55 protein-coding genes and 1 tRNA gene (2 of these 56 only partly in view) are annotated in these 56870 nt (G+C 56.6%); 29 read left to right on the forward strand and 27 right to left on the reverse strand.

Annotated features, from left to right (window positions below):
• From Q0802_RS19160 to Q0802_RS19195, 8 genes are all read right to left on the reverse strand, one after another.
• Nucleotides 1–556: the 5' portion of a hypothetical protein gene (locus Q0802_RS19160; RefSeq protein ID WP_298921287.1), read on the reverse strand. Its footprint begins 155 nt before the window's first position; the window shows 556 of its 711 coding nt (coding positions 1–556); the start codon lies at nucleotides 554–556; the stop codon falls past the left edge of the window.
• A complete protein-coding gene (locus Q0802_RS19165) occupies nucleotides 556–1362 on the reverse strand; it encodes a sulfotransferase family 2 domain-containing protein (RefSeq protein WP_298921289.1) in 807 nt (268 codons plus the stop codon). Before Q0802_RS19165 ends, Q0802_RS19160 begins: the two co-directional genes overlap by 1 nt.
• Nucleotides 1363–2322: 960 nt before the next feature.
• The gene (locus Q0802_RS19170) at nucleotides 2323–3015 is read right to left on the reverse strand and encodes a class I SAM-dependent methyltransferase (protein ID WP_298921291.1); all 693 of its coding nucleotides are present in this window, start codon (nucleotides 3013–3015) and stop codon (nucleotides 2323–2325) included.
• 333 nt (nucleotides 3016–3348) lie between these two features.
• Nucleotides 3349–4257, reverse strand: coding sequence for a hypothetical protein (locus Q0802_RS19175; protein ID WP_298921293.1), 909 nt, complete (start codon nucleotides 4255–4257; stop codon nucleotides 3349–3351).
• Nucleotides 4258–4318: 61 nt separating this feature from the next.
• Nucleotides 4319–5701 (reverse strand): hypothetical protein, encoded by a 1383-nt coding sequence (locus tag Q0802_RS19180; protein ID WP_298921294.1) that lies wholly within the window; start codon nucleotides 5699–5701, stop codon nucleotides 4319–4321.
• Nucleotides 5691–6392, reverse strand: coding sequence for an FkbM family methyltransferase (locus Q0802_RS19185; protein WP_298921296.1), 702 nt, complete (start codon nucleotides 6390–6392; stop codon nucleotides 5691–5693). Before Q0802_RS19185 ends, Q0802_RS19180 begins: the two co-directional genes overlap by 11 nt.
• Entirely contained in the window at nucleotides 6389–7954 is a 1566-nt protein-coding gene (locus tag Q0802_RS19190) for a class I SAM-dependent methyltransferase (RefSeq protein WP_298921298.1), read from the reverse strand. The genes Q0802_RS19185 and Q0802_RS19190 overlap by 4 nt, the downstream gene beginning before the upstream one ends.
• A 125-nt stretch (nucleotides 7955–8079) precedes the next feature.
• Nucleotides 8080–10356, reverse strand: coding sequence for a glycosyltransferase family 2 protein (locus tag Q0802_RS19195; protein ID WP_298921300.1), 2277 nt, complete (start codon nucleotides 10354–10356; stop codon nucleotides 8080–8082).
• A gap of 301 nt (nucleotides 10357–10657) precedes the next feature.
• Between Q0802_RS19195 and Q0802_RS19200 the strand changes: the two genes are divergently transcribed.
• A complete protein-coding gene (locus Q0802_RS19200) occupies nucleotides 10658–13252 on the forward strand; it encodes a HAMP domain-containing methyl-accepting chemotaxis protein (protein ID WP_298921302.1) in 2595 nt (864 codons plus the stop codon).
• 24 nt (nucleotides 13253–13276) lie between these two features.
• Here Q0802_RS19200 and metG read toward each other — a convergent pair whose 3' ends face one another.
• From metG to Q0802_RS19215, 3 genes are all read right to left on the reverse strand, one after another.
• The gene (metG, locus tag Q0802_RS19205; protein ID WP_298921432.1) at nucleotides 13277–14998 is read right to left on the reverse strand and encodes a methionine--tRNA ligase; all 1722 of its coding nucleotides are present in this window, start codon (nucleotides 14996–14998) and stop codon (nucleotides 13277–13279) included.
• A gap of 88 nt (nucleotides 14999–15086) precedes the next feature.
• Complete coding sequence (locus tag Q0802_RS19210) at nucleotides 15087–16316, reverse strand: MFS transporter (RefSeq protein ID WP_298921304.1); 1230 nt, start codon at nucleotides 16314–16316, stop codon at nucleotides 15087–15089.
• Between the two features lie 66 nt (nucleotides 16317–16382).
• Nucleotides 16383–16979: a YceI family protein gene (locus Q0802_RS19215; RefSeq protein ID WP_298921307.1), complete on the reverse strand. Its 597-nt coding sequence runs from the start codon at nucleotides 16977–16979 to the stop codon at nucleotides 16383–16385.
• A gap of 256 nt (nucleotides 16980–17235) precedes the next feature.
• Between Q0802_RS19215 and Q0802_RS19220 the strand changes: the two genes are divergently transcribed.
• On the forward strand, nucleotides 17236–18279 hold the full coding sequence (locus Q0802_RS19220) for an aldo/keto reductase (protein WP_298921309.1): 1044 nt from the start codon (nucleotides 17236–17238) through the stop codon (nucleotides 18277–18279).
• Here the strand turns inward: Q0802_RS19220 and Q0802_RS19225 are convergent.
• Nucleotides 18273–19220, reverse strand: coding sequence for a helix-turn-helix domain-containing protein (locus tag Q0802_RS19225; RefSeq protein ID WP_298921311.1), 948 nt, complete (start codon nucleotides 19218–19220; stop codon nucleotides 18273–18275). The two genes, Q0802_RS19220 and Q0802_RS19225, sit on opposite strands and share 7 nt — an antisense overlap.
• A 76-nt stretch (nucleotides 19221–19296) precedes the next feature.
• Between Q0802_RS19225 and Q0802_RS19230 the strand changes: the two genes are divergently transcribed.
• From Q0802_RS19230 to Q0802_RS19250, 5 genes are read left to right on the forward strand one after another with little or no spacing between them, the layout of a single operon-like run.
• Entirely contained in the window at nucleotides 19297–20211 is a 915-nt protein-coding gene (locus Q0802_RS19230) for a 3-keto-5-aminohexanoate cleavage protein (RefSeq protein ID WP_298921313.1), read from the forward strand.
• Nucleotides 20208–20753: a hypothetical protein gene (locus Q0802_RS19235; protein ID WP_298921315.1), complete on the forward strand. Its 546-nt coding sequence runs from the start codon at nucleotides 20208–20210 to the stop codon at nucleotides 20751–20753. The genes Q0802_RS19230 and Q0802_RS19235 overlap by 4 nt, the downstream gene beginning before the upstream one ends.
• Nucleotides 20750–22225: a carnitine 3-dehydrogenase gene (locus tag Q0802_RS19240; RefSeq protein WP_298921317.1), complete on the forward strand. Its 1476-nt coding sequence runs from the start codon at nucleotides 20750–20752 to the stop codon at nucleotides 22223–22225. The genes Q0802_RS19235 and Q0802_RS19240 overlap by 4 nt, the downstream gene beginning before the upstream one ends.
• Nucleotides 22222–22968 (forward strand): SDR family oxidoreductase, encoded by a 747-nt coding sequence (locus tag Q0802_RS19245; protein WP_298921318.1) that lies wholly within the window; start codon nucleotides 22222–22224, stop codon nucleotides 22966–22968. Before Q0802_RS19240 ends, Q0802_RS19245 begins: the two co-directional genes overlap by 4 nt.
• A gap of 46 nt (nucleotides 22969–23014) precedes the next feature.
• Nucleotides 23015–23932 carry a DMT family transporter gene (locus Q0802_RS19250; RefSeq protein WP_298921320.1) on the forward strand — a complete coding sequence of 306 codons (918 nt, stop codon included), beginning with the start codon at nucleotides 23015–23017 and terminating at the stop codon, nucleotides 23930–23932.
• 26 nt (nucleotides 23933–23958) lie between these two features.
• On the opposite strand, the gene Q0802_RS19255 is transcribed toward Q0802_RS19250, so the two are convergent.
• Nucleotides 23959–24666, reverse strand: coding sequence for an NUDIX hydrolase (locus tag Q0802_RS19255; RefSeq protein ID WP_298921322.1), 708 nt, complete (start codon nucleotides 24664–24666; stop codon nucleotides 23959–23961).
• Nucleotides 24667–24696: 30 nt separating this feature from the next.
• Entirely contained in the window at nucleotides 24697–25128 is a 432-nt protein-coding gene (locus tag Q0802_RS19260) for a DUF983 domain-containing protein (RefSeq protein WP_298921324.1), read from the reverse strand.
• A 193-nt stretch (nucleotides 25129–25321) separates the two neighbouring features.
• Here Q0802_RS19260 and Q0802_RS19265 point away from each other — a divergent pair, with 193 nt between their 5' ends.
• From Q0802_RS19265 to Q0802_RS19280, 4 genes are all read left to right on the forward strand, one after another.
• On the forward strand, nucleotides 25322–25777 hold the full coding sequence (locus Q0802_RS19265; RefSeq protein WP_298921326.1) for a calcium-binding protein: 456 nt from the start codon (nucleotides 25322–25324) through the stop codon (nucleotides 25775–25777).
• Nucleotides 25778–25842: 65 nt separating this feature from the next.
• Nucleotides 25843–26433, forward strand: coding sequence for an RNA polymerase sigma factor (locus Q0802_RS19270; protein WP_298921328.1), 591 nt, complete (start codon nucleotides 25843–25845; stop codon nucleotides 26431–26433).
• Nucleotides 26420–26788 carry a hypothetical protein gene (locus tag Q0802_RS19275; protein WP_298921330.1) on the forward strand — a complete coding sequence of 123 codons (369 nt, stop codon included), beginning with the start codon at nucleotides 26420–26422 and terminating at the stop codon, nucleotides 26786–26788. Before Q0802_RS19270 ends, Q0802_RS19275 begins: the two co-directional genes overlap by 14 nt.
• A 3-nt stretch (nucleotides 26789–26791) precedes the next feature.
• Nucleotides 26792–27286: a periplasmic heavy metal sensor gene (locus Q0802_RS19280; RefSeq protein ID WP_298921332.1), complete on the forward strand. Its 495-nt coding sequence runs from the start codon at nucleotides 26792–26794 to the stop codon at nucleotides 27284–27286.
• Between the two features lie 24 nt (nucleotides 27287–27310).
• On the opposite strand, the gene Q0802_RS19285 is transcribed toward Q0802_RS19280, so the two are convergent.
• Nucleotides 27311–28714 (reverse strand): diguanylate cyclase, encoded by a 1404-nt coding sequence (locus Q0802_RS19285; RefSeq protein ID WP_298921334.1) that lies wholly within the window; start codon nucleotides 28712–28714, stop codon nucleotides 27311–27313.
• Nucleotides 28715–28817: 103 nt separating this feature from the next.
• On the opposite strand from Q0802_RS19285, the gene Q0802_RS19290 reads away from it, so the two are divergent.
• The 5 genes from Q0802_RS19290 (at nucleotide 28818) to Q0802_RS19310 (ending at nucleotide 33201) form a co-directional block, all read left to right on the forward strand.
• Complete coding sequence (locus tag Q0802_RS19290; RefSeq protein ID WP_298921336.1) at nucleotides 28818–29099, forward strand: DUF3572 domain-containing protein; 282 nt, start codon at nucleotides 28818–28820, stop codon at nucleotides 29097–29099.
• Nucleotides 29096–29791 carry an HAD family hydrolase gene (locus Q0802_RS19295; protein WP_298921338.1) on the forward strand — a complete coding sequence of 232 codons (696 nt, stop codon included), beginning with the start codon at nucleotides 29096–29098 and terminating at the stop codon, nucleotides 29789–29791. The genes Q0802_RS19290 and Q0802_RS19295 overlap by 4 nt, the downstream gene beginning before the upstream one ends.
• Before the next feature lie 123 nt (nucleotides 29792–29914).
• Nucleotides 29915–31477, forward strand: a complete 1563-nt coding sequence (locus Q0802_RS19300; protein ID WP_298921340.1) for a trimethylamine methyltransferase family protein — start codon at nucleotides 29915–29917, stop codon at nucleotides 31475–31477.
• Nucleotides 31478–31576: 99 nt separating this feature from the next.
• Nucleotides 31577–32164: a heme NO-binding domain-containing protein gene (locus tag Q0802_RS19305; protein WP_298921342.1), complete on the forward strand. Its 588-nt coding sequence runs from the start codon at nucleotides 31577–31579 to the stop codon at nucleotides 32162–32164.
• Complete coding sequence (locus Q0802_RS19310) at nucleotides 32161–33201, forward strand: diguanylate cyclase (protein ID WP_366523341.1); 1041 nt, start codon at nucleotides 32161–32163, stop codon at nucleotides 33199–33201. Before Q0802_RS19305 ends, Q0802_RS19310 begins: the two co-directional genes overlap by 4 nt.
• Before the next feature lie 363 nt (nucleotides 33202–33564).
• On the opposite strand, the gene Q0802_RS19315 is transcribed toward Q0802_RS19310, so the two are convergent.
• From Q0802_RS19315 to Q0802_RS19335, 5 genes are all read right to left on the reverse strand, one after another.
• Nucleotides 33565–33639: transfer RNA gene (locus tag Q0802_RS19315), tRNA-Glu, on the reverse strand.
• Nucleotides 33640–33729: 90 nt separating this feature from the next.
• On the reverse strand, nucleotides 33730–35469 hold the full coding sequence (recJ, locus tag Q0802_RS19320) for a single-stranded-DNA-specific exonuclease RecJ (protein WP_298921345.1): 1740 nt from the start codon (nucleotides 35467–35469) through the stop codon (nucleotides 33730–33732).
• A gap of 64 nt (nucleotides 35470–35533) precedes the next feature.
• Nucleotides 35534–36502 carry a class II fructose-bisphosphatase gene (glpX, locus tag Q0802_RS19325; protein ID WP_298921347.1) on the reverse strand — a complete coding sequence of 323 codons (969 nt, stop codon included), beginning with the start codon at nucleotides 36500–36502 and terminating at the stop codon, nucleotides 35534–35536.
• Nucleotides 36503–36573: 71 nt separating this feature from the next.
• The gene (locus tag Q0802_RS19330; RefSeq protein WP_298921349.1) at nucleotides 36574–37860 is read right to left on the reverse strand and encodes a homoserine dehydrogenase; all 1287 of its coding nucleotides are present in this window, start codon (nucleotides 37858–37860) and stop codon (nucleotides 36574–36576) included.
• An 83-nt stretch (nucleotides 37861–37943) separates the two neighbouring features.
• Complete coding sequence (locus Q0802_RS19335; RefSeq protein ID WP_298921350.1) at nucleotides 37944–38228, reverse strand: hypothetical protein; 285 nt, start codon at nucleotides 38226–38228, stop codon at nucleotides 37944–37946.
• A gap of 95 nt (nucleotides 38229–38323) precedes the next feature.
• On the opposite strand from Q0802_RS19335, the gene Q0802_RS19340 reads away from it, so the two are divergent.
• On the forward strand, nucleotides 38324–38920 hold the full coding sequence (locus Q0802_RS19340; protein WP_298921353.1) for a TetR/AcrR family transcriptional regulator: 597 nt from the start codon (nucleotides 38324–38326) through the stop codon (nucleotides 38918–38920).
• A gap of 346 nt (nucleotides 38921–39266) precedes the next feature.
• Here the strand turns inward: Q0802_RS19340 and Q0802_RS19345 are convergent, their stop codons facing one another.
• On the reverse strand, nucleotides 39267–40442 hold the full coding sequence (locus Q0802_RS19345; RefSeq protein ID WP_298921355.1) for a reductive dehalogenase domain-containing protein: 1176 nt from the start codon (nucleotides 40440–40442) through the stop codon (nucleotides 39267–39269).
• 115 nt (nucleotides 40443–40557) lie between these two features.
• Here Q0802_RS19345 and Q0802_RS19350 point away from each other — a divergent pair, with 115 nt between their 5' ends.
• Nucleotides 40558–41502, forward strand: a complete 945-nt coding sequence (locus Q0802_RS19350) for an NAD(P)-dependent oxidoreductase (RefSeq protein ID WP_298921357.1) — start codon at nucleotides 40558–40560, stop codon at nucleotides 41500–41502.
• Here the strand turns inward: Q0802_RS19350 and serS are convergent.
• Entirely contained in the window at nucleotides 41499–42791 is a 1293-nt protein-coding gene (gene serS, locus Q0802_RS19355) for a serine--tRNA ligase (RefSeq protein ID WP_298921359.1), read from the reverse strand. The genes Q0802_RS19350 and serS overlap by 4 nt on opposite strands.
• A gap of 275 nt (nucleotides 42792–43066) precedes the next feature.
• On the opposite strand from serS, the gene yajC reads away from it, so the two are divergent.
• The 10 genes from yajC to Q0802_RS19405 are packed head-to-tail and all read left to right on the forward strand — an operon-like array spanning nucleotide 43067 to nucleotide 49901.
• Nucleotides 43067–43345, forward strand: a complete 279-nt coding sequence (gene yajC / locus Q0802_RS19360; RefSeq protein ID WP_298921361.1) for a preprotein translocase subunit YajC — start codon at nucleotides 43067–43069, stop codon at nucleotides 43343–43345.
• A gap of 33 nt (nucleotides 43346–43378) precedes the next feature.
• A complete protein-coding gene (gene secD / locus Q0802_RS19365) occupies nucleotides 43379–45040 on the forward strand; it encodes a protein translocase subunit SecD (RefSeq protein ID WP_298921363.1) in 1662 nt (553 codons plus the stop codon).
• A gap of 1 nt (nucleotide 45041) precedes the next feature.
• Entirely contained in the window at nucleotides 45042–46010 is a 969-nt protein-coding gene (secF, locus tag Q0802_RS19370; protein ID WP_298921365.1) for a protein translocase subunit SecF, read from the forward strand.
• Complete coding sequence (locus Q0802_RS19375; protein ID WP_298921366.1) at nucleotides 46003–46755, forward strand: sulfite exporter TauE/SafE family protein; 753 nt, start codon at nucleotides 46003–46005, stop codon at nucleotides 46753–46755. Before secF ends, Q0802_RS19375 begins: the two co-directional genes overlap by 8 nt.
• Before the next feature lie 8 nt (nucleotides 46756–46763).
• Nucleotides 46764–47117: an Mth938-like domain-containing protein gene (locus Q0802_RS19380; RefSeq protein ID WP_298921367.1), complete on the forward strand. Its 354-nt coding sequence runs from the start codon at nucleotides 46764–46766 to the stop codon at nucleotides 47115–47117.
• 42 nt (nucleotides 47118–47159) lie between these two features.
• Entirely contained in the window at nucleotides 47160–47777 is a 618-nt protein-coding gene (gene ccmA, locus Q0802_RS19385) for a heme ABC exporter ATP-binding protein CcmA (RefSeq protein WP_298921369.1), read from the forward strand.
• Nucleotides 47774–48430, forward strand: a complete 657-nt coding sequence (gene ccmB / locus Q0802_RS19390; protein WP_298921371.1) for a heme exporter protein CcmB — start codon at nucleotides 47774–47776, stop codon at nucleotides 48428–48430. Before ccmA ends, ccmB begins: the two co-directional genes overlap by 4 nt.
• A gap of 52 nt (nucleotides 48431–48482) precedes the next feature.
• Entirely contained in the window at nucleotides 48483–49211 is a 729-nt protein-coding gene (locus Q0802_RS19395; RefSeq protein ID WP_298921374.1) for a heme ABC transporter permease, read from the forward strand.
• Nucleotides 49211–49366, forward strand: a complete 156-nt coding sequence (ccmD, locus tag Q0802_RS19400; RefSeq protein ID WP_298921376.1) for a heme exporter protein CcmD — start codon at nucleotides 49211–49213, stop codon at nucleotides 49364–49366. Before Q0802_RS19395 ends, ccmD begins: the two co-directional genes overlap by 1 nt.
• Nucleotides 49359–49901 carry a DsbE family thiol:disulfide interchange protein gene (locus tag Q0802_RS19405; protein ID WP_298921378.1) on the forward strand — a complete coding sequence of 181 codons (543 nt, stop codon included), beginning with the start codon at nucleotides 49359–49361 and terminating at the stop codon, nucleotides 49899–49901. The genes ccmD and Q0802_RS19405 overlap by 8 nt, the downstream gene beginning before the upstream one ends.
• A gap of 85 nt (nucleotides 49902–49986) precedes the next feature.
• On the opposite strand, the gene acnA is transcribed toward Q0802_RS19405, so the two are convergent.
• Nucleotides 49987–52674: an aconitate hydratase AcnA gene (acnA, locus tag Q0802_RS19410; RefSeq protein ID WP_298921380.1), complete on the reverse strand. Its 2688-nt coding sequence runs from the start codon at nucleotides 52672–52674 to the stop codon at nucleotides 49987–49989.
• 226 nt (nucleotides 52675–52900) lie between these two features.
• On the opposite strand from acnA, the gene Q0802_RS19415 reads away from it, so the two are divergent.
• Nucleotides 52901–53596: a thioredoxin family protein gene (locus tag Q0802_RS19415; protein WP_298921383.1), complete on the forward strand. Its 696-nt coding sequence runs from the start codon at nucleotides 52901–52903 to the stop codon at nucleotides 53594–53596.
• Nucleotides 53597–53639: 43 nt separating this feature from the next.
• Here Q0802_RS19415 and Q0802_RS19420 read toward each other — a convergent pair whose 3' ends face one another.
• From Q0802_RS19420 to purB, 4 genes are all read right to left on the reverse strand, one after another.
• The gene (locus Q0802_RS19420; RefSeq protein ID WP_298921434.1) at nucleotides 53640–54698 is read right to left on the reverse strand and encodes a FliG C-terminal domain-containing protein; all 1059 of its coding nucleotides are present in this window, start codon (nucleotides 54696–54698) and stop codon (nucleotides 53640–53642) included.
• 71 nt (nucleotides 54699–54769) lie between these two features.
• The gene (locus Q0802_RS19425; RefSeq protein WP_298921385.1) at nucleotides 54770–55294 is read right to left on the reverse strand and encodes a hypothetical protein; all 525 of its coding nucleotides are present in this window, start codon (nucleotides 55292–55294) and stop codon (nucleotides 54770–54772) included.
• Between the two features lie 99 nt (nucleotides 55295–55393).
• Nucleotides 55394–55555 carry a carbohydrate-binding module family 14 protein gene (locus Q0802_RS19430; RefSeq protein ID WP_298921387.1) on the reverse strand — a complete coding sequence of 54 codons (162 nt, stop codon included), beginning with the start codon at nucleotides 55553–55555 and terminating at the stop codon, nucleotides 55394–55396.
• A gap of 94 nt (nucleotides 55556–55649) precedes the next feature.
• Nucleotides 55650–56870 carry the 3' portion of an adenylosuccinate lyase gene (purB, locus tag Q0802_RS19435; protein ID WP_298921388.1) on the reverse strand. 84 nt of this gene lie beyond the right edge of the window, so only the last 1221 of its 1305 coding nucleotides appear in the window; its start codon lies off the right edge, out of view; its stop codon occupies nucleotides 55650–55652.

Raw genomic sequence — 56870 nt, forward strand, 5'->3', positions numbered from 1 at the left:
TCTCCGAAACATTGAGGACGTCTTGTAAAAAGTCAGGAAGGAAGTGGGTAAGTTCCTCTGAATTCCAAACGTATAGTTCGTTGCCGTCAAAGACTCCGGATAAAACCACATCTATCAGTGGGCGCCACGTCGCGGACATTGCGCGTTCGGAATTTGAGGCAACGTATTTTTGGTGGTGAAACAAGTAAGAAAGGTGGTCTGTCAGGAACAGGTGGAAACACACTTTGTGCTCAACAAAGATGTGTTGAAGTTGTTTGAGCTTGTAGGCCAGTTGCAATCCTTTGCCGATGCAATTCAAAGGAATACCGGGGAAGATCATCCGTGGTCTTGAAAGCAACAGATTGTGGCCGGCCATCTGTCTAGGAAATTGGGTGACCGGGATGGAGGCATTGTCTACCGCGTCGCGCAGTTCCCGGCGATAAATCTGTGCTGTGACATATCTTACATCAGTGTTTTGCGCGTTCAGTATATTCTGTGTGAAAAGGCTTTCGAAAAGGTCCTCGACAACGCTGTCAATGCCGAGGTGCACGTGCAGCTCACGACGGTCCGGTGGCATCAAGACTGCCCCATTTGTTGAGCGGCCAGTTTGCAGGCGGCGAAAATTTCGAATTCGTTGGCCCAGAACCGCCTCAGACTTTCACTGGCGCGCTCACTGAAGCTGCAGGTTGGATTGGGGGCGTGGTTCCTGTCTGCCAATGATCCGGAAGCGGAAGAAAGGCCCAAAGCGCTCATGATCTTGTCGAGATTTGCGTCTATCTTTTCGGTCTCGCAACACATCAGGATGTTGTTCGCCTCCAGTTCATATCGAAGGGCGTCTGGAGAGTGAAGAAAGTGGGCATAATTATGCTTGAGATGAAATATGGATGACATGGCAAATCTGGCAGCGGACTTCAGGTGCTCGTCGTTCGCATAGAGGGCTTCGGCAAGCGCAACCGGTGTTTTGAAAAAAGAAAATGCGACGGCTTCTGCCGTGGTCCAGGTCACATCGTAAGTCGGGCGCCCCTGACGAAGGCGGGCATTAAATCCAGATATGAACCGGTCTTGCGGATCACGGAAGAAAAACACCAGTTTTCTCTTTCTTCCGAACTTTTTTATGGTGCTGATCAAGGTATCGCCGTGACTGCCCAGTGTTAGATTTTCAGGCGCATCCGACGCTGCCGCGGCGAGCGATTTCAAGAAGGTTCCCCCGGTTTTCCCTATATGCAAGAAAACCGTTTGATCTGCGGTTTTAGGGGCGTGCGAGGATGACCATGTTGCTTCAACGGAACGCTGAGGGATGGGGTTCTCCCGGCTTTCCAGAAGTGACGATCCGAGTTTTGCCCATAATTTTTCCAGGTCGGATTGATAGCTGGCATACATCATATCTCTTTGCTCAGTGGAGAAAATCTGCGTGTCCCATGTATCGCCCAACCGCGATAAAGCGTTAAAATCGCGTCTTTCCAATAAGATCGATACGATCTCATCTTCGGCGGGGCGCATATTCTGGGGGCGTCGGTTCAGCTTGGTTTCATTCCAATCCGGCCAACCGGATGCGATTTTCAGAAACCTTTTGGGATTATCCTTCAGGTGGTCGAATTCTCTCACGACAAGTTTGGCCTTTGGAAAAACCGCGGTGATATCGTCAATAACATCCGTCCATGTTCGCGACGCCTGACAAAGGGCGCCAAGTTTCGTTTTACTCGGGAACGGCATGTCGCTTCTTGAAAGTGAAAACAGGATGGCCGAGGTCCAAAAGTCACCCAGTTCCCTGATGGACAACATGACGACATCCGGTTGGAAGATCGTGCTTAACCTTTCCAGATTACTTTTTGCATTTGGATAGAGCGTGCCTGTCTGAATGTTGTGTTCCATCGTGCCCAACAGGTTTTCTTCGCTGATGACGAGTTTCCCTGTGGGCGAGGGGGATCGCCGTTCCAACGTCAGGGCGACGGCCTGTGGAATGGAGTTTGTTCGGCTTTCGGGCGGGCACAGAAATTCGATCTCATTTGAGTTCAGGGTGCCGGTGTTCTCGTGCAGAAACCGCTGGAGCGAAGTTGTGCCCGTTCGGTGTGCGCCAATGTGCAGAATTGACCTAGCCATCGTGCCACTCACCTTCCCTTTTCCGATCCTTTGTACAAAGCGCGGCGACAAGCGAAAGCGGCCTGATGCAAAAAAATCGGACTGTAGTGTTTTCGCAGTGGTTCATGGGAGTTGGTTGTTGATGGCTAATTGTAATGTAGAACGCCCGGAAGGCTCGCGTTCACGTTAGCACAAATGCGATGTCAGCGTCTTTCATTGGAAAATAATCGGGTTCAATCGGATCATGAGTCCAGAAGTCGTTTGTTATTCCTTGTCATTGGGTTGTTGAGAGGACGGAGGGGCATTTGTGTATTCCCGCCTCTGCGGTGACGACAACTGATCTATGTAGTCCGTTCGCCTGACCGCCCATTGCCCGTGTTGGTCGGCATGAACGAGATCGAAATTTGCCGATTTGCAAAACTCGCGTACCGCGAGATAGACCTCCGAGATTTCTCCCTCATCGCTCAGCCACATATCGTCCCCCATGATCGTGCCGTTGGGCAATAAGCATCGTTCGATTTCGCGCAGGTCCTCGATCACGGCCTGAAAGCTATGATTGGCGTCAAGATAGGCCCAGCCCAAAAATGGTTTCTCATGTGTTTGCAGCCAGTGGGCGCCAAAGTCTTCAATCACGATGCATCGCGAGTCGGCAGTCTCGGCGCGCCAGATTGCCGCCTCCTTCGCGGCTTGGGTGCTCAAAGATATCTGTGCGGTGTAACTCCCCCAATTGGGAAAGTGAGACCCATGCAGCTTCGCCCATGGATCGACGAGGTAGATGCATTTGGAAGGGATTTCCTCTGCAAGCACATCCGCGAACAGGCCGGTGAACACACCGATTTCAGCCCCTATTGAATGTTTTGGCGCATGTCGCAGGACGGCCTTGCGGACACCGAGACGATGCCGCCCGTGCCTTTCGACCGTCCTCAGTTCCGGGTATTTGTCATATAGCGCTTGCATGCGGCCCAAACTCTGTGTCGTTGCTGTCGCGTCCAGCAGGTGTCGAATTGATAGAAGAGAATTCTGGCGCTAAATCAAGATGGTTGACCGAGGACATCAGATTGTTCATCTGCAAGCGCGCCTTTGCAAGCCGGTTTACGTCCTCCGTGTCGGCTTCTCTGATGTCACAAAAGCTTTGTTCCACGGGCTCAACAATTATGACTTTTGCTGCGAGGGTGCAGGGATCGCAGGATGGACGAGCGGGTGTCATACCGGCGTTGCACAACTGTCTCTATGAAATGCGGCGGGGCTATCTAAACTGGCGTCAAACTCTCTGACCGCCGAAGATCTGCTTCATGACAACAGTGTCACGCCTGGGATTTTCTTGATCATGTCAATGTCTTCCGCATAGCCTTCGGAAATCTCGTCAACGGTTTCCTGTGACCATTGCGGCAAATCGATTTCTTCTTCGACCACTTCCTCAGAGTGGAAGTAATGCAGGAAGAGTGAACGGACCTGGGCCCGCTGCATATCCGAAAGCTCGGGGCGCTGCGCCAGATAGCTTTCCAGTCGCTTGAAACCAATCTCGGACATGGCTCTGCGAATGATGTCAAGTTCTCCCTTGAACCGGAATGAAGACCCAAGACCCGACACTTTGCCCAACACATTTGGCCAGATAACTGGCGTATCCTCATTGCACCAGACCACAACCTCGCAATCAGGGTTGTGAGTTCGAATGTCCGAGATGACATCTGACCAACGCAGGGAAAGCAGGTTTGAACCAGACAGGAAAGCATCCCAGGATTTCTGGGATTGTGCCTCAAAAACCGCCGGGATCAATGTGGCCGGGTTTCGCAACGCCAGAAAAAACACGCATTTGTTGTCTGGAAACAGGCTTTTCAATTCGGCGGTGTTTCTACCGGCGTTCTTATAAAAGCGGCCACCATTCAGCATCCATGCGGGGACGCCTAAATAACTTGAATTCGCCAAAATGAGGCGTGATACCGGTCGTTCCTTAACGATGCTGGCAAGCAAATTATCCCGGTCCTCGTCAGAGATTGAGCCCTCTGCCTGTTTTCCAAGAAGTTGGGCCACGGCCTTGTTGTAGGTGCCCGGGCGCCGGATCATGACACCTTGCTCCAACAGGGCTTGAGCGTCTTTTCGCAAAGACCACGTCAGCTGGCCATCATCTGTGTGCGGCGCGCCTATATATAGTGCGATTTCGATATCGCGTAAGTTGGCGCTGGTCGGTTTCCTGGCCATTCCCGTACTCTGTCAATGACATGAATGCGCCCGCGATATGTATGAACCCCGCGCGATCGCCTCATGCTGCCTCAATTCGTGCCAGCATTTTTTGGAAGTAAGGATCATCCCGCTGGCGTAACACATATTGGCAGGTAATTTTGGCAAGATTGGGGTGGCCGCGATCTAAAGCAAGATTTGCCAGTTCACGTTGAAAGCGCGGAAACGTATGGCGCTTGCGCAAAAGACGGTGAAACTGCGGGCGCGTCAGTTCGCCAGAGATGGTGTCGGTGGAAATGCGTGGCAGAATGCCCATCTGCGACAGAGAGGAGCCCAAACGGTGTCCCAGTAAAGGGCACCGCCAGAAGGTGACATTGTCTGCCGTAAAACGGCGGGCGTGGGACGCGTCGGCGGTGACATAGGGGTCGAACATGATATGGACGTCCCGGGCGCTTTGGCTGGAGAGAGCTGCATCCCCGAAATCGCCCGAGAAATCTCTGCCCCAGGCCTTCTGGTATCGCATTTCCCAAGGGACGAGGGACTTGTCAAGCGTGGACTGCGGGCTGATCGCAAATACGGTCGCGCCGGGGGCTGCCGCCGCAAAAGCGGCGGCAGCATAGCCGCCCATCGAGGCACCATAAAACACGACCCGTGCGAAGTCTGAGAAAAACCCGCTCTCTCGGAGTTCCAGAAATTTTTGGATCACTTCCTCGTCGCGAAACCACGTCCAGCCATTGGCCATGACCCCCAGCATCGACCAGCCATTGGCTTCGATGAAATCATACCCCCAGGGTCGTCGCTCTTCGCGTTTGGTCATCGCGATATCGAGATTGTCAAAAGTGACGACCAGCGTATCGCCGCGCGGCACATAAAGAAACGAATGCTCGCCCAGGTCAGAATAAAAACCGCCCGGACCGGCGAGGCCTTTTGCCAACCGCGACCAGGTCTCGGCGGGGCGTTCCATTTGCTGCGGTTCAACCGACAGAATGGCCAATCCGTTGCGATCCGCATCCGGTGAAAGAAGCGTATTGCAGCTGCCATAGGTGTTGAGAAACGGGTAGCTGCCGGAGCCTTTACGAATTTCAACGATAACACGGCTCAACGGATGCAGCGCCGCATCAAGGACGGGTTTGAGATTGCGAATTCGGCTTCTGGCGCCGAACCCATCCAAAGAGGCTAGAACATCGTATTGTTTGAGAGCTGCGGGCTCTTGGACAATCCGAACAGCGGTCATTTCCACGCCCGCTTTTTGAAGTGTCTCCAGGTACTCTTCAAGGTGATCGACGGGCGCATGTGAAAACGCACCACGGTCGTTCAGGCAGATGACATCGATCGTGCTGCCGTAACGCTGATGCAGTGCAATGACCAGTTCAACAGATCGCGCATTGATGTCTGCAACATGTCCGACGTCATCGAGATCCAGCGCCGCAAGGACCGATTTGATATCCAGGAGGTTACCCGGCATGCTGCTTCAGCTGCCATCGCGGAATGCGGCGGAACAGGACAGAGCCGCCACTGCTAACCTGTTGATCATAGGCAAATCCATTGTCCGACAGAGCGTCGAAACATTGCTTGATCCCGATCCGTTTGATTTTCCGGGTATGAACTTCCAGATAAACCTTGTCGATTCCCGTGAGATCAACCGGTGAAAAGAGATCTCGCTCACCGCCCTCGATATCGACAATCAGCGTATTGGCCTGGAAATCCTGAATCAGCCTGGACAGGTGAATGCCCGGCACGTCGATAGATTTTTGATAAGGGCTGTCGCCATCCATCGAGGAAGACCAGAATTGCTCACGCACGAAGAAGGGGACTGGTCCTGCCTGTTCGGCGTCGTTGAGTGCGATGCAGTTGCGGACCTGCGCTGTTGAGAGCCCGTTCAATTTGTGCACATCCGAGATGAAATCGCAAAGCGCGGGATCGGCCTCGACACACAGGATGTTCTGGACACCGAGATTAACCGACAGGAAGGAGGAGATGAAACCAATACCGGCGCCCAACTCGATAACCCGGTCGTCGCTCTTTATGAACTTTGGCGTGCCGGACACCTCATCAAGTTCATATCGGTTCTTTCGAATGGAGCGTTCAATCTTCGGTGTGATAACGCCCTGGTCGAGTGGAATTTTGACCCCGTGGGTCTCTAGGATTTCGGTCAAGGGGTCTGTCCAGTGCGGGTAATGACGGTGGAATATTTGCTGTGTTTTGCCAAAACCTCAACCGCGCCAAAGGATTTCATGGCACCTATGCCTCCCGACCCCTTGCGGATGTCCAGAACGATCGCGCCGCCCTCGCTGATTTGGTCGCTGAACAGGGTTTCATAGGTTTTTACAGGATAGTGAAATCCACAAGATGCAAGGCTCAGTACCAGATCGAATTCACCCAGGTTATCCGTATCTTCTTTCTTGGGGTTTACCGTGGTGATCTTTTGGTCAGGAACACCGTTCGCTTGCAGAAAGGCACGCGCTGTCGCGAGATCGGCATATCCAGCTGCCTTACTGCGTAGCCCGAACCGGCGTCCTTCACCTTCCTCGATATCGATGAGAACCAGATCACAACCGAACGTGCGGTACAGTACCAGCCCCGCAAAGGCATAGCCGCAGCCGATATCGGCGATACGGTGAGGCAGCCGTTCATCAAGGGATGGCATGAAAAGATTACATTCGCGTGCGGCAATACCCACGGCGTCACGCAGTATACGTTCCCGATCAGCCTGTGCCTGTTCGAGCAGGGGGGCGTCATCCCCTTCAAGCCAGCGGATTATCGTCTGGTTCGAATTTGCAAGTTCAGATCGTTGCAGCAGAATGTTCGCAACATCGTGGGTGCCGAACATGGAAAAATCCAGGGCGCTCGGATCGATCGGCACGGTAGCGGTCTTGCTCTGTGGGGCGGGTGCAAAGAGATGCTGCGTCTTTACAGGATCAATCTCATGTTTTTGCAGCAACTCATGTACCAGACAGCCCGGGGTTGGGACACCTCCGTATTTTGCCGCTACGTTGCGAAATCGGCGGCCCCAAAAATGGATTGATAATGTATCCGCTTTCAAAAAGCTGCGCGCCTTGTTCAGGCGATTTGGGATCAGCACCGTACCCGCCTGTTTGAATGGAACGGGGTAGATGACGTGACCGGGTTGTGAATGTTTGACCTCTCCGGTCTCCCGTAGGAACCAGGTCAGCGCGTCTGGTCCCCAGACCCCCCAAGGCAACAAAGAGACATGTACGCCCTGTCCCTTGTTCTTTCGATCCTGTAGGTCCGCCTGCTTTTCGGGGCTGTACCAGGGGGGGATCGGGAATTCATCATCAGTGAACCGCAACATCGCTGCCAAGGTTTGGGAGGATTTGGGCAACCTTAGAACACCATTGTTCACAATGGGTTTGTCATCAGAAATCCAGCCATGAAAATGATTTCCTTCGACAACCCACGGCTGGCAACAGAATGCATCGGTGTCGGCCCAGATGAAATCCGTCTTTTGCATCATGTGCAGCCGAAAGACATCTGCGTGGTATGCGGGGCTGCCGGTTTTTTTGTGACGCAGGATGCGATCTGCGGGCAAAATCTCATTTGCATCCGCAATCCTGGTGCCATCGGGGACACCCTCGACGTCATCATAGGTGAACAGCACCACGTCATGGTCATGATCCAGAAAGGATTTCAGGCAAAGCTGTTCCAGCCAGCTTAGCTCTTTCCCGACCCAGAGTGTTCCGATCGTTGGAAGTGACATGGCCGCTCGCTCTCAGACCCAATATACAACAGCTATTCAGCTGAATTTTTTTGTTTTACTTTGCTGGCAGACCCAGACTCTGTCAATGCGGGCTCTCGGTTCTCCTCCGTTGCATCCACATTGTTTCAGTGAGTGGTTTTGCCTTTTTCGACGCTGAACCAGAAGTCGTCACCGGGATTTTTCTGTGCAATTTCATCCGGAATGACACCGGGACCGTTCAGAAACACATTCGCACCGAAATGCGCGTGCATGCGCGACAGATGCTTCAACTTGGTTCCCGTAAGCTCCTGAAAAAGAGATAGGAATTCTGGCTGTTCCTTCAACTCTTCAATTTTCTCTCGGTGTTTGTTGACGGAATGCGCATGAGCGGCGGCAATCTCGGGATCCTTCAGAAGCTTTGACATTTCCGCTTTCAGCGCAGGGATCATGCGCTGGATGGAACGCTCTTCTTCGGCGTTGTTGTTCATTCTGAACCAGTAAGAAAGCCCCTGATCGCGATCAACATGATTTACGCGGCCCCGATCCCGCTTCACCAGAAAACTCTCTGCGCTGCGCACCGCGTAATGGTTGAGTTGAACCAGATCATAGCCAAAAGTGTCCATAGATGACCGCCAGCCGTTGCGAAACATGTCTCGCGGCATGGGGATGCCGGAGCCGTTGACCCAGCTGATTTCTTCCCAAAGTTGAGGCTTTAGGCCCTTAGGTCTGTGCACGCCCAGTTTCTTAAATATTCCATCGTTGCGAAACAGCGTCTTGAAACCCCATGCTTGGTGCGGCTTGCGGGTGAGCTCATGGGCGCACCGGACAAATTCACCGATGATTGGCGTGTCGGCATATTCGCAGATGTCGCTGTTGCCAAATAGTCGCCAGGTCATTGAAATCATGTTGGCATCGCCAATCGCATCGAAGAGATCAGGCAACCGACCAGCGCCGCATTTGATGTTGATGAATTCATCCACGTCCATGCACACAACCCAGTCGGCGCTGCGGATAACCGGTTCATCATCCGCAGCTCGAAGGGCTGCGTGCTGCGGTTTCAGATCCGTCGTCTTGAAGGGGTTTTCCCGATGCTGCACGATGCCTTTTGTTTCGAGCAATTGCAGCAGAGTGTCGGTGCCGTCTGTACAATCGTTTGTGTAGACCAGAAAATCATCCACTCCGATCATCCGGTGATAGGCCAGCCATTCGATGATGAAGGGACCTTCATTTTTCATGGTCGTGACGATGGCAGTCTTTGGTGCTTTGTTTTTCCGGTCGGTGGGCTGCTCTTCGGGAATACGTACCGGATTTGCCTTGAAATAGTTCTGAACCAGGTTGATCAGTTCAGGGGATTCGATCAGGCTGGTTTTTGGGACAATTTTTGAAATTGACACCGAGGGATGGCGCAATGCCATGCACCGGTAAAAGCGCCCGCGCACCTTGGTGTCTGGTTCGACACCAACCACCCTAATCAGACGCCAGATGCAATCACCGCGCGCTTTGTTCGGTGCAAGGCACCAGCGTCGCCGAATTTCGGTCGTGTCAAATTGTGTACAGATGTGATCCGCAAACGTGGGTTGCGCCCCCTTCCGTACCCGCCAGGGATATGCCTGGACGCCTTCAAGGGGGATACAGCCGCTCGGCGCTTCAACGGCGCGGTCAAAAACAGATTTTCCACCTTCCCGAGCCAGAAGGTCGAAAAGGTCGATGTTCGCAACGGAGCGCGCGCGCGACAAAAAACGCGCCCTGATGATCTCGTAAATCAGGTATTCGCCGAGAGGCGCACGCCACGGGTCTTCCGGGGGGATTTCCATCCGATCTTTACCGGGTGCCCCGGGGGCGTTGAACGGGTGTGCTTCCGCAGGCAGGCCCGCTTTGCCCAAGGGAACGCTGCAATGAAGAATGACAAGTCGCTTCAGACCGGCAATTTTTCGAGCTTTTTTGTTTAAACTCCGAACAAACCCCCGGTTATCTTTCGATGGGTTTTGGTCGAGAATAACGGCCCCGTCCATGCCATGTTGTGAAACATGATAGCGGAGCCAATCGGCCGCGGCCTCGACGGTTTCCCCATTCCGGACCGCAACCACAACGTTCAGATCGGCAAATAGTGCTCCTTCATCCTGGTGAAGCGTGATGTCGTGGTTTTGGCCACGGACCTCAAGTGTCGTGGTTTCTTGCAGCGGGTCGATCTCGATGTCGAGAACCGGTGCGCCACCGTAGTTGCGCAATATCCAGTTCTTGTCTGTTGATGAGGGCGAAATCCCTTCAGGCACCGTGCCGGTTTCAAAGAGAATCCGCGCATAGCGCTGGTCTCCTCTGGCGATCTTTACGGCCTCAAGTATCTTTGCCCCCTCGATTTCGACGGCGTTCAGTTCCCGTTCGAGAACCCTGTCATTGTTTTCTTCAGTGGTGCGTCTCGACATTCAAAATGTTCACAACTGTTGATTTCAGGGCCTGTTTTCGAAGGTTGGCAGCTTGTTTGCCGCTTTGCTAGACCACTTTCCGGAGTCCCCTGAAGATTTTTGTCGATCATTGGCCTGAGGACGCAGGTGCGCCGCACCTCGGGCCTCGATCACTGGTGTCAGTCGGATGAATGGCAGGATTGGAAAGCTGAATGTTAAGGGCTCTGTAAGACCTGACTTGTAAGCAATGAGCATCCAAGACGGCACGCATTAGCCGCTGCTCCCGTAGGTGCCGTCCATTTACACATAAGAGGACTCTTCGATGTCGCTTCTGAGCCGCTCCGGAAATCTGCCAAACGCTATCAACAGCCTGTTCGCTAAATGTGTTCTTATGGTGGTGGTCTGCGTGATTTCAGTGGTAGCGTCGGTTTCCTTCATAGAAAGTCGCATGACAAAGGAGCTGACCAGCAATACGCTTGGTGTTCGTGCTGGCGAAGTCACTGGGTTGATGGCCATGCAACTGGGCGGAGCCATCAAGTTTGGCAATGCTGTCGCGGTGGAAAGCCTCGTTAGCGGCGTGCTGGATGCCGCACAGCCCGACGCGGTAGGAGGTCTGGTTGTTCGGTACAACGGTGCTGTGCTCTATAGTCGGGAATCCGCGGAATTTTCAGTTGAGAGGGCTCAGGCGCTGGCCCAAACCGCCCTTGAAACAGCGGAGGCAACCCTTTCTGAAGATGGGTTGATGACAGCGTATCCGGTTGTGTTTGGTGATGCCAACGAGATCGCGGGTGTGGTTGTCACGGGATGGACCAAAACGCACCAACTGGCGCATTTGGCTGAAATGGAAAAGAAGGCTTTGGGTGCGGGCTTTGTCGTAATGCTGGTGGCGGTTGCGCTGTCAGCCTACTTCCTGCGCAGCCAGATTTCGCAACCGCTTGTGCGCATCAAAGGCTCGATGGGGGCCATCGCGGACGCACAATATGATACGGAAGTTCCCTTCACCGGTCGCGGCGATGAGGTTGGTCAGATGGCGCGGAGCTTGGACATGTTTCGGGAAACGCTGTCGCTTGCCAAAGAGGCCGAGCGTGAAAGTGCGTTTAAAAGTGCTGCATTTGTCGGATCTGCCGCGCCCATGATGATGGTGGATGAAACGCTCTCCATTCTGTTTATCAATCCGGCTTGCCAAACATTGTGCGACACATTGTCGGAAGATCTCAAGAAGGGTTGGCCGGATTTGGAAAACGGCAATGTTCTTGGGGCCAATATTTCCAATTTTGATGAATTGCAGGTTTTGGCCAACAGAATAAAGAGCGAGGGCTTCGATATTCTTCCGGTTTCCCACATTGCCAAAATTGGCGGTGCGCTTGTCGAAATCAATATCAACGCGGCACTGAATGAAACGGGCGCGACAATCGGGGCCGTCATAGAATGGGCGGATCAGTCGGAGGCGGCTCGCAATGCAGCGGTGTTGAAAACCATTGATGAAAATCAGTTGCGCATTGAATTCGATGCGGATGGCAAATTGGTTGGTGCCAATGGGAACGTCGAAGCCATTCTGGGACTTCAGACGGGTGAGTATTCGACAATCAATTTGCGTGATCTCTTCATGGGTGCTGCGGATGGTTCCCAAAATGCCTCCGATCTTTGTTCGGAAGTATTGAGTGGCGCACCCGTTTTTGGTCGATTTGATGTAAAAGACGCTTCTGGAGAAAGCGATTTGGTTTTGGAAGGTAGCTTCTCCGCTGTTATGACTCCGGGTGGCCAGGTGGAAAGTGCAATATTCCTCGGCACGGATGTGACGAAAATCGCAGAATCCGAGGAAATGGCGGAAGCGGAAAAAGCGCGTGTGGCGGAGGAGCAGCAAAGTGTTGTGAGTGCGCTTGGAATTGGTCTGCAAAGTTTGTCGGAAGGGGATTTGACAAGCGAGATTACGTCAGTATTTCCAGAAGACTACGAAAAACTCCGCGCAGATTTCAATGCCGCAGTTGCTGCATTGAAAGAGGCGGTGGCCGCAGTCATGCAGAATTCGGATGCCATCCGAAATGAGACCAGTGAAATTACTTCGGCAGCGGACGATCTGTCCAGACGGACAGAAAAACAGGCTGCAACTCTTGAAGAAACCGCAGCAGCACTGGATGAATTGACAAGCTCCGTCAGATCCGCAGCTGAAGGCGCGGACGAAGCATCCTCAATGTCAGCAGATGCACAGTCGAATGCTGAGAAAGGCGGCGAGGTCGCAAGACAAGCTGTCGATGCAATGGACGAGATCAAAACCTCGTCCCAGGAGATTTCGAAGATTACGACGGTTATCGACGATATCGCATTCCAGACCAACCTTTTGGCATTGAACGCTGGTGTCGAAGCAGCGCGTGCCGGGGAGGCCGGGCGCGGCTTTGCGGTCGTGGCCACGGAAGTGCGTGCTTTGGCACAGCGATCATCTGATGCGGCGCGAGAGATCAATGAACTCATTTCAAGTTCGGGAGATCAGGTTGAGAAGGGTGTTGATTTGGTTGACAAAACAGGCGCAGCCTTAGCTTCGATCGTGACATCGGTCTCAGAAATTTCTAAGCGGGTTTCTAACATTGCTGCGTCCGCGCGCGAGCAATCAGCGGGTTTGAACGAAATCAACACCGCAGTAAATGAATTGGACCATGTCACCCAGCAAAACGCGGCAATGTTTGAAGAAACAACAGCGGCAAGTCATGCGCTGACCTCTGAAGCCGATGCGCTGGCAGCGGCAGTCGCCCGGTTCCGTTTGGACCTCTCACAGGTGGTTAGTGCCGCCCCCTCTTCCCCTGAGCGCGGAGAAGTAGAAACCCCCGAAAAAACAAGTAGGCCAGAGGGCTTGGTCGTCGGGAACGTTGCCTTGAAGGCTGACGAAAATATCGACTTGGATACCGGTTGGGAGGAATTTTAAAAGCGCTTGCAGAAGTTCGCGGCGCTAAGGATTCCTCGTTCCCGAAAACTTATGCTGCCAGTCTTCGCGTTGCTCATCAGTGATTTTTGCAAACAGAACTTCCGGGGTTTGGAATGAATGGCCACTCGAAAGGCGCTGCAAAAACTCTGCGATATCCTCCGGCCAAGAAGTCTTTTCGACATTGAGGCTGGCGAGAACACGGTCTGTGGTGTCTGGAAGATAAGGCTCAGATAGCACTGCATAGAGATGGGCCAAATTCAAACCCAATCTGGTTTGCATTGCGGCGCGTTCCGGATTTGTCTTGAAGGTGGTCCAAGGAGCGACAGTCTGAAGATATTCGTTTCCACATGCCCAAATCGCTCTAAGTTCCTGAGCGGATTTTCGCACTTCCATTTTTTCCATGTGCCGGGCGTATCGGTCGACACGCTCGGAAAGATCGTCAATCAGATTTATCTCTATCTCCCCATAGGACCCGCCCTGAGGCACTTCTTCGCCGAATTTGGAACGGCAGAATTTTGTGATCCTGCTGACAAAATTGCCAAGAACATCGGCGAGATCTTTATTGACGGAGGATTGAAAAATTTCCCAAGTGAATTCTGAATCGCTACTTTCTGGGGCATGGCTGAGCAACCACCAACGCCAGTAATCAGCCGGAAGCAATTCAAGAGCCTGATCCATGAATACACCGCGGCCCTGCGATGTTGAAAACTGACCCCCATCATAGTTCAGATAGTTGAAGGATTTGAGGTGGTCGACCATCTTCCAATTCTCACCAGATCCAATCAAGGTCGCCGGAAAGCTCAATGTATGAAAAGGAACGTTATCTTTACCCATAAATTGTGTGTAGCGGACATCTTCAGCACCTTTGTCGGTTCTCCACCAGCGCTGCCATTCGGCGTCTGTCAACCCATTTGCTTCAGCCCATTCGCTGGCGCAAGCGATGTATTCGATGGGAGCATCAAACCACACATAGAACACCTTGCCTTCCATGCCTGGCCAAGGTTGGGTTCCTCTTTGCACTGGAATACCCCAATCCAGATCACGAGTGATACCGCGGTCTCGCAGCCCGTCGCCATCATGCAGCCACTTTTTGGCAATTGAAGTCGTAAGGATTGGCCATTCCGTCTTGGAATCGATCCAAGCGTCCAATTCGTCCTTCAACTCCGATTGTCGCAAATAAAGATGTTTTGTTTCCCGCACTTCCAGATCTGTAGATCCCGAAACCGCAGATCGTGCATCAATCAGGTCGGTTGGATCAAGCTGCTTCGTGCAGTTTTCGCACTGGTCGCCGCGTGCTTTATCATATCCACAATTCGGGCAAGTGCCTTCTATGTAGCGATCTGGTAAAAAACGGCCGTCCGCGATCGAGTAAACCTGTTTTTCGCTGACCTCACCGATCAACCCGGCATCGGCGAGCCGTCCTGCGAAATGCTGTGTCAGAGCATGGTTTTGTGGGCTGGAGGATCGCCCAAAATGGTCAAATGACAGGCGAAAGCCTTCGGCGATTCTGGCCTGAACTGCATGCATTTCAGCGCAATACTCTGCGACAGGTTTACCGGCTTTGGCCGCGGCGAGTTCAGCGGGCGTTCCGTGCTCGTCAGTTGCACACAAAAAGAGCACTTCGTGCCCGCGCGCGCGCAGGTAGCGTGCAAAGAGATCGGCCGGCAATTGGCTTCCGATCAAATTTCCCAAATGTTTGATGCCGTTGATATAGGGAATGGCTGAAGTGATGAGATGGCGTGCCATGGCAAAGCCTTTTTGATCGCGGAATTTGATCCCCTGTACCTCAGGTTTGCGCCAAGGGCCAGTTTTCATAGCGCAGCAAAGGGTAATATTAATCTTGTGAATTCGCCCGGCTACGCCGCATGAGCCGCCCGATGGTAAAGGAGGTCCGTGGTGCGTAGGTGTAGCGTGTGCGATCTGCGGGCGACGGACGTACCCGCATGCGTGTCAGACCGAATGCGACGAGCAGGACATGCGCTCCAGCAATCATGATGAAGAGTGCCTTGGGCCCAAAAGCATCGATCAGGTACGAGGCGAAGTAGGGTGCTGCAATCGCGCCCAATGCGAAATAGAACATCAACGCGGCGGAAAGCTCCACCCGTTCTGCGTCGCTTGCAAAATCATGTGCGTGGGATGCGGCCACTGAATAGATCGGGAATGTGGTCAAGCCAAAGAGGCCAGCAGTTAACATAACGCCCGTTGTGCCCAGACCAGAGGCGAAAATTGTAATGGTCGAACTGGCAATGGCGGCAATCGAGAGCCAAATCAGCACCCAGCGACGGTCGAATTTATCGGCCAGCCAGCCCACGGGGTACTGCGCCAAGGCACCGCCCAAAACGAAGGAGGCCATGAAATACGCGATCTGATCTATGCTAAGGCCAACCTCCTGACCATAAACCGGCCCGACCATTCGAAAAGAAGCGGAGGACAGGGCCGCGGCAAGTACGCCAGCAGCCGCCAGCGGCGAGCGATCATAGGCAAGACGCGGGCGCAATCGCGGTGACGCCGGTGTTTCAGGTTGCCGCACGGTGGTCAGCGTCAGCGGCAAAAGAGCAGCACAACAGACAATCGCAAGCAAATTGTAGGATACGTAGCTGGCCGGTTCGAGAACCCCGATAATCAGTTGGGCGGCCATGGAACCGGTCATGTCGACAACGCGGTAAACCCCCATCGTGCGCCCACGCGTCTGATTTGTGACCTTTGCCTGTAGCCAGGCCTCGATGACGGTATAGCATCCCGCGACACAGATCCCCGATGCGACGCGCATGAGAGCCCAAGCGTAGGGGTCGATAATGAGCATGTGGCTCATCAGTCCGATCGCGCCGGCGGCCGTAAATGCTGCAAAAGCGCGGGAATGCCCGACACTGCCCATCAGGCGCGGCGCCCACCAACACCCGATGAAAAAACCAAGGAAATGAGCGGACCCCAGCAGGCCGATTTCTTTTTTCGAAAATTCCAGTTTGAGACCGGACAAGGCATCCAGTGGGCCAACGCCACCTGACGACAGCTGCAAAAGCAGGACCGAGAGAAACAGGGCGGCAAAGGAGATAAGTAAACGCATGACACGCCCAACCTAGCGAGTTGTCTGGGCTATCCTGTCAGTTATTCGACATCAGATGGGTCGTTTTCAGCCCCGGGCTCGAATTTCTGCACGGATATCGAGATTAACCGGGTCATCGACAAGCTTTGGGTATCCGACAGCCCCGAATGCCCGACGGCTTAGCGTTCCGTTCAGTTGTATGTTCAGGATGGACAGATCATTCGCTGCGGACCCGGCAGGACGCGTCAACGTCGCCGCCAATTGCAAAGGCCGCGTGATGCCCCTCAGGGTCAAGCGGCCGTCAATTCTGGCACCTTCGGAAATACGACCTGATTGGCCCAATATGATCTTGGTGGATTCGTATTGCACCAAGGGATAGGTTTCGGCGTCAAGCACGGATGCGCTGAGGAGTGCCTGAGTGACGAAGAGCATACCGGTCTTTGCAAAGCGAATATCCGAGGTAACATTGGCGCTGGAGGCTGCAAGGTTACCGGGGTCGACACGGATGTCGGCACTTTGCACGGGCACAGTTCCGGTTTGTTGTGTCCCGCTTACATTGAAAATGAACGCGACACGAGACCGGCCGGGCACAAGATCGTATCGCCGTGGTGCGGCAAACCCCGAGGTTGCCCACGCCGCCAAACCTGAAGCAACAAGCAGACGGCGGGAAATCAATAACGACATGGCGAGGGGGCTCCTATGAGTTCCCCTTAGATATGATTTTGCGGTTGGTTACCAATATGTTCACGCGGTCTTGATCTGCATTCGGGAATTTGGGCGCGGCACATTGCCAGTTTTGCTCCATTTCCTGCAGGGTAAAGCTGCCCCTATTTGGGGCATCTGTTTTGCGTATCTGGCGCGTTCGCCCGATTTTCAAACCTGCTTGCAGCGCGCTGGCGACAGGCTAGAGTTGCGCCAGATACAAAAGGAAATTCCCGCAATGAAGATGAATCGATTGGGCCGCACCAATATCGAGGTTTCTGAGCTGTGTCTGGGGTCGATGACCTGGGGCACTCAGAACACAGCCGAAGAGGGGCACGCCCAAATCGACAGGGCACTGGATGCGGGTATCAATTTTATCGACACAGCCGAGATGTATCCCGTCAATCCGGTCAGTGCGGAGACTGTCGGGCGCACGGAGAGGATCATTGGGCTTTGGTTTGAACGCGACATGCGCCGGGATGAGGTTGTTCTGGCGACCAAACATTCCGGCGAGGGTCTTGCAATCGTTCGCGATGGCGCGCCGATTTCGTCACAGACAATACCCGAGGCGGTAGAGGGGTCATTGCGCAGGCTGAAAACCGACTACATTGATTTGTACCAGTTCCATTGGCCCAACCGGGGCAGCTACATGTTTCGCAAGAACTGGACATATGACCCCTCGGGTCAACTCATGCTTGATACCAAGCAGCACATGGATGATGCGCTGGGCGCACTTCAGGATGAGGTTTCGAGGGGTACAATCCGCTCCTTCGGCCTGAGCAACGAAAGCGCCTGGGGCACAACGAAATGGCTTGAGGCGTCAGAACGGACCGGCGGGCCACGGGTTGCGTCGGTTCAAAACGAATACTCCTTGCTGTGCCGTCTTTATGATACCGACATGGCCGAAATGAGCGTCCAGGAGGAAGTGTCTCTTTTGGCATTTTCGCCTTTGGCTGCGGGGTTGCTGACGGGCAAGTATCAAGAGGGCGCAGTCCCGCCCAAATCGCGCATGACGCTGAACGATGATCTTGGGGGGCGTAAAACGGACCGGGCTTTCGATGCTGTTTCCGCCTATCTGGAAATTGCGGCGCGTCATGATCTCGATCCTATCCAGATGGCTTTGGCGTGGTGCAAGAGCCGTCCTTTCATGGGCTCGGTCATTTTCGGCGCAACGACAATGGATCAGCTGGAGGTAAGTCTGGGTGCCGCTGATCTGTCTCTGGGGGATGAAGTCACTGCCGAGATTGACGCAGCACATCGGGCGCACCCAATGCCCTATTGAAGCTGCTTCCGTCTCGCGGATGCCGACTTGCCAAATCGCCGCGCGTAGGCGTGGGCGAAGCTTGATTGCGACGCGAAGCCGCTTCTCAGGGCCACTTCCTGAAGGGCTGTTGTGGTTTGGGTCACCAGTCTGTCCGCCTCGGTCAAACGCAGGTCAAGATAGTGTTTTTGCGGTGTTGTGCGGAGCTGGCTCCGGAACTGAAGTTGCAGGGCGCGCGCACTTACACCCAATCGCCGTGTGATTTCTTCGATGCTGACGGGGTCTTCGAGATGGGATTGCATGATCTCGTCAGCGCGTGCTGTCAAAGGGGAATGTCGCTTGCGCAGGGGATTGCGCATCTGCGGGCGGACTGATGATGCGTTTGCATCGTAAATAAAACTACCAGCGACCCGGTCGGCGAGTGCCGCGTCAAAGAGTGTCGAAATCAGATGTAACATCATGTCTATGGCAGGGGCCGCGCCCCCACTGGTCAACCGGTTCCCGCTGACGACAAAACGGGCATCCGACACCGCCACATTCGGGAAAGTTCGGGCGAAGGCGTCGAGGTCCTCCCAATGCGTCGTGGCCATGTGATTATCCAGCAACCCGGCGCGCGCCATGATCCACGGGCCCCCATCAATTCCAGCGACCAGCTTTGACGTTTTTGCCAAGCGTCGTAATCCGGCGAGCAGCGCGGGGGTGGCCTGTCGTTCAAGATCAAACCCCGCCACGACAAGAAGCACGTCGCAATGATCGACAAGATGCAGGGGGCTAGCCGACACGGCAAGACCGCTGGTCAAAACCACATCTGACGTATTGGGTGTTGCAAACCGCCATTGAAAAAGCTTGGCGCCCGCCTGGCGATTTGCGGCCCGCATGGGATCAACGGCGGCGGCAAAGGACAATGTGTTGGTTTCATCCAGAACCAAAACAGTGGCATGAAGGTTATTTGCGAATTTCATCAATAGTTTTTCGCATTAGAACAAGTGTGGTGGCGCCTTTTGCGCCACTTTTTGAGTCAATACAAGGGAGACAGTCATGCCACTGAATATGAACAATGAGGTATTTATCACCTGTGCGGTCACCGGTTCAGGTAGCACGCAGGATCGCAGTTCACATGTGCCCCGGTCCCCGAAACAAATTGCTGATAGCGCGATTGCTGCCGCCAAGGCGGGAGCTGCGATTGTCCACTGCCATGTCCGAGACCCTGAAACCGGGGCGCCCAGCCGCAAACTGACTTATTACCGCGAAGTGACGGATCGGATTCGCGACGCTGACGTCGACGTTGTCCTGAACCTGACTGCAGGTATGGGGGGAGACATGATTTTTGGGGATGTCGAGAACCCCCTCCCGCTCAAAACTGATGGCACGGATATGATCGGTGCGAGTGCGCGGGTGGCACATGTGGCCGAGTGTTTGCCGGAGATTTGCACGCTCGATTGCGGAACCATGAATTTCGCTGAAGCTGATTATGTCATGACGAATACGCCGGGTATGTTGTCTGCGATGGGCCGCATGATGACGGAGCTGGGGGTCAAACCGGAAATAGAAGCCTTTGACACGGGTCATTTGTGGTATGCAAAACAACTGGTTGAAGATGGGGTGCTGGAGGCGCCGGCGCTTGTGCAGCTATGTATGGGGGTCCCTTGGGGGGCACCCAATGATCTCAATACCTTCATGGCGATGGTCAACAACGTGCCGCCGGATTGGACCTTTTCGGCCTTTTCGCTGGGGCGCAATCAGATGGCCTATGTGGCCGCAGCCGTTTTGGCCGGGGGAAACGTCCGCGTGGGTCTCGAAGATAATCTCTGGCTGGAAAAAGGCGTTCTTGCCGAGAATTGGCAACTGGTTGAGCGTGCGCACTCCCTGATCGAAAATATGGGTGCAAGGGTTATTGGTCCAACCGAGGTGCGCGCAAGGCTGAACCTGATCAAACAGGCACCCGCCGCATGATGAACATTTTCCGGGAGAAAGGCCGCTCTGCGTTGCGAAGACGTGCTGTCGGGCCATGCTTGGCGCTTTGCCTGACCGTTTCGATTGCCGCCTGTGTCCCCTTTGGCGCATCGGGGCCTACGAGCTATCGTGACGTAGATGCTCCAATCGGTGCAACGACGCGGTTCAACGCAGCGGATTTTGCTGGTGAGTGGGTGTTGGTCGCCAGCTTTGCGCCGCGGCGCGAAGGCGCCGTTGCCTTTACCCATGATCCAGCGCGTCAAACCCTGACGTTGACCAGCGACGTGATCGCAGATCGGGCCGGTATCTATTTTGTGAGCGACCCGGGTGTGCTGCGCGACCCGGCCAGATCTGAAAACACGCTGGTGGTCATGTGGGTTGATGAAGCTTTCCGCACAGCGGCCATTGGTACGGTGGCCGGAGATTTTGGCGCGGTTCTGAACAGAGGTAGTGACACGCCGGGCGACAGGGCTGCGGCGGCCCGCGACGTATTGGCATTTTATGGCTGGGATATCAGTCAGCTGAGAAGGACTTTACCATGACCCAGACGGCTGCGATCATTGGCGGTGGCGTAATCGGCGGTGGCTGGGCAGCGCGCTTTCTGCTGAACGGTTGGGACGTGCGCGTTTTTGATCCCGACCCGGAGGCACAGCGCAAGATTGGCGAAGTACTGGCCAATGCGCGGCGTTCGCTCCCGGGCCTTCTGGATGTTGCCCTGCCGCCCGAAGGCACCTTGTCGTTTCATGAAACGATCGCCGATGCTGTGAAGGGCGCGACGTGGATACAGGAAAGTGTCCCGGAGAGGCTGGATGTCAAGCATGCGGCCTTCGCGGAGATTCAGGCTTCTTGCGCCGCAGCGGCCGTGATCGGATCTTCGACATCTGGTTTCAAACCGTCCGAGTTGCAGCAGAATGCGAGAGAGCCGGGGCAAATCATGGTTTGCCATCCGTTCAACCCGGTCTACCTGTTGCCGCTGGTCGAAGTGGTCACGACAGCGCAATCAGATGCCGGGATCGTGAACATCGCAAAGGGTATCCTCGTCGATCTGGGCATGCATCCTTTGCACCTGAAGAAAGAGATAGACGCCCATGTCGCTGACAGGTTTCTGGAAGCTGTGTGGCGTGAAGCTTTGTGGCTCGTCAAAGACGGCATCGCCACCACCGAAGAGATCGATGATGCGATCCGGTATGGGTTTGGTATCCGCTGGGCGCAGATGGGTCTCTTTGAGACCTACCGTGTGGCCGGCGGCGAAGCGGGAATGAAGCATTTCATGGCGCAATTCGGACCGGCGTTGAAATGGCCCTGGACCAAGTTGATGGATGTTCCAGAGTTCACAGATGAGCTCGTGGATTTGATCGCGGGCCAGTCTGATGCGCAATCCGGCCACCATTCAATCCGGGAGCTGGAGCGCATCCGTGACAACAACCTTGTTGCGATGATGCGTGCGTTGAAAGCACAGAACTGGGGGGCCGGGGCGCTTCTGGACGCTCAGGAAAAGAGCATCCGTGCCCGTTCGGTATTGGGCCAGAGTGCGGTGGAGGTCTCTGATCCATCAGCGCCTGTGTTGACGATACATCGCGCGGTGCCGCTCGACTGGACAGACTACAACGGTCACATGAACGAAGCCAAATACCTGCAGGCATTTGGCGATGCGACGGATCGGTTCATGGAACTGATCGGATGCGACGCCGAATACATCGCATCTGGCGGCAGTTATTTTACGGCCGAGACCCATATCAGGCATCTGGATGAAGTGCATGCCGGGGCGATCATTGATGTGCGCACCCGCGTGCTGAGTGGCGGCGGCAAGAAGATGCACCTCTGGCATGAGATGTATGAAGGGGACCGGCTGCTGGCGACCGGTGAGCATTTCCTGCTCCACGTCAGTCTGGAGACGCGCCGCCCCTCGGATGCCAGTCCGGAAATTGATCAGGCCTTGCGTCGGTTTGCTGAGGCTCAGGCAACGCTGCCCATGCCGGAGGGTGTCGGGCGGTCGGTAGGCGCGCGACCATGAAACGGGTTCTGGTCACCGCCGGCGCGTCTGGCATCGGCAGGGCGATGGGCGAGAGCTTCGCGCAAGCGGGTTACGAGGTCTGGGTTACGGATGTGGACAGCGCGGCGCTGTCATCCTGCCCCGAAGACTGGCACCGAGTGCAGGCGGATGTGACGGATGAAACGGCGGTGCAGGAAGTTGTATCGCGGATGGCAAAGATTGATGTTCTGTGTGCCAACGCGGGCATAGCCGGTCCAACTGCCCGGATCGAGCACATTGCGCTTGAGGACTGGCGCGCCTGCATGTCCGTCAATGTCGAGGGAGCCTTTCTGGCCGCGAAACATGCGGCACCGCGCATGAAGGCGCAAGGGTCTGGCGCAATCATCCTGACCTCATCAACCGCGGGGCTCTATGGATATCCCAACCGCGCGCCCTATTCGGCTGCCAAATGGGCGGTGATTGGATTGATGAAAACGCTGGCGATGGAGTTGGGACCACACGGTATTCGTGCCAATGCCATCTGTCCCGGCGCCGTCGAAGGGCCACGCATGGAGGGCGTTCTCGAACGGGAAGCAACTGCCAAGGGCATGACACGCGATCAGGTCTATGCGGGTTATGCCAAGGGCACTTCGATGCAGAAATTTGTGCAAGCGCGTGATATCGCGAACATGGCGGTTTTCTTGGCCTCGGACGCAGCGCAACTGGTTTCAGGGCAGGTCATTGCGGTTGACGGCCACACGGAAAATCCAGACCCCAAACTGTGAACCAGTTGCCACTGGCGGGCAGCGCTGATCTGGTCCATGAGAAGCCATGAGTTTTTTATCTCCGGATCTGTGGGTTATCGTGACCTTTGCGGCCGCGGTTTTCCAAACCCTGCGCTTCATTCTGCAAAAAGTGCTGGCGACGGCGACGCTTTCGCCCACCGGTGCCACATTCGCGCGGTTTTTGTATTCAGCACCGCTGATTGCGATCCTGACGGCTGTTTATCTGCGGCTGACCGACCATGCCCTGCCATCAATGGGCCCAGCTTTCTGGGCTTATGCGATGTCTGGCGGGCTGGCGCAGGTCGTGGCAACCATATGCGTGGTGACCCTCTTCAAATCACGTAACTTCGTGGTGGGTGTCACGTTGATGAAAACCGAAGTCATCCTATCCGTTGTGATCGGCCTGATCCTTCTCGGCGAAGGGGTGCACGGGTTGGCGTTCGGTGCGATTTCCCTAGGGCTGATCGGTGTACTTTTGCTGTCAACGCCACCGGGCGTCACCGGTTGGGGGTGGGCCTCGATGTGGAACAGCAGCGTAGGTCTGGGGCTCTCTTCGGGCGTTCTTTTTGCCGTTTCAGCGGTTTGTTATCGGGGCGCGTCACTGGAAATCGAAGCGTTCGACCCCATCGTACGAGCCAGTGTCACCCTGTCTGCGGTCACCGGTGCCCAAATGTTGGGCATGGCGCTCTGGTTGATGCAACGAGACCCGGGGCAGATCAACGCGGTCTGGCGCGCGCGCCGTGTCGCGAGCTGGATCGGATTGATGTCAATGGGGGGCTCAATGGGCTGGTTTATTGCCTTCACCTTGCAAACTGCCGCCTACGTCAAGGCCGTTGGCCAGGTTGAACTGATCCTGAGTTTGTTGGCATCGGTTCTGCTGTTCAAAGAAAGACCGAGCAAGCGAGAACTGGCAGGTATGGCCGTATTATGCGTATCGATCCTGACGCTGATTCTGGTGGTCTGATCCCGGGCGGCGTTAAATGCGATGTCTCAAGAGGGTCCGGGCACGCCGCGCAGACGCAAGAAGAGGCTCTCTTCGTCATCGTTTTTGAAGAAAGGTACGCTTTCCGGTGGCGCAGATCTTGTCACCCGGGCTTCGATCTCGGAGAGGACCACTTCGGTGATGAAGGGCATATCAAAGCCCCTGACGTCTTGCAGGGGCACCCATTGCAGGTGAGAAAGCTCGTCAGATGCGGCTGAAAAATCATCCAGATCACCTGAGATGGCATCGGCATCAACCAGAAAAAACCGGGCATCAAAACGCCGCGGCCTTCCTGGAGGGGTCAACGCCCGGAAAACAAACTGCAGGGTCGTTGCTGAGGGTACGTGGCCGGTTCGGGCGTAATCCTGCCATTCTGATGGAACAGGTCCCGACCAGGGGCCTTTATGCCCGAGCACAAGGCCTGTCTCCTCCCACAGTTCGCGAATGGCGGCGATACACAAGGCGTGCGCCATCCCGGCATCGGCGTCTTCGGTCAGCCGTTGGTTGCACAGGTCCGGAAGAGAGCCCTCAAGCGGAATGTGCCGGTCTTCCGGGTCGACCGCACCGCCCGGGAAAACAAACTTGTTCGGCATAAAGGCGGCTTTGGCACCGCGTTGACCCATGAGTATACGCGGTTTGCTGTGTCGGTCGCGCAGGGCTATGATCGTTGCCGCGTCCCGAATGGCCGTTTTGTCTTCACTGGAGTTTGCTGGCATGTTCCAACCTGTTCTGGCGGGGACGCCGGATCAGTCTGGCTTGCCAAAGCCACCCATACCGCGCGCCCATTGGTAGCCGACAATGGCTCCCTTCAACCTGGGCAGAAGGTAGAGCGATAAGCCGACGCAGCCAACCGCAAAAATGGTGAAGAGTGTAAGCGGTTCGGGGCGCCATTTCACGAAAGCGAAATGCAGCAGCGGCGCCATCAGATGCCCGACCAGAAAGATCGTCAGGTAAGCGGGCCCGTCGTCAGCGCGGTGATGAAAGAGCTCCTCGCGGCAAACCGAGCAAGTATCATTGACCTTCAGATAGGATTTCAAAAGAGGGCCGCTTCCGCAGTTTGGGCACTTGCGACGCCAGCCCCGCAGAATGGAACGTTTGGTGTCACGTTCCTCTGTCTCGGTGACGCTGGGCGCTGGGGCGTGGGTCAGCCCGGAAGGCACTTGGGCGGTATCTGTCATTGCTCACATCCTTTGGAGTGGCTTCTACATGCGCCTTTAGGATGGCAATTAAAAGGTGCTGTCCTGTCGCTGCGGCGGGATGTCGCGAAAATGGAAAATAAATTCGACGGAAATTGCTGCGCTGCACGTTCAAGGAATGTCCGGACCCAAAAAACGGGGTTTCCAAAGGGACGTAACGGTTAGGAGTAGTACAATGAAGAATACAGTATTTATCGCTTTGATTGCAGCAACTTCCATAAGTCTGGCGGCTGGATCGGCCTTTGCAAAAGGTAATCGCCATGGCGCACCCATCGATTTCGAGATCCTCGATAGCGATGGCGACGGGAAGGTCACTCTTGAAGAGATGCAGGCACATGGTGCCGCACGTCTGGCCAAGGTTGATGCGGATGGCGATGGGTTTTTGACCTTGCCAGAAATCGAGGCGGCGGCCAGTGAGCGCGCAAAGCAGCGCGCAAGCCGAATGATGGATCGTCTGGATGCTGATGAAGATGGCAAGATTTCGGCCGAGGAGTTGGAAAATTCCGGTCGCGCGGAGCGACGTTTCCAACGGGCGGATAAGGACGGAGATGGCGCTGTGACCAAAGCCGAGTTCGATGCGGCAATTGCCAAGATGAGAAAGCACCACAAGGGTGGGGCGCGTTCTGAGTAAACAATAGTTTCGCTGGTGGCGGCATGCCTTGATCGGTGTGCCGCCAGTATCTAACGATGCTTTGGATGGATATGCCACGGGATACGCTTTCGACGCTGAGCGATGACGCTCTGATGGTGCTTTACGCCAACGGCGATCCCGCTGCTGCACGCGCCCTCGCAGGGCGACTATTGCCCCGTGTTTTCGGCCAGGCGCGGCGGATGCTCGGTGATGACGGTGAGGCTGAGGATGTCGCGCAGGAGGCAATGGTGCGGTTGTGGCGAATTGCGCCCCGCTGGCGACAGGGCGAGGCGCAGGTGAGCACCTGGCTTTACCGGGTTTGTGCCAATCTGTGCACAGATCGGTTACGCAAAAGGCGCCATGTCGCCCTGGACGAGATCGCAGAACCGGAGGACCCGGTGCCGGGTGTCGAAAGAAAAATGCAGGAACGGTCTCGTGATGATGCGCTGCAAGGGGCTTTGAATGCACTGCCGGAAAGGCAGCGACAGGCCGTGATCCTGCGACATATTGAGGGACTGGCAAACCCTGAAATAGCTGCCGTAATGGAAATCAGCCCACGGGCGGTGGAAAGCCTGACTGCGCGGGGTAAACGGGCGTTGGCGGCTCTTCTGGCCGGTAAACGTGCAGAACTGGGATACGACGATGACACCTCATGATGATGACGATATGACCCAGGTGGATCGGCTGCTGAAAGCGGCGCGTGATGGTGAACCGGACCTGCCATCAGGTTTGATGGCACGGGTTTTGGCCGATGCTGACGCGATCCAATCGCAACCGGCGCGCCCACCGATGCCAGCTCGACCGCTTTGGGCGCGGCTGAGCGAGGCGCTTGGCGGGTGGCAAGGTATGGGCGGACTGGTCGCGGCAACCTGCGCTGGTGTGTGGATAGGGTTCAGCCCGCCTGCATCGGTTCCCGATGCGGGTGCCTTGATACTTGGGTATGAGGCGGGCGTGGAGGAGAGTTCGACAGCAGAATTGACCAGCTTTGGCTGGGATCTGGACGAGGGATAGATCATGCAGACTGAAATGGAACGCAAGTCAGGCACGTCGCGTCGTATCAAGATATTGCTTGGCGTCTCACTGGCGTTGAATCTCGCTGTCGTGGGATTGGTGGCCGGAACTCTTTTGCGCCACGGTGAAGGCGGGCGCGGAGGGTTGCGGATGGCGGGATTGGGGGCTTATGGACTGCCTTACATGATGGCGCTCCCGCATCATGAACGGCGCGCGGTGATTCATTCCGCGCGCGAGGGGAGCCCGGAGGGGTTTCCAGATCGGGCTGCGCGACGGGCACTCTATGCGGAAGTCCTGAGCGCCTTGCGCAACGTTCCCTACGATCCTGAAAAACTCTCAAAGGCTGTCGAACGGCAGGCCGCGACGACGATTGCCGTGCAGGAAGCCGCATTGGGCGCCTGGATGGAGGTTGTCGGCGGTATGACTGATGCAGAGCGTGAGAACTACGCTCAGGATGTCGAAGAAGTGCTGCGCCGAGGCCCCCGCCGACGCAAGTAGTCCTGGATGCTTCATCCGTCCTGCTCAGGCAGCAGGGCGGTTGAGATTGATCTGGTTCCGGCCCTGCATTTTGGCGGAATAGAGCGCTTTGTCAGCCGCATCCAGCAGCACATTGGCGTCGAGGGTTTCCGCGCGGTCCTGTTTGGACCGCAGCCCGCCGATGGTCACACCGATTGACACCGTCACCTTGATCGGTTCGTCTGCCCCGGGTACGATAAATCCGCGCCCGCCGATCTTGCGACACAATCTGCTGGCCGCGACACGGGCTTCCGTGAGCGGGGTTGCGGGCATGACGATCAGGAATTCTTCGCCTCCGATCCGGGCCACGAGATCAACACCGCGCAAGTTATCCCGTAAGCGCTGGGCCGCTTCCACCAGCACAGCGTCTCCGGAAGCATGGCCATAAAGATCGTTGATCTGCTTGAAATGATCCAGATCAGCCACCATCACGGCAAAACTTCTGCCCGTTGCCGCGGCGTGTTCGGCCACCCGTGCCAGATGAGGCATGGCGTAACGACGGTTGTGCAGCCCGGTCAGCGGATCGGAAACAGCGGCTTTCAGCCCGGTGCGTACGGTTGCGCGCAACTGATCTGCAATACGCTTGCGTCGCAGCATCGCTTTGACCCGGAGCGTCAGTTCAGCGGCCTCGAAGCCGTCGGTCATCAGGTCATCGGCCCCTAAATCCAGCGCATAAGCCCCCAAGCCGGGATCCGGCCGGGACTGCAGCACCAAAATTCCGGCGTGGCGTGTTATCGCGGTGGCGCGAATGGCGGCAAGCAGGCGCAGAACGTCGCTGTTGCTGCCGTCATCTCCGGCCAGAGATAAGATGAACACATCGGGCACTTTGCCGGGAGAGAGGTCCCGCAGCGCAGTTTCCGGGGCGGTAAAGCTCAGGTCCGTGCGTAGGAGGGGTCTTAGCTGGCTGATCCAGCTATGCGCCGTGTTTGCGTCCGATCCCACCAGAACCGCGCGTCCCGGCGGACCGAAATCCATGGTGTCTTCCGCAAAACCAAGGGCTCTTGAGGTATCGTCGCGCATTTGCCATTCCGCCGCAGAGTTGTGCGCGCGAATGAGGCTTCGAACGCGCGCCAATAGAAGGGTGTCGTCAATCGGCTTCAGCATGACATCCTGAACGCCGGCCTCCAGAGCTTTGAGGCGAGAATCTGCATTGGGCCGGCATCCCACCACCATGATCGGAATGGCGCGGGTCTGGGCGCTGCGGTGCAACCGGCGGCAAAGCTCAGCCGCGTCACAATCGGGTAGAGCCATGGCTGAAATGATCAAGTCGGGGTCATGGCGAAGCGCTGCAACACAGGCCTCGTCGGCCGTTGCCGCCTGTACGACTTCGTAAAATGCCGAGGCAAGTTTTACTTTAAGTACAATGCGATTGGTCGAAATCGCGTCTACGATGAGAATTTTTCCCTGCACGCTCTTCGCGTCCTTTCAAGGGTGAACAACCGCTGTTCGACATTGCACTCAATTTGGTTAACAAAGGGTTGCGAATGTAACGCCAATTATGGGTAGGTACGCCATGTACACGCGGGAATCCGCCGAGGTTCTGGCCCTCCAGATTCTGGGGTGGTTGGCAGGGAATGAAGAGTTGCTGCCGGTATTTTTAGGAGCGACGGGCGCGTCTGAGACAGACCTCAGGGCAGGGGCAAGCGATCCTGCCTTTCTGGGATCCGTACTGGATTTTATCACCATGGATGACGCCTGGGTTATCGCCGCATGTGATGCGATCGGCGCCAAATATGACAGTCCGATGCAGGCCCGTCAGGCCTTGCCAGGCGGGGAGCAGGTGAACTGGACATGAGCGGTATCAAAGGGGTCCTTTTTGACAAGGACGGCACGCTTTTCGACTTCGCTGCAACCTGGGAGGTCTGGGCGGTCGGGTTTTTGGAGCGCATGACCGGGAACACGGAAGACGCCGCACATCTGGGCGCGCAGATCGGCTTTGACTATGCAGCTCAGAGATTTTCACCAGATAGCCTCGTCATCGCGGGAACACCCGGAGAGGTTGCGCAAGCCCTGATGCCATTCCTGCCGGGGACCTCTTTTCAGGACGTCCTGAACATCTTGAACGAGGAGGCGGAGATGGCGCCGCAGGTCGAGGCGATCCCGCTGGTCCCGTTCCTGAACGATCTGAGCGCGCGCGGTCTGCGTCTTGGTGTTGCGACAAATGATGCCGAAGCACCGGCGCGGGCGCATCTGAAGTCTGCCGGGGTGACCGAGTTTTTCGATTTCATCGCAGGTTTCGACAGCGGCCATGGGGCCAAACCTGACCCCGGTCAACTGCTGGCCTTTGCTCAGATGTTCTCAATCGCCCCTGAGGCTGTTGTGATGGTGGGGGATAGTACGCACGACCTTATCGCCGGTCGCGCCGCCGGGATGCGATGTGTGGGCGTCTTGACCGGTCTGGCGGAACGCCACGTCCTGGAGCCGCTTTCCGAGGTCGTACTAGACGATGTCGGCGGGTTGACGGACTGGATCGCGGCGCAGTCCTAGCAAGTTCAGACAATTCCATATGTAGTCAGCTCCTCAAAAGCGACGCATCACGTCGCAATTGAGACGGCGACGGCACCAGTGCTCTGCCCTTTATGAAAGGATCAGATGTGCAGGGAGCAAGACATGGCCAGATCATCGGATCGTCGCAGGACAAGAAGTGGCGGGCGCGCCGGCGCGGCAAACCGGCGCGGTACGGCCGTCATCGAGCAAATGCCCTGGAACCCGCCGGTCAATCTTGATCGACCGACGGAGCCTTTGACACCCGAAGGGGTCGAGGCAATTCATGATGGTGCCATGCGCATTTTGGAAGAGATCGGTGTCGCCTTCCTCAATCCCGAAGCCGTAGATATTCTGCGCAAGGCGGGATGTGACATAGACGGCGAAAACGTCAGGATGGGCCGCGATTTCGTTATGGAGTGGGTTGCGCGCGCGCCTTCCGAATTCACCCTGACGCCGCGAAATCTCGATCGGCAAATCACCGTGGGCGGGCGGAATTTGCTCTTCGGTAACGTTTCTTCGCCACCCAACTACTGGGATATGGAACTGGGCACGAAGGTCCCGGGCACGCGTGAGATGTGTCGCAACCTGCTCAAGCTGACACAATATTTCAACTGTATCCACTTTGCCGGTGGGTATCCTGTAGAACCGGTCGACCTGCACGCTTCGGTCAGACACCTCGACGTCCTTTATGACAAGCTTACCCTGACGGATAAGGTCATGCATGCCTACTCTCTGGGCAAGGAACGTGTCGAAGACGTCATGGAAATGGTGCGTATCGCGGGGGGGCTCACCCATGAAGAATTCGACGCCAGCCCGCGCATGTATACCAACATCAACTCTACCTCGCCGCTCAAGCACGACTTTCCGATGTTGGATGGCTGGATGCGGTTGGCGCGACGCGGACAGGGTCTGGTGGTGACGCCTTTCACGCTTGCAGGGGCGATGGCCCCGGTGACGATGGCAGGTGCCGTTGCGCAGTCTTTGGCCGAGGCCCTTTGCGCGGTTGTTCTGGCGCAAATCATCAATCCCGGATGCCCAGTGGCGATTGGCACCTTTACCTCGAACGTTGATATGAAATCGGGTGCGCCCGCGTTCGGCACACCGGAATACATGCGCGCAACCCAGATGACAGGGCAATTGAGCCGGTATTACGGTCTGCCGATGCGCTCCAGCGGTGTTTGTGCCGCGAATGTACCGGATGGTCAGGCGATGTGGGAGACGTCGAACAGCCTCTGGGCCGCTGTTCAATCAGGTACAAACATGATCTACCACGCTGCCGGCTGGCTCGAGGGCGGATTGATTGCCAGCCCAGAAAAGTTCATTATGGATTGCGAGATACTGCAGCAAATACAACGATATATGGACCCTCAGATCACGGAGACGGGCCCCGATGAAATCGCATTGGACGCGATCAAATCTGTTGGAAACGCTGGTCATTTCTTCGGAATCCAACATACGCAGGATCGCTATACCAGAGCCTTTTATCAACCGTTCCTGAGCGATTGGAAGAACTACGAAGGGTGGGAGGTTGCAGGGGCTGTCTGGACGCCTGAACGCGCACATCTGATGTTCAAGGAGATCATTGGCAGCTTTGAGGCACCCCCGCTGGATATTGCCATTCGGGATGAGTTGGCGGATTTTGTTGCGCGCAGAAAGGCCGAAGGTGGCGCACCGACCGATTTTTGATCAAACTGCGATAAATCCAACTCATTAGAATTGCACATGTTCGTCAAATCTTAACCGAAAAGCGCCATCGTTTCCTGTGTATATGGGAATGAGGACTTCATGCACGGGCTTGTGAATAGGGCGATTCAACGCTTTGTCGTTGATACCTACGGGACTGCTCAATGGGCAGCCTCGGCCAAACGCGCGAATCTCGATTTTACCGAATTCGAGGCGATGTGGACCTATGAAGATGAGCTCACACCGCGGGTGCTTGCGGCAGTCTGTGACGTGCTGGACCGCCCCTACGACGAATTGATGGAGGATATTGGGACCTATCTGGTGTCCCATCCAAACCTGGCCGCACCGCGTCGGTTATTGCGATTCAGCGGTGTCAATTTTGTTGAGTTTTTGCATTCGCTTGACGATTTACACGATCGGGCGCGACTTGCCGTTTCGGATTTGATGCTGCCCCACCTTGAATTGCGTGAGCACTCGGCCAACAGCTATAGCCTCAATTGCCAAGGGGACCTCCCTGGCTATGGGCATTTGTTCACCGGGGTTTTGCGGGCGATGGCCGATGATTACGGGGCCTTGGTCTTTCTCGAACACAAGGGGTCGAAGGACGGTGTCGAAACCGTCGCCATATCGCTGTTGGAGGCGGAGTTTGCAGAAGACAAGGGGTTCGAGCTGGGAGTTGGTGTGACGTGACGAACTGTGAACTCTCTCAAAATTTGTTGAACGTCATGTGTCCCATGCACGTTGTCCTTGATCGAACCGGTCAGATCATCCATGCCGGTCCCACGGCAAGAAAACTGTTGTCTGATCAAGAAATAGTCGGTCAAGCCTTTCTGAAACTGTTTGAGATCAATCGCCCACATGAGATTTCAACGATTGAGGGCCTGCTGGCGAAGGCTGGCAAGAAATTGCATTTGCGGCTTCGGAATTATCCCAACCGCTCGCTCAAAGGGGTTTTGATGGAAGGCCCCGAGCGTGACCAGATGACGGTCAATCTGTCTTTCGGCATTTCCGTTGTCGACGCCGTTCAGGATTACAAGCTGACGGCCGCAGATTTCGCGCCGACAGATCTTACAATTGAGATGCTCTATCTGGTGGAGGCGAAATCCGCTGCCATGGAGGCGTCACGTCAATTGAACCTCCGGCTTCAAGGCGCGCGGGTTGAGGCCGAGGCGCAGGCGCTTACCGATACTCTGACGGGCCTGAAGAACCGGCGCGCCATGGATCAAGCTCTCGAAGAATTGGTCGCGTCTGGCGATAATTTCGCGGCAATGTTGATTGATCTGGATTTTTTCAAAGCAGTCAACGATACGCTGGGTCATGCCGCTGGCGACTTCGTTTTGGAAGAAGTTGCTTCAATAATGCTGCGTGAAACACGTAGTCGGGATGTGGTTGCACGTGTGGGAGGGGACGAATTTGTCTTGCTGCTCCGCGAGATTGACGATCCCGTCAAGGCTGAACGCATTGCAAAGAGGATCATAGACCTGCTTTCGGAGCCAATGATTTTCGAAGGACTGGAATGCAAAATCTCGGCGAGTGCAGGGACCGCGATGTCGTCGGATTACGACATCGTTTCTGCTGATCAGATGCTGATCGATGCCGACCTCGCACTCTATCAAAGCAAAAGAGATGGACGCGGTCGACATATGTTCTTCGTACCCAGTATGGTCGAAAACGGTACAAATCCGGTGCAACACCAAAAAGACGATGCTTTGACAAAGCAAGCTTGATGGCTCCGTTCCGCGAAAGCTTCCTCCTCGGGCTGTCTTGAAGATCGGTACATCAACAGGACCCTGAAGAAACGTTCGAAGATCCAGCTCGTTCCAGTCACGCAAGAAAATCTCTGACTGCCCCATCAGGGTCGTTTCTCTTCAGAATGTCCAAGTGACTGGTTTTGTATGAGGTAGGAACGAACGCTGTTGTCAAACGCGCGTGTTTATTTCCGATGCCCGCAACGGGATTGGATTTTGAATCGCTGGAGTTGGAATGGATTTGGAAAAGCGTGGACAATTCCGCTTCTAACTCACCGCGCCATATAACGGCCTCTCGATGAGAGAGAGAGAATGCTGTAAGATACTGATTTCAAGTAAAAATGGTAGCCCGTAGGGGAATCGAACCCCTCTTTCCAGGTTGAAAACCTGGCGTCCTAACCGATAGACGAACGGGCCACTTGGCTGTGAGCGGTTGATTAGGCAATCCGTGCCTGCGGCGCAAGTGGAAATTTCACGATCTTGAAAGAAACTTGAGCAGGGGGTGCTTTAGGTCGGCGCGGCGTCTTCAAGCCGTAGCTGCACCGTTTTGCGCCCACGCCAGGTATTGATATCCAACCGTCCCGCAAGATGAAAACGGGCGCCACCGTGGTTCTCGAGGGCGGGACCGATCTGGCCGTCGAAGGCACCAAAACAGATCGCTTCCATCGTCGCACCAGCGCTGTCACCAAAAGTGATCTTCAGGTGCGTTTCTCCAACCCGTTTTGCAAACCGGATCGCCATATCCGCAAAAGCATATCGGGGTGCTGCCGCACTGGCGCCAAAGGGGCCTGCCTGCTCGACCATCTCGGACAATTCAATCGTGGCAGCAGCGGGCATCAGCAGACCATCAAGCTTCAAATCCGCGGCGCCAACCAAATGCGCGCCCTGCTTTTCCAGTAATTCCGTGAGGCGCGCCATTGCCGCTTCGATCTTTTCTTCTGTCACCGTGAGACCGGCCGCCATCTTATGGCCGCCACCTTTTTCCAATAGCCCTTCTGCGGCCAGCCGCTGAATGGGTTGTCCCAGATCGATCCCCGAAACAGAGCGCCCCGACCCTTTGCCGATACCATTTTCAACCCCGATGACAATGCTCGGACGTCCGGAGGTTTCCTTTAGGCGCGACGCCACGATTCCCACAACGCCGGGGTGCCATCCCGGACCCGCTGCCCAGACCAGCGCAGCATCCAGCCCGCGCTGTTCGGCCTGTTCCAACGCAGCCGCGCGCACCGATGCTTCGATGTCCCGCCGTTCCGTATTGAGGACGTCTAGCCTTTCAGCAAGGGCTGTCGCTTCATGGGGGTCGTTTGTGGCCAGAAGTCTTGCGCCCAGATCCGCGGCACCTATGCGTCCGCCCGCGTTGACGCGAGGACCCAAAAGAAACCCCAGGTGATATGCCGTCGGGGCTGTATCCATGCGCGCAACATCGGCAAGGGCCGCCAAACCGGGTCGCGACCGTTGGGCCATAACGCGCAACCCCTGGCGCACAAATGCGCGGTTGATGCCAACAAGCGGGGCGACATCTGCAACGGTTGCCAAAGCAACCAGATCAAGCATCGCCATCAGATCCGGCCCGACCTTGCCAAGTGTGCGCAGCTGCCGGCCCAATTCGACCAGGATCAGAAAAACAACTGCGGCGGCGCAAAGATGCGATAGTGCGCCGGTTTCATCTTGCCGGTTCGGATTTACGACCGCGTATGCCGGGGGGAGGGTCTCATCCCCAAGGTGATGATCGAGCACCAGCACATCGGCTTGCTTCGCGGCAGCGATCGGACCATGGGATAGGGTGCCGCAATCAACGCAGATGATCAAATCATGGCTGGCTGCCAATTGCGCCATGGCTGTGTCGTTGGGGCCGTATCCTTCGTCAATCCGGTCCGGCACATAAAGGGTCGCCTGACGCCCCAACGCGCGCAGCCAGTTTAACAGCAGCGCCGCAGAAGCGCCGCCATCCACATCATAATCGGCAAAAACGGCGATTTTTTCGCGCTTTTCAGCGGCTGCCAGGATGCGCGCCGCAGCTTTCTCTGCATCTTTCAGGGTATGCGGATCCGGCAGCAGGTCCCGGAGGGACGGCGTAAGAAAAGCTTCCGCCTCTTGCGGCGTCACGCCGCGACGGGCGAGGATTTGCGAAACCGGACGGGGCAGGCCGGAATGCTGAGAAATAGTTTCTGCGGCTCGGTCAACCTCCAGGGCCGGCCCCACCCACCGGCGACCCGTCAGGCTCTTTTCAACGCCGAGAAAGCTCACCTGATCTCCCTTGGGGTCATTCTTGCGCTCAGGGAGGGCATCTCGATCTCTTCTCCGGTTGCGATCAGCTGGCGTGGACCGGTGTGCGATAGTTGATGCGGCGTACCGAGCCGGTCTTGGACCGCATGATCAGCGTTTCGGTGGTCATCCAACCTGGCTCACGTTTGACCGCGGGAAGAATGTTTCCGTCGGTGACGCCTGTGGCGGCAAAGATCACATCTTCGGTGACCATGTCATCGCGGCGGTAGATTTGGTCGAAATCGGTAATGCCCGCTTTCCGCGCTCGACCGCGTTCATCATCGTTGCGAAAGAGCAACCGACCATACATCTGGCCGCCCATGCATTTCAATGCGGCTGCCGCCAGAACGCCCTCTGGGGCACCGCCGGCGCCCATATACATGTCAATGCCGGTTGACGGGTCGGCACAGTGCATCACACCGGCAACATCGCCGTCGGTGATCAGCCGAATGGAAGCACCGGTAGCGCGAACTTCCTTGATCATTTCTTCATGGCGGGGACGTTCCAGAATGCATACGGTTACATGCGCCGGGTCGCAGGCCTTGGCCTTTGCAAGGGCCGTAACACGTTCGCCCGGCGACATATCGAGGGTGACAACATCTGTGTCATAGCCGGGACCGATTGCCAGCTTGTCCATGTAGACGTCGGGGGCATGCAGCATCGAGCCGCGAGGCCCCATCGCAATGACGGTCAGGGCGTTTGGCATGTCCTTTGCTGTCAGCGTTGTGCCTTCGAGCGGATCAAGTGCGATGTCAACGCCCGGTCCGTTGCCGGTGCCTACCTCCTCGCCGATGTAAAGCATGGGGGCTTCATCGCGCTCGCCCTCACCGATGACGACAACACCGGCGATATCAAGCATGTTAAGCTGTTCGCGCATGGCGTTGACCGCCGCTTGATCAGCTGCTTTTTCGTCTCCGTGACCAACCAGACGGGCAGAAGCCAAAGCGGCGGCTTCAGAAACCCGGGCAAGCCCAAGAGAAAGCATACGGTCCTGAAATTCGGCATGGGAAGGCATGAAATCGTCCTTGTTGGGTGTTTGTTATGGTGTCAGATCTAGCTTTACGAGACCGTACAGACAACCGTTAGTCATACCGCCTCGATGCGCAGCGCAACCGGGCTGCCCGCCAGAACGTCCGTTGATTGCATGGCATCAAGCGCGGTGCGCAATGCGTCGGGCGTGGTTTTATGTGTTACGATCAGGACCGGCGCGGAAGTATCTTCATGACCGTATTGCCGCATCCGGTCGATGGAAACGCCCGCTTCGCCCAGGACTTTAGCGACCTTCGCAAGGGCACCGGGTTTGTCGTCGAGCGACATGCGCAGATAGTAGGGCGCGGGCAGTTGTGTTCTGGCGGGTGTGGCGGTCGTCAGTTGACCGGCAGGCAGGCCAAATACCGGACCGCGCCAGCCTTTGGCGATGTCACAAACGTCCGCCATGACGGCGCTGGCGGTGGGGCCTTCGCCCGCGCCGGGTCCGCGCAGGACGATCTGACCCACGGCATCCCCTTCCAGCACAACCATGTTGGTGCCGCCATCAAGCTGCCCAAGAGGCGAGCTGTCCGGAACCAGGCAGGGCTGCATCCTTTGTTCGAGCCCACGGCCGGTTTTCTGCGCGACACCAAGAAGTTTTATCTTGTATCCCATATCAGCGGCCGCACGAATGTCTTCGATGCTGACGCGGTCAATGCCTTCCAGCACGATCCCGTCGAAATCCACCTTGGTGCCAAAAGCAAGAGTGGCCAGAATGGCCAGTTTGTGGGCCGCATCAATGCCGCCCACGTCCAGCTGGGGGTCGGCCTCCAGATATCCAAGCCCGTCGGCTTCCGCAAACACTTCAGCGTAGCTCAGCCCCGCGGTTTCCATCCGTGTCAGGATATAGTTGCATGACCCGTTCATCACCCCCATGACGCGCGTTACGTCATTTGCAACCAACCCCTCAGTCAGGGATTTGATGACCGGAATGCCGCCAGCGACCGCAGCCTCGTAGCGGAGCGCGCACCCCTTTTGTTCGGCAGCTTCTGCCAGTGACTGCCCATGCATAGCCAAAAGCGCCTTGTTGGCTGTCACGACATCTTTGCCCGCAGCGAGTGCTGCCTCGACGGCCTTCTTGGCGGGCCCCTCGTCGCCACCAACAAGCTCGACGAAAACATCGACGTCGTCGCGGGTGGCCAGAGAAACGGGATCATCTTCCCAATCGTAGCTGCCAAGCGCCACGCCGCGATCCTTGGATTTGTCACGCGCCGAAACGGCCGTGATCAGAATTTGCCGACCGGTACGCGCGCTCAACAAGTCGGCGTGCTGCCGGATGATCCGAACCACGCCCACGCCCACGGTGCCCAATCCGGCGATTCCAAGGCGAAGAGGTTCAGGCATGACTACAATTCCTTTGAAGAGTGGCAGGAGAGTTGTTTCGCGCCCTTTAACCCGTTCGGCCTGCCCGTGCAACGCGCTTGGGTCTATTGCAGGCTTTCTTCCAAACGGTTGCGTTCTTCGCTTGCCAAAACCGAGCCGCGTAACCTGTTGGCACGTGCTTGCAAACCCGACGCCCTTGCTTGCAACTGTTCTTCTTCGGCAGCCAAATCTGTTTCCGATGCGACCACCTGGCTCAGCAACGGATCCAAGGGCACGAGGTCCGGGTAATCGGCTGCCTCAGCCTCGGCGCCGGTGGCGTTTTCGACTTCGGGGAACTGCGTGCAGCCCGTGGTCAACAAAACCAAAATTATCAGGGCTTGAATGCGCATGAGGCGAACTCCGTCTGGTCTTTCCACTCTTGCCCGAAGCGGCAACAGGGCGCAAGAAGGGTTGTTTTGAACGTTCGTTCAGTTAACGTGGTGGTATGGCTCGCACGGCAGGATCACATTCAGGCACAACCGGCCCCAGGGTGCGCGATGCGGCGATGACGCTTTTTGCGCGTCACGGTTTTGCGGCGGTCTCAATGCGGCAGATTGCAAGCGAAGTGGGCGTGCAGGTTGGTGCGCTTTACAATTACACACCTGACAAGCAAACACTGCTGTATGATCTGATGCGTGGACATTTGGATGCTTTGCTGGAGGCATTTACGGATGACCCGACAAGGAAGCCCGAAGAGCGCCTGCGCAGCTTTGTGCAATTCCACATTCAGTTTCATCATGAGCGCCCAGATGCCGTTTTCATCGCATATATGGAATTGCGAAACTTGACGCCGGAAAATTTCTCCCGGATCGAAATCCTGCGAAAGACCTATGAAGACCGGTTAGAGGCCATTTTGCATGCAGGTGTTGCTTCAGGAGACTTTGATGTTCCTGACACGAAAATCGCAACGCTTGCGGTTATTGCGATGTTGACGGGCGTAAACACGTGGTTTCGCGCAGGCGGTCGCCTTTCGCTGAAAGACGTTGAAGGGCAATACTGGCAAATGGTGCGAAAGGCGGTTCTGGCGCAGCGCCGTGATTGAAGGGTGTCAGCGCCCCTCATTTAATCAACATATGTGATGCATTACATGATATATATTCGTTTTAAGAATTTGTTGCCTGCCTCTATATCGAGGGGTGTCCGCTTATCGGGCAAGTTTCGAAGAGGATGATCACATGGTTTATGAAACGACTATACCGGGCAAAAGACTGGCCAATCGTGCGATAGCAAATTTCTCGCAGGCCGTTCTCTTGGTTGGGTTTGGGGTTCTGTTTGGATTGATTCTGGCTCAGGCACCGGAGCGGTCCGCTTCAGCGAATTGGGAAGACGGGCTACAGGTTGACCCCATTCATGGCGAAGACTGGCACGGAAATGTGCGGCGATCTTCTTCACCGCGGTGACGACTGATTTGCCCACCAATCATTCGGTTTCTTGCGGCCGCCGCGTTTTCGGTCCAGCCAAAGCGCGACGGCCCGTAAGGGGGATAAGGCGATCCGAAGCCAGAGCCGGTTTTGCCATTTGCTGAAATCTCGGTTGAACGGGCAGACACGCATGCAAATGGCGCAATCCGATGCGAGTTTGGCCCAGAACCCAAAACACTTCTCGGCATCAGACGTCCACTTTCGCACGCCCTTTAATGCAGAAATATTGGCTCCTCCGATCTCGGGCGCGCCAAATGGCAATGCTTTAACGGGGCAGGCTTCCGCGCATTTGGTGCAGATATCGCAAAAGGCCCTAACGCCCAAAGGACGCGGCGTGTCGTGTTCCAGGGGGAGTGAGGTGAATATCTTGGAAAAGCGCAAGCGGGGGCCATACTCAGGGCTGATCACCAGTTGATTGCGGGCATATTCGCCCAGCCCGGCCTTGAGAGCATAGGGAATGACCAATGCGGTATCGTTCATCGAAGGGACGGCCTCGTACCCCAGGTTGCGGATATAGGCGGCGATCTGCATCACAGTCGCGGCCTCCTGACTATAGGCGCGCCCGGTGGCAGCCCCTGCCAGAGCTGCTGGATATGTGGCAACCAGATCGGCGTCCATTTCGTGTCCCAGAACGATGACGGATGTGATGCCTTCGGGAAGATCATTCGGGACCTCAGACATGTCTCTGACGTCCACACGGGCGCTGTAGTGCCAACGCGGGTCGATCGCGGTGATGCCGCAAAGGTCAGCTTTAAAGAACTTCGATATGCGTTTGATCTCTTTTGACATTTCTGCCGGGCTATCAACATTGACCTTCTCGGGCGCCACAGGCGTGTCCGAGCTGATGGGGGCTTGAAACCCTTCCCGGCGACCGTCCTGTGCATGTCGGTCGGTCATGATGTCAGAAATCAGCCACGAGGCATTTCTCAACGCAAAATCACGCTGGCCAAATCCGTCTCCGCGCCTTGGAATGGCTTCCATCCGATAGGAGGCAAAAAATGCATCTGTCTGTTTGGTCTGAACCGACGAATCCCAAAAAGCGCGCGTAAAGATGTCGTTTTTCTGCGCAAACGGTTCGAAGGCATCGGTGGTTTCGATGCCGGCCTGAGCATCAGAGGCGTGTGGCGTTGAAGTATCCTGCATGCTGGCAAGCCTACGCAGCGGATTGAATGCGTCAATGTCTAAGGTCGCAAACAGACGCGACTCAGAGACATCGGCCACATCAACTGACGCAAATTATAGATGTCTGGAGACTGTGATGAAGGTAGGTTTCATTGGCTTGGGAAACGTTGGTGGCAAGCTCTGCGGCTCCCTCATCCGCAACAAGATCGATGTGCAGGTGCATGATTTAAATGCGGAATTCGTGTCAGAAAAGGTGGCCCTCGGCGCGCAGGACGGGCAAAGCCCCAGTCAGATGATGCAGGCCTGTGATGCGGTAATCACCTGCTTGCCGACGCCCGCTGCCTCTTCAGCCGTTCTTGAAGAAATGTTGCCACATGTGCAGCCGGGCAAGATCTGGATGGAAATGTCGACGACTGATGCTGCCGAGGTCAAACGTCTCGCAGCCCGTGTTGCTGAACGCGGTGGATCAGCGGTGGATTGTCCGGTTTCCGGGGGGTGTCACCGCGCCGACACCGGCAATATTTCCATCTACGCCGGCTGTGATCGCGCGACCTTTGATCGTGTTTTGCCGATCCTAACCTGCATGGGGCGGCGTATTCTGCACGTGGGCGATGTCGGAAATTCCAGCGTTCTCAAAGTGATGACCAATTATCTTGCCACCGCGAACCTGCTGACACTATGCGAGGCCCTGACGGTCATGAAGGCCGCCGGAATGGATTTGGGCATGACATACGAGGCGATTGCCATGTCTTCGGGCACGTCGTTTGTGCACGAAACGGAGAGCCAACTGATCCTCTCGGGCTCTCGTGACGTGAACTTCACTATGGATCTCGTGCAAAAGGATATCGGTCTGTTCCAAAAACTGGCGGATACCTTTGACGTGCCTTTGGAAATTTCGCCTTTGCTCATCGAAATGATGTCCGACGGGCAACGCAGATATGGGGATCGCGCGCAATCCAATCGCATGATCGAACGATTGGAAGAAGCGACAGGCCTAAGCGTTCTCGCACCGGGCTTTCCTCAGGAACTCGTGGATGACGAGCCGGAAGAGCCCGGATACGAGGTGACACCTAATCGCTAGATCAGAGCGCCGTTCGCAGACAGCGTGGTCTTGCCCGCGAGATAGGGCGCCAGCACATCGGGCAGTCTGACGGACCCATCGGCCTGTTGGCCGTTCTCCAGAACCGCGATCAGGCAGCGCCCGACGGCCAATCCTGATCCGTTGAGCGTGTGCACGAATTGTGGTTTGCCGCCGTCTGCGGGTTTGAAACGGGCATTCATGCGCCGGGCCTGAAAGTCACCTGTGGTGGAGACAGACGAAATCTCGCGGTATGCGTTCTGACCGGGCAACCAGGCTTCGATATCGTAGGTGCGCCGCGCGCCAAAGCCCATATCACCGGTGCACAAAATGACCGTGCGGTAAGGGATGCCAAGCCGCTCCAGCAGGTCTTCGGCACAGCGCAGCATGCGCTTTTGTTCATCGTCCGACGCATCGGGATGGGTGATGGAGACCATTTCCACCTTTTCAAACTGGTGCTGGCGCAGCATGCCTGCCGTATCACGCCCCGCCGATCCGGCCTCCGAACGGAAACAGAGCGTGTGCGCGGTCATGCGGCGGGGCAGGTCACTTTCCTCAAGCACATCACCGGCCACGGAATAGGTCAGGGTGACCTCCGAGGTCGGGATCAGCCACCAGCCGTTTGTCGTCTGGTAGCTCTCATCGCCGAATTTTGGCAATTTGTCCGTACCGTACATCGCGTCGTCGCGCACCAATACCGGTGTCTGATGCTCGGTCAGCGCATTTTCATCCACATGAGTGTCGATCATGAATTGCGCCAGCGCGCGGTGAATGCGGGCAACGGCCCCTTTGAGCATGACAAAGCGCGCCCCGGATGTTTTCGCCGCCGTCTCGAAGTCCATCGAGGCATTAACACCGGCAATCTCATAGTGCTCCTTTGGCGCAAAATCGAAGGTGGGCAGTTCCCCCCAACGGGCCACTTCAACGTTGTCTTCTTCATCGGCGCCTTCGGGCACGTCCTCCGCCGGGATATTGGCAATGCGCGCCAGCATGTCTGTCAGTTTGGCGTCCAGTTCCTTAGCTTCGGCCTGCATGGTCGCGACCTCGGCCTTCTTGTCGCCAACCAGGGCGCGTAGCCGCTCAAATTCAGCCTCATCACCGGCAGCTTTGGCGGCACCCACCTGTTTGGACGCCTTGTTCTGCTCGGCTTGCGCGGTTTCAGCCGCGCTGATCTTGCCGCGGCGCGCTTCATCCAAAGTAAGGATATCCGAGGAAATTGCAGCATCGCCACGTCGCGCCAGAGCGGCGTCAAAGTGTTCGGGGTTTTCGCGAATGGCACGGATGTCATGCATGGCGGCTGTCCTTCGTCTGAGTCGTCTTTGCCACGAGCTTATGACCGATCTTTTACCGACACGTAACCAAGAGTTTGAGTTTTGACGACTGCGAATGGGCTGCCGCGTTGCACGCCAAGCTACATAAGGGCGTTTTTGCGCTTGCCAGAGGGCGGATGCGAAGCTCAACTAACCTGCACAGGGTCCCTTGCAAAGCAGCGTCACAGACCATAGGTTCCGCCAAAATTCGGAGCCAGCATCTGCCGGGTCTCGATCACTCCAGAAGGACATTTTACATGGAAGCTTTCGCACAATTTGTGCCCCTTATTCTGATCTTCGGGATCATGTATTTTCTGCTCATCCGGCCTCAGCAAAAGAAGGTCAAGGAACATCAGGCGATGGTCTCCGCATTGCGCCGGGGTGATCAGGTGGTTACGCAGGGCGGCATCATCGGAAAAGTTGCCAAGGTCAAAGACGATGGCGAGCTGGAACTTGAGATTGCCGATGGCGTGAAAGTGCGTGTGGTGCAATCCACCATTGCGACCGTCCTCTCCAAGACCGAACCGGCGAAGTAATACCGCCCTTCAACGCTTTGAAAAGGCGTCCTTATGCTCCAGATTGATCTTTGGAAACGGATCACGATTTGGCTGACCTGCGCGGTCGGGTTGTGGCTCGCCGTTCCAAACGCCTTTTACACGAATGTTGAAAAACACAATGATGCGGTCGCCGCGATCGAGTTGGGCGGCAGCGCAACCGAATTTGCCGGTGATCTGAGCCTTTGGCCTGAATGGATGCCTTCTGGGCTGGTAAATCTGGGGCTTGACCTGCGTGGTGGTGCCCATTTGCTGGCCGAAGTTCAGGTGGAGGATGTCTACGAGGCGCGGATGCAAGCGTCATGGCCGGAGCTACGCCGGGCGCTGGCGCAGGAGCGCGCGACCATTGGCACCATTCGGCGCCAACCCTCTGATGATGATGAGTTGCGTATCCGCATCAGCCAGCCGGAAAATATGGCGCAGGCGCTGGAGATCGTGCGCGGTCTCGCGCGTCCGGTTCAGACCCTCACGGGCGTGGGGGCAAACGACATTGAAGTGCGCGCTGAAGATGATGTGCTGATCGTTAATCTTTCTGAAGCGGAAAGACTGGCGACGGATGAGCGCACCATCCAGCAAAGCCTTGAGATCATTCGCAATCGTATTGATGAGGCCGGAACGCGCGAGCCAACGATCCAGCGTCAGGGCGCAGACCGGGTGCTCATCCAGGTTCCGGGCATCGGTTCGGCGGCAGAGCTGAAGAAATTGATCGGAACCACGGCGCAGCTTACTTTCAACCCGGTTGTCACGCGCGGAACCGACCCTGATGCATCGGCGGGTATCGGCAACAAGATTGTTCCATCGATCGATGAGCCAGGCACATTCTACACCATCGAGGCCGCCGCGGTGGTCACAGGCGAAGAGCTTGTTGATGCACAACCGGCATTTGACCAAAACGGCCGTCCGGCGGTGAATTTCCGGTTTAATACCTCTGGCGCGCGCAAATTCGGCGACTACACCGCGGAGAATATCGGGTCCCCCTTCGCCATTGTCCTTGACGATGAAGTTGTCAGCGCCCCGACGATCCAAAGCCATATTCCGGGCGGGTCAGGTATCATCACCGGCCGCTTTACGGTTGAGGAATCGACCCGTCTGGCCGTGCTGCTGCGGGCAGGGGCCTTGCCTGCGGAACTGGTGTTTCTGGAAGAGCGCACGATTGGCCCTGAACTTGGCCAGGACAGTATCGACGCCGGCAAGATTGCGACGGTCGTGGCCTTCGCGGCGGTGCTGGTGTTCATGTTTCTCAGCTACGGCCTCTTCGGGTTCTTTGCCAATATCGCACTGATCATCAACATCGGGCTGATTTTTGGCCTGCTCAGCCTCATCGGGGCCACGCTGACGCTGCCGGGTATCGCGGGCATCGTGCTGACGGTCGGGATGGCGGTGGACGCAAATGTGCTGATCTTTGAGCGTATCCGCGAGGAACTCAAAACGTCCAAAGGACCTGCGCGCGCCATTGAGTTGGGCTACGAGAAAGCCCTTAGTGCCATTCTGGACGCCAATATCACGACTTTCATCACAGCGGTAATACTCTTCGCAATGGGCTCCGGTCCGGTGCGCGGTTTTGCGATTACGCTGGGTCTGGGCATCCTGACATCCGTCTTCACGGCAATTTTTGTGACCCGGCTTTTCGTGGTCATGTGGTTCGAGCGCAAGCGCCCGAAAACAATCGAGGTCTGATATGCGTCTGAGACTGGTCAAGCAGAACACGAACTTCGATTTCTTCAAGCGCTGGAAGATGTGGCTGGGCATTTCAGGCCTTATGATGGTTGTCGCCTTTGCGTCCTTCATGATCCAGGGTCTGAATTTTGGCATTGACTTCCGGGGCGGCACGACGATCCGGACCGAGAGCCCGATGCCGGTCGACATTGGTGTCTATCGCGACGCCATCGCGACGCTGGAGCTGGGTGACGTGTCGATCACCGAAGTGTTCGATCCGACATTTGAGGCGGATCAGAACGTGGCGATGATCCGTATTCAGGCGCAAGATGGGCAGGAAGCCGTGACAGCGGATGTCATCGAGGCTGTCGAGCAAGCACTGAAAACCGTGCGCCCGGACATCAAATTCATCTCGGTGGAATCAGTGGGTCCAAAGGTTTCGGGCGAGCTGATCCAAACCGCCGCCATTGCGGTTGTCTTGGCCATCGGGGCTGTGCTTGTCTACATCTGGCTGCGGTTTGAATGGCAGTTTGCCCTTGGCGCGGTGCTGGCCCTGGTGCACGACGTCATCCTCACAATCGGGGTCTTTTCCGAGGTGCAAATCCGCTTTGACCTTGCGATCATTGCGGCCCTTCTGACCATCGTCGGCTATTCGCTGAACGATACCGTTGTCGTTTTCGACCGAGTGCGGGAGAACCTGCGCAAGTTCAAGAAAAAGCCATTGGCCGAGGTGCTGAACATTTCGATCAATGAAACATTGAGCCGGACGTTCATGACCTCTTTTACTACCTTGCTGGCGCTGATTGCGCTCTTCGTTCTTGGCGGCGATGTGATCCGCGGGTTCGTTTTTGCCATGATCTGGGGCGTGATTGTCGGTACTTACAGCTCAATCTTCGTCGCCTCCGCCGCCCTGCTGTATCTGGGCGTGAAACGGGACTGGTCCAAACCAGACGCAAACGCCGGGAACCAATACGCCAATATAGATGCCTGACGCACTGGCGCAGGTCTTCACGACCCCGGGACTGATCTGGCTGTTTGGCGCGGTTGTGGCCGCTGGTCTGGTGCGCGGGTTTGCGGGATTTGGCAGCGGCATGATCATCATGGCCGTGGGATCGTCGGTTCTGGAGCCGGTCTCTGCCGTGATCTTCATGATGATGGCGGAATTGCTTGGACCTTTGCCAAATCTGCGCGCCGCGTGGCGCGACGGTGCGCCGCGCGATGTCGGCCGGTTGATGATCGGGGCAACGCTCGCCGTCCCTGTCGGTATCTGGTTTCTCGCAAACGTGTCGGGCGATGCATTCGGCTGGGTGGTTTCCATCACCGTGCTTGCGCTATTGTCCCTGCTGATGACCGGCTGGCGGTACAAAGGGGAACTGACCCCAAGACTGACCGTGGGAACAGGCGCACTCGGCGGGCTCATGTGTGGATTTGCGGGTGTCCCGGGCCCCCCGGTCATCATGCTCTATATGTCCAGCCGACTGCCAATCGCTGTCATTCGCGCCAATTTCCTGCTCTATCTTCTGGCCATTGACGTGGTCATGATCGCGGTTTTCTGGGGCAGTGGCTTGTTCGTCTGGGAAGTAGCGGTCCTTGGATTGATCGCAGGCATTCCGAATGTGATTGCAAATATCATCGGCGCGCGCCTTTTTGACCCTGACGCCGAGGCGCTTTTCCGCCGTGTGGCCTATCTGGTCATTGCCGCATCGGCTATTCTGGGCTTGCCGATCTGGAAATAGGAGGGCCCATGCGTCTCAATGAAATCTCATTTACCGATGCAAAACCGGTCGAAGGTTACGGGCCGGGGTTCTTTCGGATCGGAGGTAAGGTTCTTCAGGGCCCGATCCTCGCGGGGCCGCGTGGCACACAGTCATGGGGCGGATACAAGGATAGCGCCTGCCTGTTGGATCTGGTGGATGACATCGATGTGCTCTTCGTGGGAACCGGGGCGGAAACGGCCCATTTGCCCACAGAGTTACGCACGCAACTCGAAGAGGCGGGGATGGGCGTTGAGGTGATGGCAACACCTGCTGCCTGCCGCACGTACAATGTTCTGCTGAGTGAAGGTCGCCGTATCGCTCTGGCCATGATCCCGGTGTGATCGGGCTTTTGTACATCTGTGCAATCGGCTAACGCTGGCAATATGGTATTGGAAGTGCGCGATCTGAGTGTTGAGCGGGGGGGTATACCCGTTTTGACAGGCCTGTCATTCGACCTTGCAGCAGGGCAGGCCCTGATCTTGCGGGGTCCAAATGGAGCCGGGAAAACCACACTTCTGCGCACATTGGCGGGGCTGCAACCCGCGCTTTGCGGGGAGATCAGCGGAACCCAGGAGACCATTGCCTATTCAGGTCATTCGGACGGTCTGAAAGCGATGCTGACCGTTGCGGAAAATCTTACCTTTTGGGCAGAGGTCTTTGGCCAGAAAGGGATTGATCGGGCAATGAAGGCCTACGCGTTGGAGCCGCTGGCGGAGCGTCTCGCCGGCACCCTGTCTGCGGGACAAAAACGCAGGCTTGGCCTTGCGCGACTGCTGGTCACGGCCCGCCCGATCTGGATGTTGGATGAACCAACGGTGTCGCTCGATACTCAGGCGGTTGCCCAGTTTGCCCAAGCCGCGCAGGCTCATCTGATGTCAGGTGGTGCGGCGTTGATCGCGACGCATATCGACCTTGGCCTTGAAGCGCAGGTTCTCGATGTCGCGCCCTACCGGGCAAGGCTTGATGCGAAAGCCGGTGCCAGTGACGAGGCCTTCCTGTGAAAGCACTGCTGATCAGAGACCTCAAGCTGGCGTTCCGGGCGGGCGGTGGGTTTGGCCTTGGACTGGCTTTCTTCCTGATCGTTACGGTTCTGGTCCCGTTCGGGGTCGGTCCGCAATCGGAGCTTCTGGCCCGGATCGCGTCAGGCATATTATGGCTCGGCGCTTTGCTGGCCTGCCTGCTGTCACTGGACCGGCTTCTGGCACTGGACTGGGAGGACGGTACGCTGGACCTGCTGGCCACCTCGCCATTGCCCCTTGAGGCCGCGCTGAGCACCAAAGCCCTGGCCCATTGGCTCACGACAGGTCTGCCACTGGTTCTGGCATCACCGGTTCTGGGCATACTGCTGAATCTGCCGGGAGCGGGATATTTCTGGCTGGTGATCTCGTTGCTGCTTGGAACGCCAGCCCTGTCTGTCATTGGTATCTTTGGCGCGGCGCTGACCGTTGGCGTCAAACGGGGTGGCTTGTTGCTGTCGCTGCTGGTCCTGCCGCTTTATGTCCCGACACTCATTTTCGGGGCCGAAGCAGCCCGGCGCGGCGCAGCGGAGCTCGACCCAACCACGCCCCTGTTGATGCTGGCCGGGATCACGGCCGGTACAATCGCCGTCATGCCTTTTGCCTCGGCCGCTGCCTTGCGGGTGAACTTGCGGTGATCGCGGCCATTTGTCCATTGAGCCGCGTCCGGCAAGCGATTAGGTAAAGCGCATGTCTTTGTGGGAATATGCCAATCCGGTTCGTTTTCTGAACTTAAGCGCGCGCGTTTTGCCTGTGTTTTGGGGGCTCGCGGTGGCCTGTCTAATCGTTGGGCTGATCTGGGGGTTTTTCTTTACGCCGGATGATTTCCGCCAAGGCTCCACGGTCAAGATTATCTACCTGCATGTGCCCTCAGCGATGATGGCAATCAATGCCTGGGTGATGATGCTGGTGGCCTCGTTGATCTGGCTGGTCCGCCGTCATCACGTGTCAGCGCTGGCAGCCAAGGCAGCCGCTCCTGTTGGCGTGGTCATGACGCTGATCGCTCTTTTTACCGGTGCTATCTGGGGGCAACCCATGTGGGGCACCTGGTGGGCCTGGGATCCGCGGCTGACATCGTTCCTGATCCTGTTCCTGTTCTATCTCGGCTACATTGCGCTCTGGGAGGCCATCGAAGATCCGGATACGGCGGCGGATCTCACCTCTGTGCTGTGTCTTGTTGGCTCGGTTTTTGCGGTGCTTTCACGATACGCTGTGAACTTTTGGAATCAGGGCCTGCATCAGGGCGCTTCACTGAGCCTCGACAAGGAGGAAAACGTGGCAGACGTGTTCTACATACCCCTGTTGGTCTGCATCGCGGGTTTCGTGCTATTGTTTATTGCTCTGGTCCTGTATCGCACGGGCACTGAAATCCGCCTGCGGCGGACCCGGGCGCTTCAGGCGCGGGAGGGGCGTGCCTGATGCCCGATCTGGGGAAATATGCAGACGCGGTCCTGTCGGCCTACGGTGTGTCGTCGTTGCTGCTATTGCTTCTCGTGATCTTTACGTTACGCAAGGGCCGCGCTGCGCGTCAGGCACTGGAAGATGTGGAAAAAAGGAGCAAGACAAATGGCTAAGGTCTCTCCCCTGATGATCGCACCGCCGCTTCTGTTCGCGGGCTTTGTTGCTCTTGCGGGGATCGGCATGTTTCGGGACGATCCCAACCGCTTGCCGTCCACAATGATCGGCCAACCTGCGCCCGGGATTACCGAAGACGCATTGGGGGACTACCCGCCCGTTACACCACAGGCGATGGCGACAGGTCAGGTCACATTGGTCAATTTCTGGGCGAGCTGGTGTCCGCCGTGTCGCGCCGAACACCCCAATCTGCTCAAAATGGCCAGTGAGGGGATGCCGATCATAGGGGTGAATTTCAAAGACACCGAAGGCCCCGCAAGCTCGTATCTGGATGACGATGGGAACCCCTTCAAAGCAGTGGCTTACGATCCTCAGGGACGCACTGCCATTGATTGGGGCGTTACCGCGCCGCCGGAAACCTTCATTCTGGATGCGGACGGCACAGTCTTGTTTCGATTCGCCGGCCCCTTGGTGGGCAGTGACTACGAACAGCGCTTCCTGCCCGCTCTCGAAAAGGCGATGTCGGGCGGGTAAACCCTCCCAACGCGTGCATGACAGGCCCTGCGGTTTTTCGAAAAGGCTTTGGACTGATGTCAAAGCCTTTTCGAGTCTTTGAAGCCTAGGCCGCCTGCGCCAGATTACGCAGCACGTAATGCAAAACGCCGCCGTGTTCGATGTATTCGATCTCGATCGCGGTATCGATCCGGCATTTCAGGGTGATCTCTTTGGTGCTGCCGTCGCCCATGGTGATGGTGCAGGGCACTTCTTGCAGAGGTTGGATCGTATCGAGGCCGGAGATCGAGACGGTTTCTTCGCCTGTCAGGCCCAGCGATTTACGGGTGTCACCGCCGGTGAATTCAAAGGGGACCACGCCCATACCGACGAGGTTGGAACGGTGGATTCGCTCGAAGCTTTCCGCGATCACCGCCTTGACGCCCAGAAGGGCGGTGCCTTTGGCAGCCCAGTCACGCGAGGACCCCGCGCCATATTGCTCGCCGCCAAAGATCACCAGGGGCGTGCCCGCTTCCTGATAGGCCATTGCAGCGTCATAGATCGACGTCTGGTCGCCATCGGGGCCTTTGGTATAGCCGCCTTCGACGCCTTCCAGCATCTCGTTCTTGATGCGGATGTTGGCAAAAGTGCCGCGCATCATCACCTCGTGGTTGCCGCGCCGGGAGCCGTAGGAGTTGAACTCGCGCTGCGGCACCTGACGCTCAATCAGGTATTTGCCCGCAGGTGTCGTGTCCTTGAACGATCCGGCTGGGGAAATGTGATCGGTCGTGATCATATCGCCGAGAATGGCCAGCACCGAGGCGTTCTCGATGTTGCTGATCGTGCCGGGTTCTTTGCCCATGCCTTGGAAATAGGGCGGGTTCTGCACGTAGGTCGAGGACACCGGCCAGTCATAGACCTTGCTGTCCGTGGTGCTGACGCCCTGCCATTTGTCGTCGCCCTTGAAGACGTCGGCGTATTTGGTCTGGAAGGCTTCGCGCGTGACCGTCTGTTCGACCAGTTCGGCCACTTCCTGGCTCGTGGGCCAGATGTCTTTCAGGAAGACGTCATTGCCATCCTTGTCGGTGCCAATGGCGTCTTCGGCAAGGTTGATGTCCAGTGTTCCGGCCAGCGCATAGGCCACTACCAGCGGTGGTGAGGCGAGATAGTTAGCGCGCACATCCGGGCTGATCCGGCCTTCGAAATTACGGTTGCCCGACAACACCGATGTGGCCACCAGATCACCTTCGGCTATGGCGTCCGACAGCTCTTTCTGGATCGGGCCAGAGTTGCCGATACAGGTGGTGCAGCCGTAGCCCACGAGGTTGAATCCGATGCTGTCGAGGTCTTCCTGCAGGTTGGCGGCCTCAAGATAGGCAGAGACGACCTGAGACCCCGGCGCCAGCGATGTCTTGACCCAGGGCTTGCGGTTCAGTCCCAAAGCGCGCGCTTTGCGTGCCACGAGGCCCGCACCAATCATCACGTAGGGGTTCGAGGTGTTGGTGCAGGAGGTGATTGAAGCGATCACGACCTTGCCGCTTTCCATGGTGTAGTCTTCACCTGCGACGGCCACTTCCTTGCCCATCGGGCGTTTGAAGGTTTCTTCCATTTCGCGGCGGAAGGCGGTCTGCCCCTGATCCAGTGCCACATAGTCCTGCGGGCGTTTCGGGCCGGAGATCGCAGGCACAATGGTGCCCATATCAAGGTGCAATGTGTCTGTATAAACAGGGGCGTAGTCGTCGCCGCGCCAGAAACCATTTTCCTTGGCATAGGCTTCGACCAGCGCGATGCGGTCTTCGTCGCGGCCTGTCGTGCGCAGATAGCGCAGGGTTTCGTTGTCAATCGGGAAGAAGCCGCAAGTCGCCCCGTATTCCGGGGCCATGTTGCCGATGGTCGCGCGGTCCGCCAGCGGTAGACGGTCCAGACCTTCTCCGTAGAATTCGACGAATTTGCCCACGACGCCCTTGGCGCGCAGCATCTCTACCACTTTCAGCACAAGGTCCGTGCCTGTCGTGCCTTCCATCATGGAACCGGTCAGCTCAAAGCCAATGACCTCGGGGATCAGCATCGAAATCGGCTGACCCAGCATGGCCGCTTCGGCCTCGATACCGCCAACACCCCAGCCCAGAACCGCAGCCCCGTTGACCATGGTTGTGTGGCTGTCAGTGCCAACCAGAGTGTCCGGGTAGGCCACTTCGGCGCCGGTCTGATCCGTGTCGGTCCAGACGGTTTGCGCCAGATATTCCAGGTTCACCTGGTGGCAGATACCGGTGCCGGGGGGCACGACGCGGAAATTGTTGAATGCTTTTTGCCCCCACTTGAGAAAGGTGTAGCGTTCCATGTTGCGCTCATACTCGCGGTCGACATTCATTTGGAAAGCGCGCGGGTTGCCAAATTCGTCGATCATGACCGAGTGGTCGATCACCAGATCGACCGGGTTCAGCGGGTTGATCTTTTCCGCGTCACCGCCAAGGCTGATGATCGCGTCGCGCATCGCGGCGAGGTCAACAACGGCTGGCACGCCGGTGAAATCCTGCAACAGCACGCGGGCAGGGCGGTACGCAATCTCGCGCGGGTTTTTGCCGCCTTTTTGCGCCCATTCGGCGAAAGCTTTGATGTCGTCGGTGGTAACCGTCTTGCCATCTTCGAACCGCAGCATGTTCTCCAGCACCACTTTGAGGGCGGCGGGCAGTTTGGCGAAATCGCCCAGACCGGCCTTGGTTGCGGCGGGAATGGAGTAATAGTCAACGCTTTGCGTACCGACCTGTAGTGTCTTGCGTGTCTTGGAGGTGTCGTGACCAACGGTAATGGGCATAAGAGGCTTCCTCTGGCTTGAGCTGGATCATCTTGTGGGTTGCGCGTTCAATGCCCTATGGGAGAGGGCAGTTCAACTGGAATCAGTGCTGTTTTGCAGAAATGTATACCATTGTGTACCGTTTCAAGGCAAATGGGCTCTCAATCTCTCAAGAAACCTTGATTGGCCATTACAGCGCAGAGAAATTACGGTGATGCAAAGGCCCAATGGCCAAATGAGGAATCACATGATCCGTTTGTTCAAAGGTATTGCAGCGCTTTGCGTTATGGCAGCGCCGGTATTTGCGCAAAACTCGCCGGTGGTTGTCGAGTTGTTCACATCGCAGGGGTGTTCGTCCTGCCCGCCAGCAGATGAGATGCTGCACGCACTGGCTGAGCGGGACGATGTTATCGCTCTGGCCCTTCATGTAGATTATTGGGACTACATCGGCTGGAAAGATGAATTTGCCGATCCTCGCAACGCAGAACGTCAACGGGCCTATGCGACGGTCGCGGGACGGCGGTCGATCTACACACCGGAAATGATTGTCAATGGCGTCACCGACATCGTGGGGGCAAAGCCGATGGAGGTGTCCAAGGCAATCGCAATCCACAAGGAATATCCCCAGGCGGTCAAGGTGAATGCGACCCGCGCGGGCGACCGCGTGCAGATTGATGCGGAGGTGTTACGTTCGGGCACCGGGCCGATGGTGGTTCAGTTGTTGCGCTACCGACCTGAGCGGGAATCCCGCATTACGCGGGGCGAGAATGCCGGCCGCACAATTACTTATGCGAATGTGACGCAGGATTGGAACGTGGTTCGAGAATGGGACGGGCGAGCGCCTCTCTCCATGTCCGCCATGGCACCGGGCGAAGCTCCGGCCGTAGTCCTTATTCAGGCCGCTGACATGGGGCCAATTCTAGCGGCAGCACGTGTTGAATAAGGGCCGTTGGTCCTTGCACCTAACCCGACATTCCAGCGCAGGCCTAGTCTTCGTCGCCGTCATCGACGACCAGTAGAAGTTCCCCAGCAGTTTCCATTTCGCGAATTGTGCTGACAATACTTGCGGTCGCCTCTTCCATTTCCGACGCCTTGACCTTTTCTCGTTCCTCGACCTCTTCACGAAGCTGGTCAGCCATTCGGCCGGACATGTTTTCAAGGATGAAATTGGCTGATTCCGACATGCCCGCCGCTTCGGCGCCCGCCAGTGCGGTAAGCAACATATCCTGATCCAGCTCGCGCACAACTCTTGGAATATCGCGTGGCGCGATCCGTTTGGGGATGTTGGCGAAGGTGAAGATGGCCTTACGCACAAGATCCGCAAATCCCGCGTCGGTCTCGTCGAGGCCTTCCAGAACATCGTCTCTGGTGATAGATTGTGTCGAATTCAATATGGCGCCAACCCGTTCCACCGGGCCACTGTCAAACGCTTTGAGCGGTTCGGCGTCGAGCTGGGTCGCTAATGAAAGACCAATTCTGTCCACGGCATCGGGTGTCACGGCGCTGGTTTGAGATACTGCGTATGTTATTTGTCGCGCTTTTGGTCCGGGCAGTTTGCCCAGAAGTTCTGCGGCGCGGGCAACGCTAATCTTGGACAGCAAAACGGCGGCGACTTCGGTGCTTTCGTTTTCCAGTACGGGCAAAAGTCTTTCCGCGCTCAGATCCTTGAGCCGCGCCCAGGGGTCGCCATATTGACGTACGCCCGCCTCCTTGCGCAGCCGCGCGGCAGTCTGTTTCGAAATCCGGCCGTCCAGAGAATCGAGAGCCCCCGCGATGCCACCGGGAAAGGACAGACCAATGCTTTCAAGTTCATTTGCAAACTCGGAGACTACGCTGGACAGGGTATCGCGATCCACCAGTCGCATCGACCCCATCTGCTTGGTCAATTGCGCTTGCAACTCATCGGGCAGGTCCTCAAGCGGAATATCCGCCCCTTCGTTCAGGAGAAGCCGAACAACAACTGCCGCCTTTGCCTTGCGGCTTAGCGAAACAGGTGTTGGATTTCCCGCACCCGGCAAAGCCGGGAACGGAGCCATAGGAACCATATCTGTCATCTTGACCCGCCTGTCTTTGAACTCCTTTTGTTCTGACAGAAAAAGGTAAAGATTGGCTGAAATCAGTAGCTATAGGTTGTGCCGGTTTCCAATGCATTGCGCAGCGAGGTTTCTGACCATGTACCGGCCCCACCATGGGCGCGAATGGCCCGCAGTTGCACCATCGCTCCTGCGGCATCACCGGCCTCGACCAAGCCTTGGCCCATGTAGGATCGCGCCAGGATATTACCAGGGTCTTGATCAATCGCTTTTTGATAGAAAACCATACCCAGATCAACATTGCCCAGCTTGCGATGTGTAAAGCCCATATACGTCAGGCGTCCGGGGTCATTTTCAGGCATCTCGTCGAGAATTGCCTGCGCATCATGATAGCGACCCGCATAGGCGAGTTGGCGTACAGCAAGATACAGTTGATCGCGTTGCAAACTGCTTTCTTGCGGATTGACACATTTTTTCGATTTCTTGTCGTAAACCTGTGCGCCTTCACAAGTGACGGCAGGCTTTGGGGGTGGGGCATCGTTATCGCCCCCGTTCGCCAACACGGCCGTGGGCAGCGAGAAAGCGGCAATAAGAAAAAAACGCGTCATTCCAAAACTCCTAACTCAAACAACGTCTGTAACTGTATAACGCGTCAGCAGGCGGTTTTATTCAATCACTCTGACGTGATCGAATAAAACGCACGCAGATCAGCTGGTGGTATTGGTCACGCAGGTGCCTGTTTCGGAATCGTAAACCATGCCTTCAGCGCAGGACATGGTCACTTTCTGTCCGTAGTTGCAGCCTTCAGCGAAGGCCAGAACCGGGGCAAGCGTCAGGACCACCGCAGCGGCCAAAGTCTTGATCGTCATTGCGGGTCTCCTTGATTGGTAGGCTCAAGGTAGCAGTGATCTGCATCGGGTCAACAAAAATGCCTCTCACGCAGCACTGTTGATCTGTTGGCGCTCAATCCTTGAACACCCGTCCAAAGATCGTATCCACATGTTTGGTGTGATAGCCGATGTCGAATTTCTCTTCGATCTCCGCCACACTCAGCGCCGCCAGAACATCCGCATCGCCCAAAAGTTCTGTTTTGAAATCCTTGCCTTCTTCCCAGACTTTCATCGCATTGCGCTGCACCAGCTTATAGGCATCTTCGCGGCTGACACCGGCCTGTGTCAGGGCCAGCAGGACCCGTTGGCTCATCATCAGCCCACGGAATTTGTTCATATTGGCCAGCATGTTGTCGGGATAGATGACCAGTTTGTCGACTACGGAGGTCAGGCGTGCCAGCGCGAAATCCAGCGTGATCGTTGTATCAGGCCCGATGTTGCGCTCAACGGAGGAGTGCGAGATGTCGCGCTCGTGCCAAAGCGCCACGTTCTCCATCGCAGGTACGACCGCCATGCGCACCAGACGCGCAAGCCCTGTGAGATTCTCAGTCAGCACCGGGTTGCGTTTGTGCGGCATGGCCGAAGAGCCTTTTTGCCCGGCGGAGAAAAACTCCTCCGCCTCCAGCACTTCGGTGCGCTGCATGTGGCGAATCTCGGTCGCGATGTTTTCAATGGAGCTGCCGACAACGCCGAGCGCTGCAAAGAACGCAGCGTGACGGTCGCGCGGGATCACCTGGGTGCTGATCGGCTCCGGCGCCAGCCCAAGTTTGGCGCAGACGTGTTCTTCCACGCGCGGGTCGATGTTGGCAAAGGTGCCGACGGCCCCGGAAATGGCACCCGTGGCAATCTCGTCGCGCGCGCGCTCCAGACGGGTAAGGTTGCGGTCCATTTCCGCATAGAACCGCGCAAAGGTCAGACCCATGGTGGTGGGTTCTGCGTGAATGCCGTGGCTGCGCCCGATGCGCACCGTGTCCTTATGCTCCAGAGCGCGGCGTTTCAGGGCGGCCAGCAGGGCTTTCATATCGGCGATCAGAATGTCGGCGGCGCGGGTCAGCTGAACGTTAAAGCAGGTGTCCAGCACGTCTGACGAGGTCATGCCCTGATGCACAAAACGCGCCTCGTCACTGCCCACATGTTCGGCCAGATGGGTCAGAAAGGCGATGACATCATGTTTGGTGACGGCCTCGATCTCGTCGATGCGGGCCACGTCGAATTCGACATCCCGGGCTTTCCATACGGCTTCGGCGTTTTCGCGCGGGATCACACCCAGATCGGCCATGGCGTCGCAGGCATG

The organism is uncultured Roseobacter sp. (genome assembly GCF_947495275.1).
Taxonomy (GTDB): domain Bacteria; phylum Pseudomonadota; class Alphaproteobacteria; order Rhodobacterales; family Rhodobacteraceae; genus Roseobacter.

Coding starts and splice junctions, on each gene's coding strand:
- Q0802_RS19165 (WP_298921289.1), bottom strand. CDS start 1,362: ATGATGTATGCCAGCTATCAATCCGACCTGGAAAAATTATGGGCAAAA.
- Q0802_RS19170 (WP_298921291.1), bottom strand. CDS start 3,015: ATGCAAGCGCTATATGACAAATACCCGGAACTGAGGACGGTCGAAAGG.
- Q0802_RS19175 (WP_298921293.1), bottom strand. CDS start 4,257: ATGGCCAGGAAACCGACCAGCGCCAACTTACGCGATATCGAAATCGCA.
- Q0802_RS19180 (WP_298921294.1), bottom strand. CDS start 5,701: ATGCCGGGTAACCTCCTGGATATCAAATCGGTCCTTGCGGCGCTGGAT.
- Q0802_RS19190 (WP_298921298.1), bottom strand. CDS start 7,954: ATGTCACTTCCAACGATCGGAACACTCTGGGTCGGGAAAGAGCTAAGC.
- Q0802_RS19195 (WP_298921300.1), bottom strand. CDS start 10,356: ATGTCGAGACGCACCACTGAAGAAAACAATGACAGGGTTCTCGAACGG.
- Q0802_RS19200 (WP_298921302.1), top strand. CDS start 10,658: ATGTCGCTTCTGAGCCGCTCCGGAAATCTGCCAAACGCTATCAACAGC.
- metG (WP_298921432.1), bottom strand. CDS start 14,998: ATGGCACGCCATCTCATCACTTCAGCCATTCCCTATATCAACGGCATC.
- Q0802_RS19210 (WP_298921304.1), bottom strand. CDS start 16,316: ATGCGTTTACTTATCTCCTTTGCCGCCCTGTTTCTCTCGGTCCTGCTT.
- Q0802_RS19215 (WP_298921307.1), bottom strand. CDS start 16,979: ATGTCGTTATTGATTTCCCGCCGTCTGCTTGTTGCTTCAGGTTTGGCG.
- Q0802_RS19220 (WP_298921309.1), top strand. CDS start 17,236: ATGAAGATGAATCGATTGGGCCGCACCAATATCGAGGTTTCTGAGCTG.
- Q0802_RS19225 (WP_298921311.1), bottom strand. CDS start 19,220: ATGAAATTCGCAAATAACCTTCATGCCACTGTTTTGGTTCTGGATGAA.
- Q0802_RS19230 (WP_298921313.1), top strand. CDS start 19,297: ATGCCACTGAATATGAACAATGAGGTATTTATCACCTGTGCGGTCACC.
- Q0802_RS19235 (WP_298921315.1), top strand. CDS start 20,208: ATGATGAACATTTTCCGGGAGAAAGGCCGCTCTGCGTTGCGAAGACGT.
- Q0802_RS19240 (WP_298921317.1), top strand. CDS start 20,750: ATGACCCAGACGGCTGCGATCATTGGCGGTGGCGTAATCGGCGGTGGC.
- Q0802_RS19245 (WP_298921318.1), top strand. CDS start 22,222: ATGAAACGGGTTCTGGTCACCGCCGGCGCGTCTGGCATCGGCAGGGCG.
- Q0802_RS19250 (WP_298921320.1), top strand. CDS start 23,015: ATGAGTTTTTTATCTCCGGATCTGTGGGTTATCGTGACCTTTGCGGCC.
- Q0802_RS19255 (WP_298921322.1), bottom strand. CDS start 24,666: ATGCCAGCAAACTCCAGTGAAGACAAAACGGCCATTCGGGACGCGGCA.
- Q0802_RS19260 (WP_298921324.1), bottom strand. CDS start 25,128: ATGACAGATACCGCCCAAGTGCCTTCCGGGCTGACCCACGCCCCAGCG.
- Q0802_RS19265 (WP_298921326.1), top strand. CDS start 25,322: ATGAAGAATACAGTATTTATCGCTTTGATTGCAGCAACTTCCATAAGT.
- Q0802_RS19270 (WP_298921328.1), top strand. CDS start 25,843: ATGGATATGCCACGGGATACGCTTTCGACGCTGAGCGATGACGCTCTG.
- Q0802_RS19275 (WP_298921330.1), top strand. CDS start 26,420: ATGACACCTCATGATGATGACGATATGACCCAGGTGGATCGGCTGCTG.
- Q0802_RS19280 (WP_298921332.1), top strand. CDS start 26,792: ATGCAGACTGAAATGGAACGCAAGTCAGGCACGTCGCGTCGTATCAAG.
- Q0802_RS19290 (WP_298921336.1), top strand. CDS start 28,818: ATGTACACGCGGGAATCCGCCGAGGTTCTGGCCCTCCAGATTCTGGGG.
- Q0802_RS19295 (WP_298921338.1), top strand. CDS start 29,096: ATGAGCGGTATCAAAGGGGTCCTTTTTGACAAGGACGGCACGCTTTTC.
- Q0802_RS19300 (WP_298921340.1), top strand. CDS start 29,915: ATGGCCAGATCATCGGATCGTCGCAGGACAAGAAGTGGCGGGCGCGCC.
- Q0802_RS19305 (WP_298921342.1), top strand. CDS start 31,577: ATGCACGGGCTTGTGAATAGGGCGATTCAACGCTTTGTCGTTGATACC.
- glpX (WP_298921347.1), bottom strand. CDS start 36,502: ATGCCTTCCCATGCCGAATTTCAGGACCGTATGCTTTCTCTTGGGCTT.
- Q0802_RS19330 (WP_298921349.1), bottom strand. CDS start 37,860: ATGCCTGAACCTCTTCGCCTTGGAATCGCCGGATTGGGCACCGTGGGC.
- Q0802_RS19335 (WP_298921350.1), bottom strand. CDS start 38,228: ATGCGCATTCAAGCCCTGATAATTTTGGTTTTGTTGACCACGGGCTGC.
- Q0802_RS19340 (WP_298921353.1), top strand. CDS start 38,324: ATGGCTCGCACGGCAGGATCACATTCAGGCACAACCGGCCCCAGGGTG.
- Q0802_RS19345 (WP_298921355.1), bottom strand. CDS start 40,442: ATGCAGGATACTTCAACGCCACACGCCTCTGATGCTCAGGCCGGCATC.
- Q0802_RS19350 (WP_298921357.1), top strand. CDS start 40,558: ATGAAGGTAGGTTTCATTGGCTTGGGAAACGTTGGTGGCAAGCTCTGC.
- serS (WP_298921359.1), bottom strand. CDS start 42,791: ATGCATGACATCCGTGCCATTCGCGAAAACCCCGAACACTTTGACGCC.
- yajC (WP_298921361.1), top strand. CDS start 43,067: ATGGAAGCTTTCGCACAATTTGTGCCCCTTATTCTGATCTTCGGGATC.
- secD (WP_298921363.1), top strand. CDS start 43,379: ATGCTCCAGATTGATCTTTGGAAACGGATCACGATTTGGCTGACCTGC.
- secF (WP_298921365.1), top strand. CDS start 45,042: ATGCGTCTGAGACTGGTCAAGCAGAACACGAACTTCGATTTCTTCAAG.
- Q0802_RS19375 (WP_298921366.1), top strand. CDS start 46,003: ATGCCTGACGCACTGGCGCAGGTCTTCACGACCCCGGGACTGATCTGG.
- Q0802_RS19380 (WP_298921367.1), top strand. CDS start 46,764: ATGCGTCTCAATGAAATCTCATTTACCGATGCAAAACCGGTCGAAGGT.
- ccmA (WP_298921369.1), top strand. CDS start 47,160: ATGGTATTGGAAGTGCGCGATCTGAGTGTTGAGCGGGGGGGTATACCC.
- Q0802_RS19395 (WP_298921374.1), top strand. CDS start 48,483: ATGTCTTTGTGGGAATATGCCAATCCGGTTCGTTTTCTGAACTTAAGC.
- ccmD (WP_298921376.1), top strand. CDS start 49,211: ATGCCCGATCTGGGGAAATATGCAGACGCGGTCCTGTCGGCCTACGGT.
- Q0802_RS19405 (WP_298921378.1), top strand. CDS start 49,359: ATGGCTAAGGTCTCTCCCCTGATGATCGCACCGCCGCTTCTGTTCGCG.
- acnA (WP_298921380.1), bottom strand. CDS start 52,674: ATGCCCATTACCGTTGGTCACGACACCTCCAAGACACGCAAGACACTA.
- Q0802_RS19415 (WP_298921383.1), top strand. CDS start 52,901: ATGATCCGTTTGTTCAAAGGTATTGCAGCGCTTTGCGTTATGGCAGCG.
- Q0802_RS19420 (WP_298921434.1), bottom strand. CDS start 54,698: ATGGTTCCTATGGCTCCGTTCCCGGCTTTGCCGGGTGCGGGAAATCCA.
- Q0802_RS19425 (WP_298921385.1), bottom strand. CDS start 55,294: ATGACGCGTTTTTTTCTTATTGCCGCTTTCTCGCTGCCCACGGCCGTG.
- Q0802_RS19430 (WP_298921387.1), bottom strand. CDS start 55,555: ATGACGATCAAGACTTTGGCCGCTGCGGTGGTCCTGACGCTTGCCCCG.